This window comes from Erwinia sp. B116, assembly GCF_002865965.1.
Classification (GTDB): Bacteria; Pseudomonadota; Gammaproteobacteria; order Enterobacterales; family Enterobacteriaceae; genus Erwinia.
On sequence record NZ_JRZZ01000007.1, the window covers coordinates 1 to 45894 of the forward strand.

Genomic DNA, 45894 nt, shown 5'->3' on the forward strand with positions numbered 1-45894 from the left:
AAGACAGCAAAACAGTAGCTTACAAGGGAGGGCGCTGGCGAGCAGGTTAGCCGGGCGTATGCCGCACGGATGCGACATCCGAGCCTCCGGGGATGGATTGTTTTTTAAAGCCGGTTTTTGGGCTTTAAAAAATTAACGGCGCCCCGGCGTTCTGTCGCCAGCGGCCGAACCCGGCACCAGTATATGAAGCGATGCCTTTAAGACAGCAAAACAATAGCTTACAAGGAAGGGCGCTGGCGAGCAGGTTAGCCGGGCGTATGCCGCACGGATGCGGCATCCGAGCCTCCAGGGATGGATTGTTTTTTAAAGCCCGTTTTTTGGGCTTTAAAAAATTAACGGCGTCCCGGCGTTCTGTCGCCAGCGGCCGAACCCGGCGCATAAACAAAAAGCGATGCCCTTAAAACAGCAACGTGAATAGCCGCACCCGGCACCGATACGCTAAGCGATGCCCTTAAACAGCAACATCATAGCCAGAAGAGTAACCGATCTGAGAAAGGGATAAAAAACCCACTCAAGGTGGGTTTCGTCTTAATCACCAGCCGCAGCTTATCGCTGATTCAACCGGTAGTACGCCTCGTTCCAGCGCAGCGCATCGCGGAAGCCGTGCAGGGTGGTCTCCTCATCGATCACCACCACCTCAATACCGTGTAGCTCGGCGTACAGGCGCATATCCTCCACCGTCAGCGCCTGGCTGAACACCGTATGGTGCGCGCCGCCGCCGAGGATCCAGGCCTCCGACGCGGTCGCCAGCGACGGCTGCGCCTTCCACAGCGCGCGGGCCACCGGCAGCTTCGGCAGCGCCTGCGGCTGATCGATAGCATCCACCACGTTGACCAGCAGACGGAAGCGATCGCCGAGGTCAATCACGCTGGCGTTGACCGCACGGCCGGCCGGGGCAGAGAAGATCAAACGCGCCGGATCGGCCTTACCGCCGATGCCCAGCGGCTGCACATCGATCAGCGGCTTCGCCTCGCGGGCAATCGACGGGCACACCTCCAGCATATGTGAGCCGAGCACCAGATCGTTGCCCGGCGCAAAGTGATAAGTGTAATCCTCCATAAACGACGTACCACCCGGCCGGTCGCCCGCCATCACCTTGAAGATGTGCAGCAGCGCGGCGGTTTTCCAGTCACCTTCACCGGCAAAGCCGTAACCCTGCTGCATCAGGCGCTGTACCGCCAGCCCCGGCAGCTGGCTCATGCCGTGCAGGGTCTGGAAATTGGTGGTAAAAGCGCGGCAGCCTTCACCGTCGAGGAAACGTTTGATTCCCAGCTCAATGCGCGCCGCGTCCAGCACGTGCTGGCGCTTCTCGCCGCCCGCAGCCGCCACGGCGGAGAAGGTATAGCGGCTCTCATATTCATCGATCAGCGCGCTGACGTCGCCGTCCGACACCTGATTAACCACCTCAACCAGATCGCCCACGCCCCAGCCGTTGACCGAATAGCCAAACTGGATCTGTGCCGAAACCTTGTTACCTTCGGTCACCGCCACTTCCCGCATATTGTCGCCAAAGCGTGCCACCTTCAGCTGCTGGCTGGCCTGGAGCGCGGCGGCTCCGCGCATCCACTGCGCCACGCGCTGTTGCGTCGTGGCATCCTGCCAGTGGCCGGTCACCACCTGATGCGGCAGCCGCATCCGCGCGCCGATAAAACCGAACTCGCGGCCGCCGTGGGCGGTCTGGTTCAGGTTCATAAAGTCCATATCCATGGTGTCCCACGGGATCGCCGCGTTGAACTGGGTATGCAACTGCAACAGAGGTTTGGTCAGCACCGCCAGCCCGCCGATCCACATCTTGGCCGGCGAGAAGGTGTGCAGCCAGGTAATCACGCCCAGGCACTGGGTATCGTGGCTGGCGTCGCGGCACAGCGCCAGCGCCTCGTCCGGGCTCTTGACCAGCGGCTTCAGCCGCAGGGTGAAGGGCAGTGCGCCGCTCTGATTCAGGCCGTCGACCACCTGCTGACCGTGCTGCTCCACCTGGCGCAGGGTTTCCGCGCCGTATAAATGTTGGGTACCAATCACAAACCATACATGCTGGGACATAAAGACCACTCCTTAACTGACGGACGACGGTTGCGGGGCAAACTGTGGTTCAGCCAGTTCACACCATTCAAGGTAACGTTGATAAAGCTGTTGATAACGGGCCACGCGCGCGGCGTCGGGCTGCAGCGTGCGCTCAATCGGGCTGGCCATCGCGGCCTGTGCGGTAGGGATATCGGCATAGACGCCGGCGGCGACGGCGGCAAAAATGGCCGCCCCCAGCGCGCAGCACTCGTCGGAGGCGACGATATCCAGCGGGCGGTTCATCACGTCGCTGCACACCTGCATGATCACCGGTGATTTACGCGCGATGCCGCCGAGCGCCAGCACCTGCTCCACCGGAATATCCTGCTGCTCGAAGCACTCCATAATGGCGCGTGCGCCAAAGGCGGTGGCGGCGATAAAGCCGCCGAACAGCGTCGGGGCGTCGGTGCCGAGGTTCAGGTCGGTAATCACCCCCTTCAGGCGCTGGTTGGCAAACGGCGTGCGGCGGCCGTTAAACCAGTCCAGCACCACCGGCAGGTGATCGAGCTGCGGATCGGCGGCCCAGGCGGCGGTCAGCTGCTCCAGCAGCCCCTTCTGCAGCGCCTCCAGCTGCGGGCGCAGTTCGGGCTGTTGCACCGCCGCCTGCTGCAGCGGCCAGCCCAGCAGGCGGCTGAACCAGGCGTACATATCGCCAAACGCCGACTGGCCTGCTTCCATGCCGATCATTCCCGGCATCACGCTGCCGTCCACCTGGCCGCAGATGCCCTTAATCGCCCGCTCGCCCACGCGATCGGCGTCGGCGATCAGAATGTCGCAGGTGGAGGTGCCGATCACCTTGACCAGCGTATAGGGCTTCGCGCCCGCACCTACGGCGCCCATATGGCAGTCAAACGCGCCGCCGGAGAGGGTTACCGTCTGCGGCAGCCCGAGCCGTTCCGCCCACTCGGCGGTCAGCTGGCCGACCGGGCGATCGGCGGTCCAGGTATCGTTAAACAGCGGGTAGTCGAGATCGCGGGTCAGCAGCGGGTCCAGCGCCTCAAGGAAGCGCGCCTCCGGCAGCCCCTGCCACAGCGGGTGCCACAGCGACTTGTGCCCGGCGGCGCAGCGGCCACGTTTAAGAACTGCTGGGGCGGTGGTGCCGCTCAGCAGCGCCGGCACCCAGTCGCACAGCTCCACCCAGGAAGCGGCGGCCTCACGCACCGCGCCGTCGGCGCGGCTGACGTGCAGAATTTTCGCCCAGAACCACTCCGAGGAATAAATGCCGCCGATAAAGCGCGAGTAGTCGGCAAACTCGCCGCTGTGGCACAGGCGGGTAATCGCCTCCGCCTCTTCAATGGCGGTGTGATCCTTCCACAGCACAAACATCGCGTTGGGGTTATCGGCGAACTCCGGCCGTAGCGCCAGCACCCGGCCTTCACGGTCGATTGGGGCAGGGGTGGAGCCGGTTGAATCGACGCCGATGCCAACCACGCTGGCGCGTTGCGCGGGGCTTAATTGAGTGACAACGTCACGAATGGCCTGCTCCAGCGCGTCGATATAGTCCTGCGGATGGTGGCGAAACTGATTATCAGCCGGCCGGCAGTAGCGCCCGGCCTGCCAGCGCGGGTAGGCCACCACGTGTTTGGCCAGCTCGCGACCGCTGCGGCACTCCACCGCCAGCGCCCGCACCGAGTCGCTGCCAAAGTCGAGGCCGAGGGTAATCGCATCCTGATGCATAGGGGTTCTCCACAGACGAGAAAAGGTTGCCTCTATCCTGGAAAACCTGGGCGTAAGCCGTTAGGCATCGCTGGCTGCAAATATGCACTTTTCTGTCGTATCGACGGGTTATGTGACCGGCTTCAAATGTTACGTGGCGGTTAAAACGGCTGAATGCATGGACAAAATAGCTGTAATCCCGCGATGTGATAACGCTCTACAAATTATTTCTCCCCAGCGGCTAAAACTAGCGCATCCCCGCACCGTCAGGCCGTCGGCATCGGGATAACCTAATGTTTGCAGGCGTAAAAAATTTCGTTCATCCGATTGATACCGTTTACACAAACCCGCTGATGCGGGCACTGAGCCGGAGAGCCTCATGCACAAATTCACTAAAACGCTGGCCGCGATTGGTTTCGCCGCCGTTATGTCACAATCCGCTATCGCCGAAACCATGAAACTGGGCTTTCTGGTCAAGCAGCCGGAGGAGCCGTGGTTCCAGACCGAATGGAAATTCGCCGACAAGGCCGGTAAGGAACTGGGCTTTGAGGTGATTAAAATCGCCGTGCCGGACGGTGAAAAAACGCTGAACGCCATCGACAGCCTGGCCGCCAGCGGCGCGAAGGGCTTTGTGATCTGTACGCCGGACCCGAAACTCGGCTCGGCGATTATGGCCAAGGCGCGCAGCTATAACCTGAAGGTGATCGCCGTTGACGATCAGTTCGTCACCGCCAAAGGCAAACCGATGGACACCGTACCGCTGGTGATGATGGCGGCGACCAAAATCGGCGAGCGTCAGGGCCAGGAGCTGTACAAAGAGATGCAGAAGCGCGGCTGGGACGTGAAAGAGACCGCGGTGATGGCGATTACCGCCAACGAGCTGGACACCGCCCGTCGCCGCACCGGCGGCTCGATGGACGCGCTGAAGGCGGCCGGTTTCCCGGAGAAGCAGATCTACCAGATCCCGACCAAATCCAACGATATCCCCGGCGCGTTTGACGCCGGCAACTCGCTGCTGGTGCAGCATCCGGAAGTGAAAAACTGGCTGATCGTCGGTATGAACGACAACACCGTGCTGGGCGGCGTGCGCGCCACCGAGGGCCAGGGCTTTAAGGGCAGCAACGTGATCGGCATCGGCATCAACGGCGTTGACGCGGTCAGCGAGCTGTCGAAGGGCCAGGCCACCGGTTTCTACGGCTCGCTGCTGCCAAGCCCGGACGTGCACGGCTACCGCAGCATCAAGATGCTGCATGACTGGGTCACCAGCGGCACCGAGCCGGCGAAATTCACCGAAGTCACCGACGTGGTGCTGATCACCCGCGACAACTTTAAAGCCGAACTGGCGAAAAAAGGGCTGATGTAAGAGGGGGTGTGTGACCCTGTCACATTATGGCCGGGTCACACGCCAGCCGGTTTGCCCGGGGCCGGGCAGAACGGATAAAGCGCTTCAGCTGAACGCCTGCGCATCACGGCAGACGGTCAGCTGAAGCAATACGCAACGCGCGGCTATACAAGGCCGCGTCAGGTACCGGCGGGGCAACCCGCATTCTGGCTGGAGTGGTTATGCAACAACAACCTGCTTATCTCAGCTTTCACGGCATTGGCAAAACCTTTCCGGGCGTTAAGGCGCTGCAGGATATTGGCTTTGAGTGCCATGCCGGACAGGTGCACGCGCTGATGGGTGAGAACGGCGCCGGTAAATCGACGCTGCTGAAAATCCTCAGCGGCAGCTATCAGCCCAGCGCCGGTGAAATCCGCCTGCAGGGACAGCCGGTCAAATTCCCCACTACCGTGGCGGCGCTCAACGCCGGCGTGGCGATTATCTACCAGGAGCTGCACCTGGTGCCGGAGATGACCGTCGCCGAGAATATCTACCTCGGGCAGCTGCCCGCCCGCGCCGGGCTGGTGAACCACGCCCGCCTGCGCGCCGACGCGCGGGTGCAGCTGCAGGCGCTGGGCATGGATATCGACCCGGACCTGCCGCTGAAGTATCTCTCCCTCGGCCAGTGGCAGATGGTCGAGATCGCCAAGGCGCTCGCGCGCAACGCGCGGGTGATCGCCTTTGATGAACCGACCAGCTCGCTCTCCGCCCGCGAGATCGACCAGCTGTTTCGGGTGATCCGCCAGCTGCGCGCCGAAGGGCGGGTGGTGCTCTACGTCTCGCACCGCATGGAGGAGATTTTCGCCCTCAGCGACGCGATTACCGTGTTTAAGGATGGCCGCTACGTGCGCACCTTTACCGATATGGCCACCACCGACAACGACCAGCTGGTGCAGGCGATGGTCGGCCGCGACATCGGCGATATCTACGGCTACCGTCCGCGCCCGCACGGCGAGGTAAGGCTGCAGCTGGAGGCGGTGCAGGCGAAGGGCGTGCGCTGCCCGATCTCGTTCAGCGTGCGCGCCGGCGAGATCGTCGGCCTGTTTGGCCTGGTGGGTGCCGGGCGCAGCGAGCTGATGAAAGGCCTGTTCGGTGCCACCCGCCTGACGGGGGGCCAGCTGAAGCTTGACGGTGACAACGTCACGCTTCGCGAGCCGATTGAGGCAATCCGCGCCGGCATTATGCTCTGCCCGGAAGACCGCAAGGCGGACGGCATCATCCCGGTGCACTCGGTGCGCGACAACATCAACATCAGCGCGCGGCGCAACAACCTCACCGCCAGCGGGCTGATCGACAAACGCTGGGAAGCGCGCAACGCCGGTGAGCATATCAGGTCGCTGAAGATCCGTACCCCGTCGGCAGAGCAGCTGATTATGAACCTCTCCGGCGGCAACCAGCAGAAGGCGATCCTCGGCCGCTGGCTGTCGGAAGAGATGAAAGTGATCCTGCTCGACGAGCCGACGCGCGGCATCGACGTCGGTGCAAAAAACGAAATCTACCAGCTGATCTACGCGCTGGCCGAACGCGGCATTGCCGTGCTGTTTGCCTCCAGCGATCTGCCGGAGGTGATGGGGCTGGCCGACCGTATCCTGGTGATGCGCGAAGGCGAAATTGCCGGCGAACTGGCGCACGACGACGCCACCGAAGCCCTGACCCTCAGCCTTGCCATGCCTAAAACCGCCAAACCCGCCAGCCGGGTGGCCTGAATTCAGGAGTAAACTATGTCTGTAACCACGACCTCCGGCCCTGCGGCAGCGAAGCGTTTCAGCCTCGGGCGCATCTGGGACAACTTTGGCATGCTGGTGGTGTTCGCCGCGCTGTTTCTGGCCTGCACGCTGTTTGTGCCTAATTTCGCCAGCCTGATCAATATGAAGGGGCTGGGGCTGGCGATCTCAATGTCGGGCATGGTCGCCTGCGGCATGCTGTTCTGCCTCGCCTCCGGCGACTTTGACCTGTCGGTGGCCTCGGTGATCGCCTGCGCGGGCGTCACCTGCGCGGTGGTGATCAACCTCAGCGAAAGCCTGTGGATCGGCGTGGGGGCCGGGCTGCTGCTCGGCGTTGCCTGCGGCTTTGTGAATGGCTTTGTGATTGCTAAACTGAAGATCAACGCGCTGATCACCACCCTGGCAACCATGCAGATCGTGCGCGGTCTGGCCTATATTTTCTCCGACGGTAAGGCGGTGGGCATCGAAGACGAACGCTTCTTCGCCCTCGGTTACGCCAGCTGGCTGGGCGTACCGGCTCCGGTGTGGCTGACCATCATCACCCTGGCGCTGTTTGCCTTCCTGCTGAATAAAACCACCTTTGGCCGCAACACGCTGGCGATCGGCGGTAACGAAGAGGCGGCGCGGCTGGCCGGCGTGCCGGTGGTACGCACCCGCATTATCATCTTTATTCTCTCCGGACTGGTCTCCGCCGCGGCGGGCATTATCCTCGCCTCGCGCATGACCAGCGGCCAGCCGATGACCTCGCTGGGCTATGAGCTGATCGTGATCTCCGCCTGCGTGCTCGGCGGCGTGTCGCTGAAGGGTGGCATCGGTAAAATTTCCTACGTGATCGCCGGGGTACTGATCCTCGGCACCGTTGAAAACGCGATGAATTTACTCAATATCTCGCCGTTCTCACAGTACGTGGTGCGCGGTCTGATATTGTTAGCGGCGGTGGTCTTCGACCGCTACAAACAGAAAGCCAAACAGGCCTGATTAAGGAGGCGCTATGTATCATCGTCTGGCCCCGGTGGCGCAGTCCAACCCGCTGTTGCCCGGTTATCAGTTCGGTGCCTGGCTGGTAGCAGGACTGACGCCGATCGCCGCCGACGGGCCGCTCGACTTCTTTATCGACCGTCCGCACGGCATGAAGGGCTATATCCTTAACCTGACCATTAAGGGGCGCGGCCAGGTGTTTGACGGCGAAACCGAGTTTGACTGCGAGCCGGGCGATCTGCTGCTGTTTCAGCCGCAGACCCCGCACCTCTACGGCCGTTCGCCGGGCAGCGACGCCTGGCACCACCGCTGGGTCTACTTCCGCCCGCGCGCCTACTGGAACGACTGGCTGCAGTGGCAGGATAACGGCCAGGGGGTCGGCCGCCTGCGGCTGCCGGAGTCGCTGCGCGAGGAGTTTGACCGGCTGTTTGCCGGCATTGAGCAGACGCACAACTCCGGGCGGCGCTTTGCCGAAGAGCTGGCGATGAACCTGCTGGAGCGGCTGCTGCTGCGCGCGGTGGAGGAGGACCCGCGCAGCCATCAGCAGATCCGCGACGCGCGGGTGGTGGAGGCCTGCCAGTTTGTCACCCGCAACCTGGCGGCCGAGGTGAAAATTGAGGACGTGGCGAAGCACGTCTGCCTGTCGCCATCGCGCCTGGCGCACCTGTTCCGCGAACAGATGGGGGTTAATCTGCTGCGCTGGCGGGAAGATCAGCGGGTGATCCGCGCCCGGCTGCTGCTGCAGACCACTCAGGAGCCGATCGCCAGCATCGGCCGCGAGGTCGGCTACGACGATCAGCTCTACTTCTCACGGGTGTTCCGTAAGCGGGTCGGGGTCAGCCCCAGCGACTTCCGCCGCCGCAGCCTCGACGCGCACGATGCGCTGGTGGCACAGGAGACCTGGCACCCGCCGCGCCGGGTGAATGAAGGCTAAACCTGACGATCCGCCACGCGTTTGCGGATCGCCGCTTTTTCGGCGTCGCTGAGGAAGGCGATCTTCAGACCGTTTTCCTGCGCGGTGCGTATCTGCTGCTGGCTCAGGCCGGCGGCCGGGGCGGCCACCCGGTACTCGTGGCCGATCTCAATGCCCTGAACCGCCGGATCGTCGGTGTTGATGGTCGCCAGAATGCCGTGATCGAGGAACGCCTTCAGCGGGTGCTGCGCCAGCGAGGCGACGGTGCTGGTCTGAATGTTCGAGGTCAGGCAGGACTCCATCCCGATGCCGTGTTCGGCCAGGTAGTCCATCAGCGCCGGGTCGGTAATCGCCTTCACGCCGTGGCCGATGCGCTCGGCGCCCAGCTCACGGATCGCCTGCCAGATGCTCGCCGCGCCTGCCGCTTCACCGGCGTGTACGGTAATACGCAGCCCGGCGTCACGCGCGCGGGTAAAGTGGCTGAGGAAACGCTCGCCGGGGAAGCCCAGCTCGTCACCGGCCAGGTCCAGCGCGGTAATGCCGCTGCGGTGCGCCAGCAGCGCGTCCAGCTCGCGCAGGCAGGCGTCTTCGCCGAAGGTGCGGCTCATAATCCCTGTCAGGCGCACGTCGATATTGTGCTTCGCCACGCCGGCTTTAATGCCGTCGATCACCGCTTCCACCACGCCCGCTACCGGCAGGTTGTGGGTCATCGCCATATAACCGGGGGAGAAGCGCAGCTCGGCGTAGTCGATGCCGGCGTGCGCCGCGTCTTCGACGTTCTCCAGCGCCACCCGGCGGCAGGCGTCGAGCGAACCCAGCACCTTCACGCCCCAGTCCAGCTTGTTCAGGAAGCTGACCAGGTCCGGCTCGGTCTCCATCACCTGCACGTGCGGGCGAAGCTGCTCCAGCGTGCTGGCGGGCAGGGTCAGATTAAACTCACGGCCTAAATCGAGGATGGTCTGTGCGCGGATATTGCCGTCAAGATGGCGATGAATATCGGTAAGGGGCAGCTGGGAATCGATCATGTCGGCACTCTTTTTATGTGATTAATTAAGTGCAGAGCATTATAAAAACTCTTTGCGCAACAATACCAGCAAATTGCGCAACGGCTGGCCTGATTGCTGGATTAATCGGCGGAATAAGACGGCTTGCCGGCTTAATAAGGTTATCAGCTACTGTGTTAAGTTCCATACAAGTCGCTTAAAGTTTAGGTGTACATCCCCCTAAGCGTCGGCAGCAAGCTGCCGGCGCTAAGGCCCCGGAAATCACGCCCTTCACGTCGCAAGCGCCGTAAAGCCCGCTCACCGGGGTTGACGGGATTACCTGAGATTCTTCGTTGCAGAACGCTTGTCAGGCCTGGCAGGGAGAGGGTATGGGCGGCAGGCATTTACAGCCCTGTAACCGGCTACGCCGGGCGTACGGCGCCGTTTAAGCTCTTAACTATATGCAAGTTCATTTGGCGCCTCCATGCCGCTGACGCGGCATACAGAAGGCAGGTTGTGCATACCTGCCTGGCTTGAGGGCACAACACTCAGCGGAGGATTGAATTACAATCCGTTATACATATGCCTTTAAGTGAATGTGTTTTTGCTCTATGCTCTTGAACAGATCTCTGGATTTCCCTGAGCCGTGAGGAAACATGTTAGCTCTGACTTCACTACAACTGTTTAAAAGCCTTTCAGACGAAACACGCCTGACGCTGGTGCTGCTTCTCAAAGAAAAGGGAGAACTCTGTGTGTGTGAACTCACAGGGGCACTGAAACTACCTCAGCCTAAAATTTCACGCCACCTAGCAATGCTCCGATCCAGCGGATTACTCAGCGACCGACGGGACGGAAAGTGGATCCATTACCGCCTGTCACCACACATGCCAGTATGGGCGGCTTCTGTCATCGAGCAGGCGTGGCTGAGCCAGCGTGACGAAATTCGTGAACTGGCCGGTCATACGCAGCTGGATCATGCCACAACCAACGGCAGGGCTGTCTGCCTGTAAAAAAATTTACTCAAACACATTCATTTTAACGAATGTGTTTGAAGGCTTTCAAGACTTAAAAACGGAGGTAGCATGCTGCTGGCAGGTGCAATTTTTATTTTTACATTGATACTCGTTATCTGGCAGCCACGCGGGCTCAGTATCGGATGGAGCGCAGTTGCCGGAGCCGCGCTGGCGCTGGTAACCGGTGTGGTTCATATCGGTGATATTCCCGTGGTCTGGCAGATTGTCTGGAACGCAACGGCCACGTTTATTGCGGTGATCATCATCAGTCTGTTGCTGGATGAATCAGGATTTTTTGAGTGGGCGGCGCTGCACGTAGCTCGCTGGGGCGGCGGCAGCGGAAAGATGCTTTTCACCTATATTGTATTGCTGGGAGCGGCGGTAGCAGCGCTGTTTGCTAATGATGGCGCGGCGCTGATCCTGACACCGATCGTGATTGCTATGCTGCTCGCACTCGGATTCAGCCGGGGTGCAACGCTGGCGTTCGTGATGGCGGCGGGATTTATCGCTGATACATCAAGCCTCCCGCTAATCGTGTCTAACCTGGTCAATATCGTCTCAGCTGATTTTTTCCATCTGGGATTCAGCGATTATGCTTCGGTCATGGTGCCGGTCAATATCGCTTCGGTGCTGGCGACTCTTGCCATGCTGCACCTGTTTTTCCGCAGGGAGATCCCCGCGCAGTATGATGAGGCTAAGCTCAGAACGCCGCGTGAGGCCGTTCGTGATATCAGCACCTTCCGCGCCGGATGGGTAGTCCTCGTTCTGCTGCTGGCGGGGTTCTTTGCGCTCGAGCCGCTCGGCGTGCCGGTCAGTCTGGTTGCAGCCATTGGTGCGCTGATCCTCTGGCTGGTCGCACGGCGCGGCCATGTGATCGATACCCACATAGTGCTGCGCAACGCCCCCTGGCAGATAGTGGTGTTTTCACTTGGCATGTATCTGGTGGTCTACGGACTGCGTAATGCCGGACTGACGGAATATCTGACCAGGCTGCTTAACGATTTTGCCACTTCCGGTGTATGGGGGGCGGCGATGGGAACCGGATATCTCACCGCACTCCTCTCATCAGTCATGAACAACATGCCAACGGTGCTGATTGGTGCACTTTCCATTGATGCCAGCGCTGCGCAGGGTGTCGTGCGTGAGGCAATGATTTACGCCAACATCATCGGCTGCGATCTTGGACCGAAAATCACGCCGATTGGCAGCCTGGCAACGCTGCTGTGGCTGCACGTACTGTCACAGAAAAACATCCGCATCAGCTGGGGCTACTACTTCCGGGTCGGCATCGTCATGACGCTGCCGGTACTGACCGTTACGCTTGCAGCGCTCGCGCTGCGCCTGTCTGTCTGATGATAATCCGGGGCGGCGTATGCAGCCCCATTTCACGAGGTTTTACCATGTCTGACATCACTATTTATCACAATCCCGCCTGCGGCACCTCGCGTAATACGCTGGCGCTGATCCGCAACAGCGGTGCGGAACCTACCGTTATTCATTACCTTGAAACTCCACCTGAACGTGAAACTCTGCAGGCGCTGATTGAAGCGATGGGAACCGGCGTGCGGGCGCTGCTGCGTAAAAACACTGATCCCTATGAACAACTGGGACTCGCCAGCGACAGCTTTTCTGATGAACAGCTGCTGGATGCCATGCTGGCTAACCCGATTCTGATCAATCGTCCGATAGTGGTGACGCCGTTGGGAACGAAGCTTTGCCGCCCTTCCGAAGTTGTGCTGGACATTCTGCCTGCCCCGCAGAAAGGCCCATTCACCAAGGAAGATGGTGAAGTGGTGATTGACGCGGACGGTATACGCGTCAACCAGTAATCAGACATAATGAAAAGGAAAACCGGCGTAACGCCGGTTTTTTTCAGATGCTGCGCTGGTTAACTCTGGCTGAGAGCTGCTCCGCGCTCTCCTTTCTCTCGCTGTAGCGATCGGTCAGATAATCGCTGCGACCGCGCGTCAGAACAGTGAACTTTATCAATTCCTCCATCACGTCCACGATGCGCTCGTAATATGCCGAGGGCTTCATCCGTCCCGCTTCGTCGAATTCCGCCCAGGCTTTTGCCACGGAGGACTGGTTAGGGATGGTGATCATGCGCATCCAGCGGCCAAGAATGCGCATCTGGTTAACCGCGTTAAATGACTGAGAGCCGCCGCTGACCTGCATCACCGCCAGCGTTTTGCCCTGCGACGGCCGCACCGCTCCGGTTGAAAGTGGGATCCAGTCAATCTGCGCTTTCATCACGCCGGTCATTGCGCCATGGCGCTCTGGTGAACACCACACCATGCCTTCAGACCACAGCACCAGTTCGCGCAGTTCAGTAACTTTAGGGTGTGTTTCAGGGGCGTCGTCGGGAAGTGGCAGCCCGGATGGATTGAAAATCCTGACTTCAGCGCCCATCGCCGTCAGCAGGCGGGCAGCTTCTTCCGTGGATAACCGGCTGAAAGAGCGTTCGCGAACTGAACCGTACAGCATCAATATACGCGGGGCGTGGGCTGGCTCGTCAGTGGCCAGTTTTGCGGTTGTAATCGGTGCATCAAGCAGATCAGCATCGATATTGGGTAGCGTCATATCCATCAGATTCATTCGGTTCTCTCTGTTAACTTTGTTGGCAGGGTCAGGCTACATCCATTATCCCCGCTGCAGCACTCCTCGACGAGAAAGGCCAGCAACTGCTCCAGTCGCTCATACTGTGGCAGACAAAACAGCGTGCGGCCCTGACGATCCTGACGGATAAGCCCGACAGATATCAGCGCTGAAAGGTGATGGCTAAGCGTTGATGCTGGTATATCCAGCTGCTTCTGTAAATCACCGACCGGCAGTCCGCGGTGTCCGGCCTTAACCAGCATTTTGTAAACGGCCAGCCTCGTAGGATGGCCGAGCTCTTTTAACGCGCTGGCTGCAATGTCCAGGTCCATAATACCTCTTTAAACTATATTTCCAGAATAATGGAATTATTATAGCCAATATACGTACTTCTGATGTTAAATAATCAGTATGGAAACGTCTGCTGAGCACTGCACGTTAAAACTGCAGATGAAACAGGCCTAACGTAGGATCGTTTTTGGTTTTCCCACAAATTTGTATATCAGGCTGTCTCGAGGCCTCAGCCGGTGAACGAAAATTCTCTGCCTGAACATAGCACCCCGTAACACCAGTGAACCAGTTTCCGCATCAGGGCGCCAATCGCCACCATTTTAGGCTTGCCCCGGAGGCACAGCTGATCATAGATATTACGCATCCTGGGGTTATGAGTTTTTCCACACAGCGCAGACAGGTAGAGTCTGGCCCGGAGTTGTGGCGGACCTATCTTAGACATTCTTGCCTGCCCCCGCACTGACGTTCCTGACCGTTTCTCGACCGGTACTACGCCCAGGTAAGATGCTGCCTGCTCTGCCGATTTAAAGTCATGACTTCGCAACACAACCAGCATGTGGGTACCCAGCTGTGGGCCAACAGACTTAATAGACGTCAAAAGTTCATAATCACGCTTAAGGTCAGGATGTGCCAGAATATGCCTGGTGACGAGTTTTTCGGTATCCTTCACCTCCTGCATCAGTACCTGCAACATGTGTAGCGATGAGCTGATTACTTCTGCCGGCGTGTCGGTGCTCTCGTACTTTTCCATACGATTTTTTTCCCGGACGACATCGCTGACCAGAACATCACGGCGACGAAGGAGCGCTTTAAGGTGGCGTATCTCGGGGGCCGGGGGTATCCATCGGTGCGGTTTTTTAAGCAGTGCATAGCATGCCAGCATGTATGCATCCACCTTATCCGTTTTAGTCAGGATCCCCAACCCCCGGGCAAATTCACGGCTGCGATGGGGATTGGCCAGCGACACATATCCACCGGCGTCATGCAGCGCCGTGGCCAGTTTTTCGTGACAGACACCCGTGGCTTCCATCACAAAGTGAATGTCTTCCGGCCCGCAATGCTGACGCCTGAGCCAGGCAAAGATAGCGAGTGAAGCACTGCTATCATTCTTGATCTTCTTCGTTTTAATTCGACCCTGCATGCCGTCATACAGCATGCACAGGTCCAGCGTCGCTTTACTTACGTCTATGCCTACAGGAAACATAATCATTCTCCTCTCACATTAACCGTCACGCCTGTTCGCCTTGTTCATTCGGAGTCGAGCTCCCGGTAACCGTTCAACGTACTGTGCTGGCGTGAAAGGGGAAGCAGAGGCCTGTTAGCTGCAAAGCAAGATTCAGTTACTGAGATAACTGATCTTCAGGGAAGGGCCAGGCGCATTCTGCTTCCGTGTAGTGGTAGCTAATCACTACCTAATGTTAGATACAAGGGAGGGGGAGCGGAGGGTGCTACAGGGCTAAAGCGTGCGAACGATCGCGTCGATCCGAATCGATCGGCTGCGGTACAGAGTCTGGAGCGGGTAACGGCGGAGAGTAAAGCAGGGCACCCGAGGGTGCCCTTAATTATGGAGGTTACTCGGACAGCGAAGGCGCTGCCATTCCGCCGCCCAGCATATAGCGGGTGAGGAACTGCTCCAGCGGCATTTTCTCGCCGTTCATTGTTACCTGGCCGTTAGCGTACTGCAGGCTGGTGATGATGTTGTCATCCTGCTGCGTGGTCAGGCGGAACATCTGGCCCATCGCCGCCAGGCCTTTCACCTGCTGCTCGGCCAGTTTGGCCGCATCTTCCTGCGAATGACCTTCGCCCAGCGCGGCGCGGGTCATCAGCTCGGTGGCCATCGGCATTGAGATGGTCAGCTTGCTGTCCAGCGACTTGAGTACGCTGTCCAGACGCTGTGCCGGATCGTCGGCCGGTGGGGTGCCCGGCGTCGGCTCTTTAAACTGGGTGTTCAGGTTAAAGCTGCTCTCGCCCTTGTCGTTTTTCAGGCTGAACGGTGCGATAGACACCGACGGGCTGCCTTTCAGCAGCTGCGGCAGGTTAGCCATCAGCAGTTCGCTGACGCGCTGCTGATACAGCGCCGGGTCGTTCGCGACCGCCGGATCGTTGCCCAGCGCCTGCACCTGACTGTTGTAGTTAGCGGAGAACGCTTTCATCGCCTTACCGTCAAAGTCGGCCAGCTTAACCACCAGCTTGCCCTGGCCAAAGTCCTGGCCCTGCAGCTTGAGGCTATCGAGGGTATAGGCCACTTCACCGCCGACGCGGTTATCTTTCGAGTCGAAGTTAGAAGTACCGTTCAGCCCTTCCAGCGCCAGCACGTCTTTACCGGATACGGCGGTGGTGAAGCTTTTCAGCGCCACCTTCTGATCGCCGATGCGCAGGCCTTCTTCGCTCAGCTTGCTGTTGGCGTCAAAGGTCAGACCGTTTACGGTAAACAGCATCGGCATATCCAGCTGATTTTTGCTGCTCAGCGCCACGCTCTTGATATCGGCGTTGATATCAACCTTATCGCCCTTGTCGTCGGCGCTGATGTCCAGCGTGCCGCCTTCAAAGGCAAAGCGCTCGTGGGTCTGCACGTTGTTGTAATCCACCGGCAGCAGCTGAATGCGCGAGTCGGTGTTGCCGCCGTAGCCGATGCGGGTTTCCGCCTGCACCACCGATTTACCCTGCGCCATCTCAAACAGCTTCTTCACCGCGTCGGTGTTTTCCAGCTCGCTGTGTACCGAAGCCATCGACGGCAGCAGATTGAATTTTTTCAGCTGTGCCAGCGGGAACGGACCGTGGTCGATAGTCTCTTTAAAAACTACGCTCTGGCCCGGCTTCAGCAGGGAGTTATCTTCGGTTTGCGAGCTTGACTGCAGCACAAAGCGGGCGGAACTGCTGAACAGACCACGCTGATAGTCCTGGTAGCTCAGCTGCAGGCGGCTTTCCGGCGCGGCCTCGGCGATTTTCGCATTTGCGTCGGCAACCACCTGGTCCATATGCTTTTCCAGCTGCTTACCGGTCAGCCATGCGCCACCGGTCCACACCACGCCCAGCGCAATCACCACGCCTACTGCAATCCTGGTTTTCTTCATCGGTAATGTCATCCTTTCTAGTCACCATCGCCGGAGCTGTCTCGCATCTCCGGCGGCCAGTTGTCTGGCGAATAAAAAAACGCCGGAACGGCGTTTTTCCTCTGCTTCGCTACTCAGCTTAGCAATAATGTGCGCTGGCGTCAGCCGCGCGCGTTGAGATCGTTGAACGCGCGCGCCACCCGGCCACTGCCCGTGACGCTTAACGGTGACTCGCTGGCGGCGATAAACGCCGACTCGCCCGGCAGCAGACGCAACGTCTGGCCGCCCGTGCTCAGCACGGCCTCGCCTTCGATGCAGAACAGGATCGCCGCGCTCTGCTGGCTGACGCTCAGCGGTTCAGCGCTCAGGCGGTGGATGGCAAAGGCAAAATCGGCCACCGGGATCGGGAAGTTCTGCGTCTGACCGTCGTCCTGTGGCTCAGTCAGCAGGGTGTCTGCGGCGCGGGAAACAAACTGCAGGTTATCCAGCAGCTCCGGCACGTCGATATATTTTGGCGTCAGCCCGGCGCGCAGCACGTTATCGGAGTTGGCCATAATCTCCAGCGCCACGCCGTTCAGGTAGGCGTGCGGCGTTTCGGCAAACAGGAACATCGCCTCGCCCGGCTGCAGCTCAATGACGTTCAGCAGCAGCGGAGAGAACAGGCCACTGTCGTCCGGGTAGACCCCGGCGATCTGCGCGATGGTCTGCCAAGGCTGGCCCTGTTCGGTTTTCAGCGCCGCGCGCAGCACCGTCAGCGCCTGCAGCTTTTCCGCGTCCTGCATTGAGAGCAGGGCGGCAAACAGCTGTGCCAGCTGCTCTGCGTCCGGCTGCGCCAGGAAGGCGACAATCGCCGGGTGGGCATCCGCTACCGGCTGCAGCAGCGCGGCGATCTCCGCCAGCGGGCGGAAGCCGTTAATGGCGCTGAACGGCGTCAGCGCGTAAACCAGCTCCGGCTTATGGTTGGCGTCTTTATAGTTGCGGTGGGCGGCGTCCAGCGGAATGCCGGCGGCGTTTTCACGGGCAAAGCCGAGCTCTGCGGCCGCTTTGCTTGGGTGTACCTGAATCGACAGCGGCTGAGCGGCGCACAGCACCTTAAACAGGAACGGCAGCTCGCCAAAGCGCTGCGCCACCTGTGCGCCCAGCTGTGCAGGCTGGTCGGCGTTAATCACCTCGCGCAGTGAACGCGTCTCCCCCCCGACCACCACCGATGACGGGCTCTTCGGGTGCGCGCCCATCCACAGCTCGGCCTGCGGCAGGCCCTGCGGATTGGCAATGCCGTACAGCTCGTTGAGCGCGGTGGTGCTTCCCCAGGCATAATTCTGCACGGTATTGAGTAGTTTTTGCATGATCGGTGTAATTCATCCTTGTAACGATGCGGGCAGGGCCGCTATTAAACCAGAAAAGGCGATCGGAATGACACCGGGATCCCCCGTAAAATCAGGCAGATCAAATCTGATGGCATTTCCTTTCTATTACATCAGCTTACAAAAGAAGTTTCGTCCGGTCTATGCTCTAATTCTGAATCCTGGCCAGGATAAGTGCCAGCAGACTGATTCTGGTTAAGGGATCGCCACTTATCCGGGCGTGCTGCCGGGAAGGCGACGGGGATGTTTTTGTGATCGCAAAGACAATCTGATGCAATAAATGCGAATGAGTCGCATAATCTTTTGCTGCGGACTGTAAACTGATTGCCGCGCCCGCTGCCGCAACCCGGCAGAGCAGGGCTATGATTAATCATAATGATTGCGCTAAAGGAGAGAGTAATGGTTGCCAACCGCATTGAAAAAGACTCAATGGGCCCGATTGAGGTACCGGCTGACAAACTGTGGGGCGCGCAGACGCAGCGCTCCCTGGAACACTTTCGCATTTCCACGGAAAAAATGCCCGTCGAACTGGTCTACGCGCTGGCGCTGACCAAGCGCGCGGCGGCGAAGGTCAACAGCGACCTCGGGCTGCTGCCGGCAGAACGCGCTAACGCCATCGTCAGCGCGGCCGACGAAGTGCTGGCCGATAAGCACGGCGGTGAATTTCCGCTGGCGATCTGGCAGACCGGCTCCGGCACGCAAACCAATATGAATATGAACGAGGTGCTGGCCAACCGCGCCAGCGAGATCCTCGGCGGCGAGCGCGGCATGTCGCGGCTGGTGCACCCGAACGACGACGTTAACAAGAGCCAGAGCTCCAACGACGTGTTCCCGACTGCGATGCACGTGGCGGCGGTGGTGGCGGTAAAAGAGCACCTGATCCCGCAACTGCATGTGCTACAAAAAACGCTGAACGATAAGGCTGAAGCCTTTAAAGACGTGGTGAAGATTGGCCGTACCCACCTGCAGGACGCCACGCCGCTGACGCTTGGCCAGGAGATCTCCGGCTGGGTGGCGATGCTGGCCCACAACCTCAAACATATTGAACAGAGCCTGCCGCACGTGGCGGAGCTGGCGCTGGGCGGCACCGCGGTGGGCACCGGCCTGAATACCCACCCGGAATACGCCGTGCGCGTGGCGGAAGAGCTGGCCGTGCTGACCAAACAGCCGTTTGTCACCGCGCCCAACAAATTTGAAGCGCTGGCCACCTGCGACGCGCTGGTCCATGCCCACGGCGCGCTGAAAGGGCTGGCGGCCTCGCTGATGAAAATCGCAAACGACGTGCGCTGGCTCTCCTCCGGCCCGCGCAGCGGCATCGGCGAACTGAGTATTCCCGAAAACGAACCGGGCAGCTCGATCATGCCGGGCAAAGTGAACCCGACCCAGTGCGAAGCGCTGACCATGCTCTGCTGCCAGGTGCTGGGCAACGACGTGGCGGTCAACATCGGCGGTGCCTCCGGCAACTTCGAACTGAACGTGTTCCGCCCGATGGTGATTCACAACTTCCTGCAGTCGGTGCGCCTGCTGGCCGACGGTATGGACAGCTTTAACCACCACTGCGCGGTCGGCATCGAGCCTAACCGCGACCGCATCACCCAGCTGCTTAACGACTCGCTGATGCTGGTTACCGCGCTGAACACCCATATCGGCTATGACAAAGCGGCCGAGATTGCCAAGAAGGCACACAAGGAAGGCTCTACGCTGAAAGCCGCTGCGCTTAAGCTGGGGTATCTGACCGAAGCCGAGTTTGATGCCTGGGTTAAGCCGGAGGAGATGGTGGGGAGTCTTAAGATCTGATTAGCTTAAGTCTGTCAGTCTGTCAGTCTGTCAGTCTGTCAGGCTGGGAGTTAGTCAGTTAGTCAGTTAGTCAGTTAGTCACTCAGCCAGCGGCTTAGTTTTAATCGATAATCCGCAAACGTTGGCTGAGGGCACACTAAGCATTAAAGCCGGCGTCAGTAACCTGGCGCCGAAATTTTCTAAAAACTCAACTACCCCGCAGGGGACGCGATGCCTGGCAAATCCCACAGGCGAAACAGCAGCGTAATCAGCCAGAACCGCTTTCCTTACCTATAAGTGAACGTAATTCGCTGGCTGGGCTACAGACAGGTTCCCTTCGTACATAGCTTCTTCATTAAGTTTGCCGTATAAATAACCACTTGTGGTTTTAAACGCCGGTAAGCCAAGAGAACAGCATGTCCAGACCGACAGAACTCTATGTTCAGCATCTGCTTGATGTCGATGATATTCCTGCTGAAAATCGCTATCTGGAGATCGCTAAAAATCTGGAGTGTTACGGCATAACGGTGGCAGATGACCGCCGGCCGGAAGAGATCGTTGCCCGGCACAAAACCATTTCCGGCATCAACTGTGACTTCTGCAGCGCAACGGGTTCACGCAATATCACCACCTTTGACCCGCATAAATCGCCAAAGCCCTCGCTCTACTTTTCCGTTCTGCTGGAGGGCGATCAGTCTATTCGTGGGATGAAAAAGTCAGCCCACGCCAGGGTCAGCCAGGGCACGCTGAACGTTCATCAGCGTAATGATTATTACACCTATGAAAGCAATGACGTGAATCAGGTCTATCTGATCCCGGATATTGAGATCGTTAACGGCATATTTAATGGCAGGCTCACCAACCCGACGGTTTCGCTGGAAAATCATCCGCTGATGCCGTTTATGAAATCACATATGCTGCTGTTACATCAACAGGGAGCCTTACTCAACGTCAAACAGGCGTCGGTAATTCTGGATGGCCTGCACAATATGGCAATGCTGATGCTAACGGATGTGGCGAAGGAAAAGGGGTTGATTTCATCAGGTGCGCTTAGCCACATTTACAACGCGGCCCGATCCTGGATCGAACAGAACTATCATCTGCAGGCGCTCAATCCAGACCAGATTTCAACCGTTCTGCGCTATTCACGTTCCAGCCTGGACAGGGCGTTTAAAGAGCAGGGGACGACGGTGATGGCAACGATAAAAGATCTGCGTTTAACCAAAGCAAAAGCTCTGCTGGAAAACCACCCGCATCTGCGTATTGATCGGGTCGCATGGGAGTGTGGTTTCAGTAATCAGTTTATCTTCAGTAAGAATTTCCGGGAGAAGTACCATATGCCGCCTAAAGTCTGGCGTGACAATTTTGGCGGGACATAATCCTTACTCAAAACGGTAAACCCTTGCTTTACTGTTGCTGGAATCTTTCCCTGTCAACACAGATACCGCCGCTCACCTTGTTTGCCAGCCTGAATACGTGATGAATAATTTGTTTGCTGTTGGTTTTTATTTTTCTTTTGATATTGCCTTTATGTGCTGCAATGGTCTTGTTTTTAATGTTCAGTTCGTCAGAGATATGCGGCGTGCTATGACAGGACATCCACATTTCCAGCATAACCGACTCTGTTCTGCTCAGCTTTACAGGCTGGGACTGACGGTCGTTGCATAAAGGATGTAGCACATCCTTCTTAAGATAGTCGTCAACCAGTGTTTTCAACGAATTCAACCCGATGTGCTTTGATAAGAACACCAGATTCTCACGAACAAAGACATGCTCTTTAAAATTTCTGGCAGAAGTTGACATAAATACTAAAAAGATAAAGTCGGCATTACTGGCAATCATCTCCCGCAGCTCCTGCGTTTCCTGATTGTCTTCAGAGAGGCAATTCTCACTGACAAACACCAGTCCGGACCGGTATTCAGTGCAGTAAGCTTGTGCGGAAGTTACTTTTCTTGCGAAAAATATATTAATATGTGAGAAGTAATGTGTCAGCCCGGTTAGCGTATAATTACAGGGATCAATAACAATCGCTTGCATTTTTATCTTCTTCTTAAGTTGGGTTTCTTTCAGCTTTTCCGCGTGAATAAAGATTAAAATACAAAGGGAAATAAAAAACTAACGGCCACAAGTAGATCAAATTATGCGTAGTTTTTCTTCATTAAAACATGTCTCTGCACATCACTTTTTGTTCTTCTCCGTCACAGGGATGTGTGTTCCCCTCCTGCCGGCAGCAATGAGATGAGTCAGGGGTTCCCCCCCAGAAAGACAAAGAACGCCAGCCGCGGCCAGCCCGGAAGACCAACGGCGGAAGTTGCAGGAAATCTGGCTTTGCGGGAACCCCGCAACCGCATCGACAGCCTGTCGGTTAAGATCTCAGGTTGTTATCAGAGATGATTGATCGGAACGCTTAATCCAGGCTGAGCTCCCTCGAAAAATCTGGTACAGGGAACAGCGTTTTAGTAACCCTGACGCTACAAGCACTGTTAAATCGTGATTTTCGCCGCAACGCGGCAGGGGTACTTCTGACAGTGGACACCGCAGGGCGTGTGAGGCGAGGCCATGAAGTTGGCTAATCATTCGCATAAAAAGCGATTACCCTGAACGAGTCGGTGATGAAGCGGGGGATCATTTCTCTCTTTTGCCCATTTTGCGATATATTAGCCCCACTATCAAAATCCTCTTTTTCCAAAGGTATTCCCCGATGGCCCTGATCCCCAAAAACTATGCCCGTCTCGAAAGCGGCTACCGCGAGAAAGCGCTTAAAATCTACCCGTGGGTCTGCGGGCGCTGCACGCGTGAGTTTGTCTACTCCAACCTGCGTGAACTGACGGTGCATCATATCGATCACGATCACACCAACAACCCGGAAGATGGCAGCAACTGGGAGCTGTTATGCCTCTATTGTCACGATCACGAACATTCGAAGTACACCGAAGCGGACCAGTACGGCACCCGGGTGGTGGCAGGCGAGGACGCGCAGGATGATGTTGAAGCCGCTACCTATAATCCGTTTGCCAATCTTCAGGCGATGCTGAACAAGAAGAAGTGATGGCCGCTGCTGGTTTTACCGCCAGTTTATCCCCGGCGTCTTAACGCTGGCTGTCAGCGATAAGTGGCTTGTAACGGGTTACTGTATGATTGATTTGGATGGGTGAGATGATTTCGAAGGATAATGCAGAACATTATGTCTGGGGAGATAACTGTGACGGCTGGTACCTGCTGAATCGTCAGGACATGCTGGTTATCCATGAGGAAATGCCTGCGGGCTCGTTTGAAAAACGGCACTGTCACTCCGTCTCAAGACAGTTTTTCTTTGTTCTTAAGGGTACGCTCACCATGGAACTGGAAGGTGAAATGCATCAGATCGCGGCTCACCAGGGATTAGAGATCCCGCCGGAATCAAAGCACCAGGCCAGAAACGATTCCGATACTTCGGTGGAGTTTATCGTCATTTCTCATCCGACCACCCGCGGAGACCGTGAAGATCTTGCCTGATTTACTCCGTCAGTGAAGTATTTATTCCAGGCGACTCAAGCGGAACAGCGATAATCCACAGGGGTTCAGAGAGAAGGAAACAGCCATGTCCCAGTTTTTACCGGAAATTGAAGTGATGTTTATCGCCGGGCTGACACTGTGCTCTCAAGGCAGGGGAAGCCGCAGCCAACCGGATAATATACCCACCGGATATCGTCGGGTTCAGCCACCTGCACCCCGTTTCCAGGCCGTTTTTCTCTGTTCTTCATTGGGTGCCATAGATCGGGAAGGCAAAATGCCTGACGTGGGAGCCAGGTGTAGCAGAGCATGCTGATAATGATTTGCTATAATGGCCTCAGCAAAATTTTAAACGACCAGGAACGGTGTCTGAATGAAGTTTTATGGGATAAATTATCTACAAGCGCAGTCTAATCTGAATGACTATCTGAAATATATTATTATCTTTAGCACGTTATTTGTTCTGATCGTCGTCTTTAGCCTGTATATGCGCCATCGCCTGCAGACTAAGTATCGGGATTTAACGATCATCGCCTTCCTGTTTCTGCTTTTCATCTCGGGCGTTCAGTATGCGGATTATACCAACAGCCAAAATGTACACTCGCAATCATCACAAATGGTTAATTTTGTAAGGCTGTTGTCCAAAGAAAAAAACGTCAGCGTCAATGCTGTTTTTGCCAGTTCAGTACAGCTGACGGATGGCGTAATCGTTAAGGTCGGTGACGGTTATTACCGTGTAAACCTGAGTGCGGATCAGGCCACCTACAGCTTAGTGGAGGTCTGGTTAACCAATCCGGACATCTCCATCGTCAATAATTGAGGAATAAAATGACTCTTTACACACCTATTATGATCAAGCTGGCTCTGGGGATACTGTGCCTGATTGTGCAAATTAATCTTATGGGGAAGGGTAACCTGGCCCCTTCGTCGGCGATGGATCAGGTGCAGAACTACGTTTTGGGTGGGATTATCGGTGGCGTGATTTACAATGAGTCAATTACGGTGCTGCAATTTGTGCTGGTGTTGATTATATGGACCTTGCTGGTTTTTGTTCTTAAGTTTTCGAAAGAGCATAATCGTTTCGTCAAAAGAATCATCGATGGCAAACCCATTACGTTAGTACATAATGGATCCGTGAATGTGAAGGAGTGTTTACGCAACGGGGTTTCTGCCAACGATCTGATGTTTAAATTAAGGGCTAACGGCGTTTATGAAGTGGAACAGCTCAAGCGCGTCGTTCTTGAGCAGAATGGGCAGCTGACCATTATTCAAAGTGGCGATGAAAATATTCGTTATCCCATCATCGTGGACGGCTTAGCGAACCATGACCTGCTGGAGATTATCAATAAGGACAGCGAATGGCTGGAAGCAAGGATTGCGGAACAGGGGTTCAGTAAAATCAGTGAAGTCTACTTAGGTGAATACCTGTCTGGCCGGATTAATTTGTACGGATATGCAAGGTAATCGCGGGCCATCCCATCGGGACACTGTTCAATGCCGCCCCGGCAACCGCGTGGCGACAGACGGGGCGGGAAATACCTATTGCAGCTATTCCACCCGGTCACTGTACAAATGCAGCCTTGGCACCACCAGGTGCAGCATCTGCGCCTCCGGCTTATAGCGGTGCGTAATCTGCGCCGCGTTGTAGTTCAGCAGCTCCCCCAGCTTCGGCACGCTGGCGGCATCGCGGCACAGCACCAGCAGCGGGGAAGGGCAGGCCAGCTGGGTCTGTTTTTTTGACTCCGCATCATACACCCGCGCAATCGGCTGCACTTTTACCGGCCGTTTAATCTTCAGCGCCGCACCTTCCGGTAACCCGCGCAGCAGATCCATCTCTTCCGATACCCGCTCCGCCCACTGTTCACGCGTCCAGGGGGCGACGGCACGCCCGGCCTGCAGGCTTTTTTCCAGTTTCTCCAGTATCTCAGCGCGGCTGACGTTCTTAATAATATGCTTGTTGGCCCAGCCGAAGCGCACCGAGTCCGGGCTCTCCAGCAGCGGAATGCCGCGATAGGCGTTAAGGGTGATCAGCCCGCGCTGGTGGCGATGCACAAACTCGAAGCGCTCCTCGCTCGGCAGGCCGGAGTCGACGGTGATAATCTGCTCCAGATCCTGCTTCAGCTGATTGACCCGCTGCACCTGCTGGCGCAGGCTTTCGGTCTGCACATCATCGGCCTGCAGGCAGATGGCACCGGGCAGGCGTACCGCCGATTTGGTGCTGATTGTCTCCGACTGGTGCTGCATAAACAGCAGCCCGTAGTGGGCCAGCGCCCGCTGCAGCGCGGCCTGGCCGAGCTGTTGCTCAACGGCAATTTTCAGCAGCGGATCGTGCTCGCGACCTTTCTCCACCGGCGGTAAGACAAACACCCGCGCGGCCAGCAGCCGCAGGGCAACAATCTGCTGCTGCAAAGTAGCAAGTTCCTGCTCCAGCTCCGCCACGCAGCGGTGCAGGCGATCGACGGCTTCATACTGACTCATTACGCGAACCTTTAATAGTTACAACATGCTTTTACTTTGCCGAATACTGGTGCAAAAATCCATCACTTGCGTCAGTTTATTTTCAGCAGCGAAAACAGCAGCGAGATGATGGCGAGTCTGTTAACCGTAGCGGGGCCTTACGGCCCCGTTAAAAGCGTCACGCCTGCGGGGAACAGCGGGTGGTGGCAGTTAGCAGGATAGAACATCCCCGCACTGCCTGTTTTGCCTCTGGTAGAAAGGTTGTCACCGCAGCCGTCGCTAAATCAGATCCGCTATTTCTGACGGCTGTTTTGCCCTGAAGTCAGCCAGGTCAGCAGCGCCGCAACCAGCAGCAGCGCGCCGCTCATCGCAAAGGTGCTCCGCCAGCCGAGATGATCAAACAGAACGCCGCCCACCGTTGAACCCAGCGCAATCGACAGCTGGACCATTGCCACCATCAGGCCGCCCGCCGCCTCGGCATCACCGGGCAGGGTACGCGCAATCCACGTCCACCATCCTGTCGGTGCTGCGGTCGCCAGCAGTCCCCACAGGCCGAACAGCAGCGCAACCAGCCAGACCAGCTGTCTGTTGAGGAGCAGCATGCCGACGATTGCCGCCATCAGCAGCGGAATGGCGATCAGCGTCGGGTAGAACTTCGCATTGAGGAACGGGGTAATCGCCAGCGTGCCGATGAAACCCGCCACGCCAATCCCCAGAAGAATCAGCGACAGGCCGGCCCCGTCAACCCGGGTCACCGTCTCAAGGAACGGGCGCACGTAGGTGAATAACGCAAACTGCCCCATAAAGAACAGCCCGCAGGCCAGCATACCGACGGCAACGATCGGCCTCTTCAACAGGTGAAACGCCGTACCGTGGGAGCGTGGGCCTTGATCGCCGGGCATTGCGGGCAGGCTGATCGCCTGCCAGATAAAGGCGACGATCGCCACCGGCACCAGGCACAGAAACGCCCCGCGCCAGCCAATGGTGGTGCCAAGGTAGCTGCCCAGCGGGGCGGCGATCACCGTCGCCAGCGCGTTACCGCCGTTGAAAATCGCCAGCGCGCGCGGCACCTGCGGCGCCGGCACCAGACGGATCGCGGTGGCGGCGGACATTGACCAGAACCCGCCGATAGCAACACCGATCAGCGCGCGTCCGGCGATATAGACCGGGTAGTCCGGGGCCAGCGCGATAATGATGCCGGAGACCGCCATCAGCACCGTCATTCCCTGCAACAGGATTTTACGGTTTATCGCGCCGGCCAGGGAGGAGATACTCAGGCTGGTCAGCACCGCCAGTGCACCAGAGATGGCGATCCCCTGGCCTGCCAGCCCCTCGCTGACCTGCAGATCGCGGGCCAGCGGCGTCAGCAGGCTGACCGGCATAAACTCGGAGGCCACCAGCACAAAGACGCACAGGGTCATGGCGAAAATGCCGCTCCAGTAAGCGTGCGGTGGGTGATGGGGTGGGGTATGGCTTAGTGTGGACATATCAGCATCTCTGAATATCGCCCCGGCAGGCTCAGGAAAAGCCGGGGCTAAGGCTATTAATGCAATAACAACTAATCGGGAATAGATGCCGTGCGCCGTCAACGGCGGCGAGGCGAACATCGGTACTGAAACCCGTGGTCAGGCCACCCGTCGCTAACAGGTGGCCCGTTAAGTGGTTTACTTCAGATTGGTTTTAAAGAACTGGTCAAACTGCGTAAACGGGATTTTACCGGCCGCGTTATCGTACAGGTCAACGTGGTTAGCACCCGGCACCACTACCAGCTGTTTCTTCGTGCTGCCCACCGCTTTATAAGCGTCTTCGGCAAAGTAGCGCGAGTGGGCGTTTTCACCGGTAACGATAAGCGTCGGGATGGTAATTTCCTTCGCGTAGCTCAGCAGCGGCATATTCATAAACGACAGCGGCATGGTGGCGGTCCAGGCACCGTTAGAGTTGACTGAGCGCGCGTGGAAGCCGCGCGGCAGACGGTAATAGTCAAAGAACTCTTTCAGCACCGGGTTCGGATTAGCCGGTAATACCTCCGGCAGAATCCGCTCGGCGGCGGTAATGCGGCCGTCTTTATCCACATAGAGATCGTGGCTGCCCGCCGCCGGGGAACCGTTTTCCGCATCCTTCCAGCGCTGCTGATTCAGATAGCCCAGCACCGCACGGCGGTCGTCCGTGGTATAGCGATCCTTGCCATCGCCCACGCCATGGCCCATTGCCCGGCTCATATCGTACATCACGCTGGTAGCAACCGCTTTAACGCGGGTATCCATCGCGGCGGCGTTAAGCGCCATGCCGCCCCAGCCGCAGATGCCGAGCAGCCCGATGCGGTTGCGATCTACCTCTTTCTGTAAGCCGAGGAAATCCACCGCCGCGCTAAAGTCTTCGGTGTTGATATCCGGCGAGGCGACGTTACGCGGAAAACCGCCGCTTTCGCCGGTGTAAGAAGGGTCGAAGGCCAGCGTCACAAAGCCCTGTTCGGCGAGGGTCTGCGCGTACAGTCCGCTGGACTGCTCCTTCACGGCGCCAAACGGCCCGCTTAAGGCGATCGCGGCCAGCTTAGCGTTGCCACGGTTTTTCGGCAGGTACAGATCACCGACCAGGGTGATGCCGTAGCGGGTCTGGAACGACACCTTACGGTGTTCGACCTTCTCGCTCCCGGCGAAAGTTTTATCCCATGTCTTTACCATTGACACGGGCAGGTTCGGATTGGTGCTATCAGCATAACTCATTGTTACAACTCCACTTAGTGACGCGCACAGCAGCATGACAGGTATCACGCTGGTCAGTTTACGGGTGAAAGCGATCATCTAAATCCCCAGGGTAAATAACAGAGAAGGTACAGCGCGCCCAGGGCAACGCTGCGGTGCTTTGTTCAGTTGTACACATTATACTCAGCACAAAAGAAGCTGATTAGTGGGGTTTAAATGCTATGATTCATAGCAAATTGCTATCAATGAGGGCGCTGTGATGGCCCTTCCTGAATGCTGCTGCCTGGATGAAGATGAATGACCAAACGCGAAAACTACAATGAGCTCTGGCTGTTTCTTCAGGTGGTGCGTGAGGGCAGCTTCACCGCCGCGGCCCGACGGCTGGGGCTGGCACAGTCGGGGATCAGCCGCTCCGTTCGCGAACTGGAAGAACGGCTGGGCGTGCAGCTGCTGGTGCGCACCACGCGCCGGCTGTCGTTAACCCAGGCGGGTGAGCAGCTTTACCAGACCGCAGAATCCGGCTTTGACGCGTTAGACGCCGGGCTGGCCACGCTGGCCCACTATCGCACTACACCCTCCGGCACGGTGCGCATCAACGCCAGCCAGCACGCGATTGATAAAGTCCTGCTGCCTAAGCTGGCGGTGCTTAAACAACACTATCCTGATATCCGTCTTGAGCTGATCGGCGAAGGGCGCTTTGTCGATATTATCGCCGAACGGTTTGATGCCGGCGTGCGGCTGGGGCCGGAGGTGGCACAGGGGATGGTGGCGGTGCGCATTACCCCGGATATGGGTATGGCCGTGGTCGGCTCGCCCGAGCATTTTCTTCGCTACGGTTTTCCGCAGGCGCCGGCCGATTTAGCCAGCCATCCCTGCATTGCCTACCAGTTTGCCGACGGCAGCCTTTACTCATGGGAGTTAATTCAGGACGATAAAACGGTCACCCACCGGCCGCAGGGGCAGTGGGTGTTTGCGGACAGCTATATGGAAGCCAACGCCGCCAGGCTTGGGCTGGGTCTGGCCTATGTTCCCGAGGAGCTGGTTGTCGATGATTTACAGAGTGGAACGCTGATCAGGGTGCTGCAGCGCTACAGCCAGCGCCTGGAGGGATCGTTTATTTACTATCCGCATCGCAATGTGTCGCCCGCGTTAAGAGTCGTTATCGATCTGCTGAAGGTGTGATGCTGGAATAAATGCCGTCCTGTTGGCTTTTAAGGAAGAAGAGGGTTCTTCGGTTCGGCTGGCACTAAATGTAGATCGCAAATCGGGGCCAGCCTGCGGCCCCGAGCTGTTGGCAATTCCGGCGATCAGGTCGGCATTGAGTAGGTCGTTACTTTGCTGGTCTGCGGATCGAATGACAGGATGCAGATAGCGAAGTTGCCGCCCAGGCGGTCCTTACGATCGGAGATTTTCAGGTTGTAGCTCTCATACATTGAGCTGTAGCCGGAAGCGTTAGATTCGTTCAGTTTAAAACCGACCAGCTGTTCGAAATATGCTTTGCTTTTGCCGACGCTGGTTTTGCACTGTTCATTAGTAATAGTGCCAACCTGTTTTGCAGAGGCGGTAGTTTGGGTACCAGAGGTCTGTTTGGGTGTAAGCGCTGCGTTGACTTCTTTCATTTTAGCGCCGACGCTGTTCATACCCTGCTGGAAATCAGCACAGGAGGAGGTGAGCAACACCAGGCTGCACAATAACAACTTTTTCATTGTATCCCTTACAATTGTTTACGTTTATTATCGGCGAATGAGTATAATTTTTTCAATACGTTACTCAATTAAGATATTTCTTAATATCAGAAAATATATTAACGGTAACATTAAGTGATAGTTGCTAAATAAAACGATTGCGGGTATTTAACGCCCGGCGTGAGCGGCGTTAAACGTGCTTAGTGAAGGGGGATGTCCGAATGGAACCTGATACCCGTGAACATGTCGCCGGTGAATATGCCACCGGCGATAAGTGGCGTTAAAGTTGTTTTACCCGCAGCCGGTTACCCACCAGCAGCGCCGCCAGCAGCAGCAGGGTAATAAAGGCGCTGATGCCGTACCAGCCGTAATGTCGCCAGAACACCCCGCCCAGCGTACCAGCCACGCTGGAACCGAGGTAGTAGCAGAACAGATACAGCGCCGAGGCCTGGCCTTTGGCGCGGCGGGTGCGCGGGCCGATCCAGCCGCTGGCCACCGCGTGGGCGGCAAAGAAGCCGGCGGTAAACAGCATCATCCCCGGCAGGATCAGCCACAGGCTGTTAAACAGGGTAATCAGCAGGCCGCCGAGCATCAGCGCGGTCGAGAACAGCATCACCGGCGCGCGGCCAAACTTCGCCGTCATCGCCCCCGCCTTTGGCGAGCTCCACGAACCGGTCAGATAGACCAGCGACAGCAGCCCAACCGTGGCCTGACTCATTGACCAAGGGGCGGCGAGCAGGCGGTAGCCAATATAGTTAAACAGCGTCACAAAGGCGCCCATCAGCAGAAACCCCTGCAAAAACAGCAGCGGCAGGCCGGCATCGCGCCACAGCAGGCGGAAGTTAATCAGCAGCTTGCAGGGCCGCAGCGAGGCCGGACGAAAATGACGCGAGGCGGGCAGGATCTTCCAGAACATCACCGCCGAGGCCAGCGCAAAGCAGCCGATGGTGGCCACCGCTACCCGCCAGCCGCTGAAATCGGTGATCACCCCGCTCAGCAGGCGGCCGCTCATACCGCCAATCGAATTGCCGCTGATATACAGCCCCATTGCCAATGCCACCATCCCGGGGTGCATCTCTTCGCTGAGGTAGGTCATGCCGACCGCCGCCACGCCGCTCAGCGCCAGCCCGGTCAGCGCGCGCATCACCAGAATCCCGTGCCAGCTGCTCATGGTGGCTGAGAGAAGCGTAAAGACCCCCGCCAGCATCAGCGCCGTCACCATTACCGATTTGCGGCCGACGGCGTCGGACAGCGGCCCGACAATCAGCAGCCCCAGCGCCAGCATCGCGGTGGCGATTGACAGCGAAACGCTGCTGGCCGCCGGCGAAATAGCAAACTGCTGCGACAGTACCGGCAGGATCGGCTGCACGCAGTAGAGCAGGGCGAAGGTCGCCAGCCCGGCGGTAAACAACGCCAGCGTCACGCGCATAAACTGCGGCGTACCGCGTTGAATATAGTCAGTGGCAGGAGAAGATAACGGTTCAGTGCGATCAACGCCGTCTTCAACGGTGACGGCAGCGGATAAGCGGTTCACAAAAGGTCCTTAGTCGCGAAGAGAAGTAACACCTTGCTAAGCGTAAGAAAATTCTATTAGGATGTATAATATATTAATAATCTCGATTGAGACGTTTAAGCTATGAATGTTGAGTTGCGTCATCTGCGCTACTTTATCGCCGTCGCGGAAGAGCTGCACTTTGGCCGCGCCGCTGCGCGGCTGAATATCTCGCAGCCGCCGCTCAGCCAGCAGATCCAACAGCTGGAGCAGGAGATCGGCGCGCGGCTGCTGGCGCGCACCAACCGCAGCGTGCGGCTGACCGCAGCCGGCCAGCAGTTCCTCGCCGACGCGCGGCTGATCCTGCAGAGCGTCAGCCAGGCCGCGGATAAAGCCGCACGCCTGCATCGTGGTGATGAGGGGGAGCTGCGCATCGGCTTTACCTCCTCCGCGCCTTTTATCAGCGGCGTCTCTGACGCGCTGTTCAGCTTTCGCCGGCGCTACCCGGACGTGCATATTCAGATGCAGGAAATTAATACCCGCCAGCTGCTGGCCCCGCTCAGCGACGGGCGGCTGGATCTGGGGGTGATGCGCAATACGGCGCTGCCCGATAATCTTAGCCATCAGCTGCTGCTGGAAGAGCCGATGTACGCGCTGATGCACCGCGATCATCGTTTGGCCGGTCGCGCACGCCTGTCGATTACCGAGCTGGCCGGCGAACCGCTGGTGTTTTTCGATCCGCAGGGCGGCACCGCGCTGTACGGCGAGACCCTCGCGCTGCTGCAGCGCTATCAGATTGAGCCGACCATTACCCAGGAGGTCGGTGAAGCGATGACCATTATCGGCCTGGTCTCCACCGGTCTTGGCGTATCGATCCTGCCCGCCTCATTTCGCCGGGTGGGGCTGGCCGACGTGGTGTGGATCCCGCTGGCGGAGGCCGACGCGCGCTCTGAGGTGTGGCTGGTATGGGCGCATCAGCGCGAACGCTCGGCGAGCACCGCGGCGATGATGTCGCTGTTACTGCAGTCCCGCCCCTCTGAATCGCTGAAAACCTGAGCGTAACGGGCAGCATTATGTGCTGCAAATCACATTTCGAATCAAATATTTGACGCCCGCTGCGAAGTGTTTCACCATAGCGAATGGCTTTATTTTGAAGCCCGAAAATAAGTATCAGGATGGGTGCGTAGTGGGAGCAGGGGTGTGATTGCTGACGGTCAGCCTGGTCATATCGATCAGATTAAACAGACAAATGCCGGCGCGGTATATCGCCTGATCGACCGCTATGGTCCGATTTCGCGTATCGAGCTCTCCAAACGTGCCCAGCTGGCCCCGGCCAGCATCACCAAAATCGTCCGTGAGATGCTGGAAGCACACCTGGTGCAGGAGACCGAGTTTCAGGATCCGGGCAGCCGCGGCCGCCCGGCGATTGGGCTGGTGCTGGACACCGACGCCTGGCATTTTCTCTCGGTGCGCCTTGGCAACGGCGAGATGACCCTCGCGCTGCGTGACCTCAGCTGTAAAATCATCGTTGAACAGCTTATCCCGCTGCCGGCTGAGGCCGACGAGCCACTGCTGACGCGCATCGTGCAGCTAATCGACCAGTTCTTTATTCTGCACCAGCGCAAACTTGAGCGTCTGACCGCCATCGCCATCACGCTGCCGGGGCGCGTTAACGCGCAGACCGGCGTCGTCCACCGTATGCCGTTCTACCCGGTCAACGATATGCCGCTTGGCCCGGAGCTGCGCAAGCGCACCGGCCTGCCGGTCTATATCCAGCAGGACGTCTGCGCCTGGACCATGGCGGAGTCGCTGTTTGGTGCGGCGCGCGACGCCAGCGACGTGCTGCAGGTGGTGATTGACCATAACGTCGGTGCCGGGGTAATTACCGGCGGCCGTCTGCTGCACGGCGGCACCTCCAGCCTGGTCGAAATCGGCCACACCCAGGTCGATCCCTGGGGCACCCGCTGTTACTGCGGCAACAACGGCTGCCTGGAGACGGTGGCCAGCACCGACCGGCTGCTGGAGCTGGCCGCCCAGCGCATGCAGGCGTCGATGAGCTCCAGCCTGCACCATCAGCCGTTAACGGTGGCTTCGCTGTGCGACGCCGCGCTGGCCGGCGACCCGCTGGCGGTTGAGGTGATCACCGGCGTCGGCAACAGCGTTGGCCGCATCCTGGCAATTATGGTCAACCTGTTTAACCCGCAGAAGATCTTAATCGGTTCGCCGCTTAACCGTGCGCAGGCGATCCTGTTCCCGGCGATTGATGCCTGCATCAGCCAGCAGGCGCTGCCGGACTACAGCCGCGCGCTGCAGGTGGAGGCCACCCGTTACCCGAACGACGGCACGCTACCCGGTGCCGCGCTGGTCAAAGACGCGATGTATAACGGTTCCTTACTGATCTCCCTGCTGCAGGGCTGACAAACCCACCAAACCTTGCGCCAGCGCAATTCCCGCTGCCCTGGGCTGCACTAAAATTTTCCCTCGTCACTTAGGTGTTCATTTGGTCATTACGGGCAGCTTTTGCCTGTTGGAGTCCCTGATGTTAGAGAGAATATTTGTCACCGGTACCGATACCGAGGTGGGAAAAACGGTGGTCTCCCGTGCGCTGCTGCAGGCGCTGGTGGCCGCAGAAAAGCAGGCGGTCGGTTTTAAGCCGGTGGGTAAAGGCAGCCAGCAGACGGCCGACGGGTTGCGCAACAAAGATGCGCTGGTATTACAGCACTCCTCTTCACTGCCGCTGGCCTATCAGGCGGTCAATCCGGTGACGCTGCCGGACGATGAGATCGGCACCAGCGGTGCCGCGATCGACTACGCCACGCTGAGCGATGGCCTGCAGTCGCTGACCGCGCAGGCCGACTGCGTGGTGGTAGAGGGCACCGGCGGCTGGCGCAGCCTGATGGGCGATCTGCGCCCGCTGTCCGACTGGGTGGTGCAGGAACGGCTGCCGGTAGTGCTGGTGGTGGGCATCAAACCGGGCTGTATCAGTCACGCGCTGCTCACCGCACAGGCGATCCTGCAGGACGGCCTGCCGCTGCTCGGCTGGGTGGCCAACCGCATTAATCCAGGCCTGGCGCACTATGCGGAAACCATCGCGGTGCTGGCGGAAAAAATCCCAGCCCCGATGCTCGGCGAGCTGCCCTACCTGCCGCGCGCGGAAACCCGCGAACTGGCGCGCTATATCGATCTCTCCGCGCTGTCTCTCTGATTATCTGAACGGCTGAGGGGGCTTACTCCAGCCGGTCACATTTCACCTTCTGCCACACTCTCGCTCTCTTTTCCCTTACTGCCTGTGCCGTCGTTAACGCGCGCTGAACTCTGTGGATTTCCTCTCTGCTGTGACCCTGAACGCGCACGCGCGACGGCGCTTTTTCCCTGCGACCGGCGAGGCTCCAACGGTGCGGCCCGCTGGTGTAACGCCTTTAAGATCATAATTCCTTGCCGGTTTGCGTACGCCGTTGCAAAAAATCCGCACAGACGGGAAACTGACCGGCAAAAAATGATGCACACTGTCAGAAGACGTTAAAAAGGGATGATATGACAGACACCACTGCACATACCGTGACGCACCGTCACTGGGTACTGATCGCCTGCATGCTGGCGATGTTTATGGCGGCAATCGAAGTGACCATCGTCGCCACGGCGATGCCGACCATTATTGCCGATCTCGGCGGCTTCTCGCAGTTTGGCTGGGTATTCTCGATTTACCTGCTGACCCAGGCGGTGACCGTACCAATCTACGGCCGGCTGGCGGATCTGTGGGGGCGTAAGAAAGTGTTCTTTATCGGCACCGGACTGTTCCTGCTTGGCTCGGTGCTGTGCGGGTTTGCCAGCCATATGGGCTGGCTGATCCTGTTTCGCGCGTTTCAGGGGCTGGGGGCCGGGGCGATTATGCCGCTGACCTCAACCATCGTCGCCGATGTCTACTCGCCGAAAGAGCGCGCCGGGGTACAGGGCTGGCTCTCCAGCGTGTGGGGCGTGGCGGCCATCGTTGGCCCGCTGACCGGGGCCTGGCTGGTGCAGCACTTTAACTGGGCGCTGATCTTCTGGGTCAACGTGCCGGTGGGTATTATCTCGATGCTGCTGCTGGCGCGGTTCTTCAGCGAAAACCCGTCGGCGCGCGGCCAGCGCATCCGCGTAGCGGGGAGCGTCTGGTTAATGCTGGCGGTCAGCGCCTTACTGGCCGCGCTGCTGCAGGCAGAAAGCCTCGGCTACTGGAGCCTGCTGCTGCTGGCGCTGGCCGTGGTCGCCGGATCCCGCCTGCTGCGGCATGAGCGCAGGGCCAGCGAGCCGCTGTTCCCGCCGGTGATCTGGCGCAGCCGCCCGCTGCTGGCCGGCAACCTCGGTAACCTGGCGATCGGCGCGGCAATGATGGGCATCAGCGCGTTTTTACCTACCTGGATCCAGGGCGTTAACGGCGGCACGCCGCTGCAGGCGGGCAGTGCGCTGGCGATGATGTCGATCGGCTGGCCGCTGGCCAGCACGCTGAGCGGGCGGCTGATGCAGTGGAGTTCCTACCGGTTTACCGCGCTGCTGGGATCGCTGCTGCTGATCGCCGGCACCGCGATGCTGCTGGCGCTGCACCTCGGCAGCCCGATCTGGTACGCCGGGCTGTCTGCCTTCGTCATCGGCACCGGAATGGGCATGACCAGCACCACCTTCTTACTGGCGGTGCAGAACAATGCAGAGTTCTCAATTCGTGGCATCTGTACCGCGTCTATTATGTTCAGCCGCATGCTCGGCTCGGCGCTGGGCACCGCGGTGATGGGCGCGGTACTGAACTACAACCTGCTGCTCCGGCTACCTGACTACCGCGATCCGGTGCAACAGATTATGTCCCACCCGCAGCGTGAACGGCTGACCGAAGGAGGGCTGCAGCAGATGCTGGCGGAAATCGCCCATTCGCTGCACTGGGTGTTTGCCGTTTCGCTGGTAATTGCCTGCGCCAGCCTGCTGATCTCCAGACTGGTGCCGGCGCAGAAACTGCACCACTGAATTCCCGTTAACAAAAAAAATGCCGGTCACCTTAAGTGACCGGCATCAGGCCGCCTCATTTAAAGCCATTACCGCTTACTGTGCAGGCGCGTCCTGCGACGATCCCGCCGAGGCCGGCACATTGCTGTCGCCGTCGTTGCCGCTGCGTTTATAGACAATCTTCTGCGAATCATTTTCGCAGTGGCCAACCACCTGGCCGCCTGCCTGGTCCGCCTGATCGTTCGGCACCACGTCCAGCGTGAAGCCTGACGCCGGCACGCCGTTGTTAATAATTTTCTGATTGATATCCGCTTTGACCGATTCGCATGATGCCTGAGCCGCCAGCGGGGTGGCGACAATCAGTGCGGTTAACATCCACTTAAAACCTTTCATCATTTCATCCTTATGCGTTGAATCAGCGCTAATTATATGTCAAATCAGCAGGTCTGCAGGCCGGCACGGCTAATCAGCCGCATTTTCCTGTTTACGGAGCCACCGGGCGGCCGCTGCGGCGGTCGAGGCAGCGCAGGGTGTTCGGCTCCCAGTAGGCGTTAACGTTAAGGCTTTTCTCACAGTTATCGCGGGTGTCGAAGGCGCGATCGGCCTTATCAAACTCTTTCTCAACGCGGTTATTTACCTTGCCGCGCAGGCGGTGGGTGTCGTCCCACTGCTCTTTTTCCTGGCGTGCCTGCTCATTGCTCAGCGCATTGTTGCCGTCCTGAATAATCAGGCGGTCTGTGCGCGCCTGGGCAGCGTGCTGCACGGAGAACAGCGCTACCAGCAGCAGAGGCAGGGCGGTGCGGGTCAGGCGTTGGGGCAATCTCTTCATAGGTCTTCCTTTCTGTCAGGCCGGGCGATCGGTAACGGCTGCACCAATAATGACGCCAGTATATCATTAGCCTTCAGGCGGCCACCAGCAAGCCGTAATGGCCGTTGAGCATTGAGTGAGAATAAAAGGATGAAAAGATGTTAACCACCACGCTGCTGTTTTTCGCCACCGCGCTGGCCGAAATTATCGGCTGTTTCCTGCCCTGGCTGTGGCTGAAAAAGGGCGGTTCGCCGTGGCTGCTGTTGCCGGCAGCGCTGAGCCTGGCGATGTTTGTCTGGCTGCTGACCCTGCATCCGGCGGCCAGCGGCCGCGTGTATGCCGCCTACGGCGGAGTTTACGTGGTCACGGCGCTGCTGTGGCTGCGGGTGGTCGATGGGGTCAGGCTCAGCGCATGGGACTGGACGGGGGCGGCGGTCGCGTTTTGCGGAATGCTGATTATCGTGGCCGGATGGGGCCGTGCATAAGTCAGGATGATGCGTTATCGGCGTGACGGATGTGTCGATCGTTAACGCGCCGGGCCATCTGTGAGCGGCCCGGCGCAACAGCGGTCTGGCGTTTATGCCTTGTGAACGCGCAGGCCCGCCTGGCTCTGGCCGACCGGCATCATCTCCAGCGCGGTGATGTTGACGTGTTTCGGCAGGGTAGCCACCCACCAGACGGCCTCGGTAACGTCTTCCGGAGTCAGCGCTTCGGCACCCTGATAGACGCTCTCGGCGCGTGAGTCGTCGCCCTTAAAGCGCACGTTGGAAAACTCGGTGCCGCCGACCAGGCCGGGTTCGAGATCGGTGACGCGCAGCGCGGTGCCGTGCAGGTCGGTACGCAGGTTAAAGCTGAACTGACGCACAAAGGCTTTGGTCGCGCCGTAGACGTTGCCGCCAGGATAAGGCCAGCTGCCGGCGATCGAACCGATGTTGATCACATGGCCGACGTTGCGCTCTACCATAGCCGGCAGGATAGCGCGGGTCATATACACCAGCCCTTTATTATTGGTATCGATCATATCTTCCCAGTCTTCCAGGCTGGCGCGGTGCGCCGGCTCAATGCCCAGCGCCAGCCCGGCGTTGTTGACCAGAATATCAATATTCCGCCACTCCGCCGGCAGGCTGGCCACCGCCGCATCGATCCCCGCGCGATCGCGCACGTCCAGCACCAGCGTATAAACACGGTCACCCAGCTCGGCTTTAAGCGCGTCCAGGCGCTCCTGGCGGCGGCCGGTGGCAATCACCTTGTGGCCTTCAGCGACAAAACGGCGGGCAATACTCTGACCAAAACCGGCGGTCGCGCCGGTAACAAATACGATCATCTCACAATTCCTTCAGGTAATTCAGGGTTAACCAACCCAGGTTCATTGAGGATACTCACCCGACACCATAGCACTCCACCGCCACGCTGATAAGTAGCGAATCTGGATGATTAATAAGAAATTACGCAATCCTTTGCCACCCGGCGGCAGCCGTTTAAAGCCCGCGCTCTCACGCCTGAGGGCAGGCCAGGGTGGGCCGGTGGCGAAGGGAGGACGTTATTTGAACGCTAAGGCTCGCCAGCACGCAGGCATCAGCCACTCAGGTGGAATGTGGCGCAATTATTGCATTATAAAAAGCACGGCCGTTGCTGGTCTGGCACCACTCAATCAATAAGGATTCGTTATGGCAACCTCATACACTCAGGCGCTGCGCGGCAGTTTTTTTGATATCCGTCACCCGGTGACCGCGGCAGAGCAGCTGTCGGATGCGGCCCGCTATATTGAGGATGGCCTGCTGCTGCTGCAGGACGGCATCATCGTCGGCCTCTCTGACTGGCAGCAGGGGCGACAGCTGCTGCGGGCGGAGAGCGACGCCATTGACTACCGCGGCCGGTTAATCGTGCCGGGCTTTATCGATACCCATATTCACTATCCGCAAACCGAGATGATCGGTGCTTACGGCGAACAGCTGCTCGAGTGGCTGAATCAGTACACCTTCCCGGTGGAGAGCCAGTACCACTGCCCGCAGCACGCGGCGCAGATGTCGGCCTTTTTTCTGCAGCAGCTGCTGAGCAACGGCACCACCACCGCGCTGGTGTTTGGCACCGTGCACCCGGAATCGGTGGAGGCGCTGTTCAGCGCCGCGGATGCGCTACAGATGCGGCTGATCGCCGGTAAGGTGATGATGGATCGCCACGCGCCGCCGGCGCTGACCGAAACGCCGGAGCAGAGCTACCGGCAGACCCGCGAGCTGATTGAACGCTGGCACAACCACGGCCGCCTGAGCTACGCGCTGACCCCGCGATTTGCGCCCACTTCGTCGCCGGAACTGCTGGAAAAAGTGCAGCAGCTGCGCGAGGAGTTTCCCGACCTGTGGCTGCAAACCCATCTCAGCGAAAATCCGCAGGAGGTGGCCTGGGTGCGCGAACTGTTCCCGCAGCATGAAAGCTACCTTGACGTTTACCATCACTACCGCCTGACCGGTCGCCGCAGCCTGTTTGCCCACTGCCTGCACCTTGAGGAGCAGGAGTGGGACTGCCTGCAGCACACCGGCTCCGCTATTGCCTTCTGCCCGACCTCAAACCTGTTTCTCGGCAGCGGCCTGTTCGATCTGCAGCGCTGCTGGCAGAAGCAGGTGAAAATGGGGCTGGGCACCGACGTCGGGGCGGGCACCAGCTTCAGCCTGCTGCAGACCATGGGCGAAGCCTACAAGGTCGGCCAGCTGCAGCGCTACCGGCTCTCTGCCCTTGAAGCCTTCTACCGCGCCACGCTCGGCGGTGCGCAGGCGCTGGATCTCGATGACCGCATCGGCAACTTTGAGGCGGGTAAAGAGGCGGACCTGGTGATTATCGATCCGGCCGTTACGCCGCTGCAGCAGCTGCGCCACGGCAACAGTCGCGATATCCGCGAGCAGCTGTTTGTGCTGATGACGCTGGGTGACGATCGCAATATCGCCGCCACCTGGGTCAACGGCCGCTGCGTCTGGCAGCGTGAGGCGGGTGTATGACGGGCTGACTCTGGATTTTCCTGCCAGCATAACGTGGAGGCGCAGCCAGCGCAGGGAGCAATGCCCGCAGCGCGTGGCCGGGTTGGGTAATCTGTCTGTCACGGGCGTCACAGGAGGTGCTACAGTGTCAGCAAGCGTAACAGGAGAATCGCATCATGACCGAGCTTCAGGACAACCCCTTTTATCAGGCCAGCGGCTTAAGCTTCGACGCCCCGCCGTTTGACCGCATTCGTGAAGAGCATTACCGCCCGGCGCTGCTCGCCGCCATCGCGCAGAAGCGTGAAGAGGTGGTGCGCATCGCGCATGAAACGGCAGCGCCGACCTTTGCCAACACTTACCAGGCGCTGGAGCAGAGCGGCCAGGCCCTGCGACGGGTGTATAACGTATTTACGGCGATAACCGCGGCCCATACCAGCGACGCGTTGCAGGCGCTGGACGAAGAGATCTCACCGCTGATGGCGGCGCTCGACGACGATATCCGCCTTAACGCTACGCTGTTCGCCCGGCTGGATGCGGTGTATCAGCAGCGGCAGCAGCTGGGGCTGGACGCCGAATCTCTGCGTCTGGTCGGGGTCACCTGGCAGAGTTTCGAGCTGGCCGGCGCGCGTCTGAATGCGGCAGATAAGGCCCGGCTGCGGGCGCTGAACCAGGAGGCGGCGACCCTGAGCAGCCGCTTTACCCGCCGCCTGCTGGCCGCCACCAAAAGCGGTGGGCTGGCGGTGAGCGATGCCGCCGCGCTGGCCGGTCTGAACGACGAACAGCTGAGCGCCGCCGCCGCCGCCGCAGAGGCGCGCGGGTTGAAAAATCAGTGGCTGCTGGTATTGCAGAACACCACCCAGCAGCCGATCCTGCAGCGTTTAAGCAACCGGCAGACCCGCAACGCGCTGTTCAGCGCGGCCTGGGCGCGCAGCGAGAAGGGCGACGAGAACGACACCCGTGAAACCCTGCTGCGGCTGGCGCAGGTGCGCGCGCAGCAGGCGAAGCTGCTGGGTTACGCCAGCTATGCGGCCTGGCAGCTGCAGGACCAGATGGCGAAAACCCCGCAGGCGGCGCTGGCGTTTATGCGTCAGCTGGTGCCGGCGGCCACCGCGCGCGCGAATAAAGAGGCGCAGGCGATCCAGCAGCTGATCGACGGCCAGCAGGGCGGCTTTATCCTCACGGCGGCGGACTGGCCGTTTTATGCCGAACAGGTGCGCCAGCGCGACTACGCGTTAAACGACGCGCAGACCGCGCCTTATTTTGAACTCAACGGCGTGCTGGAAAACGGCGCATTTTATGCCGCCAGCCAGCTGTTTGGCCTGCGCTTCAGCCCGCGGGCCGACCTGCCGGTTTACCACCCGGACGTGCGGGTGTACGAGGTGCAGGAAGCGGACGGCACGCCGCTGGCGCTGTTCTATACCGACTGGTTTAAGCGTGACAACAAGGGCGGTGGTGCCTGGATGGGCAACTTTGTTGAGCAGTCGACGCTGCTCGGCAGCCGGCCGGTGATCTATAACGTTGGCAACTTTACCCGGCCCGCCGACGGCCAGCCCGCGCTGCTGTCGTGGGATGAAGTGATCACCCTGTTCCATGAGTTTGGCCACGCGCTGCACGGCCTGTTTGCCGAACAGCGCTATGTCAGCCTCTCCGGTACCAACACGCCGCGCGATTTTGTCGAGTTCCCGTCACAGATCTACGAGCACTGGGCCAGCGATGCACCGGTGTTTGACAACTATGCCCGCCACTATCAGAGCGGCGACGCGATGCCGGCCGCGCTGCGAGAGAAGATGTTACGTGCCGCCCGCTTCAACAAGGGCTACGAGATGAGCGAGCTGCTGGCCGCGGCGCTGCTCGACCAGCACTGGCACGGCCTCGACGCCGACGCCGCGCCGCCGCCGGTGGCCGAATTTGAGCAGCAGGCGCTGGCCGCTGAGCAGATCGCGCTGAATGCCGTACCGCCGCGCTACCGATCCAGCTACTTCCAGCATATCTGGGGCGGCGGTTATGCGGCAGGCTATTACGCCTATCTGTGGACGCAGATGCTGGCCGACGACGGTTTCGCCTGGTTCAGCGAACACGGTGGCCTGACCCGCGCCAACGGCCAGCGCTTCCGCGAGCTGATCCTGTCGCGCGGCAACAGCAGCGATCTGAAGCAGCTATGGCACGACTGGCGCGGCCACGAACCCCTGAGCGAACCGATGCTGTTCAACCGTGGACTGAAAGAGTAACGGAACGGTGCTCAGCAGGTTTCCGTGCCGTCATATGGCCCCGAATGCTAACGATAAGAGGATGTTGTTATGACCATTATTGCCTGCCTGCACGCGGCAGAGAGCAACGCTGCGGTATTTGAACAGGCGCTGGCAGCGCTGGACTACCCGGACGTGCAGTTGCTGCACCAGGTGGAGAGCGAGCTGTTTGCGCAGACCCAGACGGAGCAGGGGCTGACGCCGGAGATTGCCGACGCCACCCGCGCAACCATCGCCGCGTTGTGCCAGCAGGCCGATGCGGTGATCGTCACCTGTACCACGCTGGGCGCGGCGGCCTGGCAGGTCGACTTCGGCAAACCGGTGCTGCGCATCGATGCCACCCTGGCAAAGGTGGCGTCGCGCTATCACGGCAACATCCTGGTGCTGTGCACCGCCAGTTCGACGATGGAATCGACCACCCGGCTGTTCAGCGCCTTTATTCCTGGCGACCGGCTGGCGGTGGAGCTGGTGCCGCGCGCCTGGGCGTGGTTTAACCAGGGGGACACCGACGGCTATCATCAGCAGATCGCCGACTATATCACCGGCCGCGCCGAGTGCCCGCTCGGCTGCATTGTGCTGGCACAGGCTTCGATGAGCGGGGCGGAAAAACGCATCAACACCACGCTGGCGGTGCTCACCGGCCCGCAGGTAACGCTGCAGGCCGCGATCGAAGCGCTGGCCTGATGCGGGCGTAGCCAGCGGCAAAAAAACTCCCCGCCGGCCGGCAAAATTGTTTATCCTGTGTCGACATATTGTTACTCCCGTTACTGTTCAGGAATTCTGATGTTCGATCTTTCGCTGGTTATTCTGCTGTTCCTCGCCGCCCTGAGCTATTTCAGCCACAACATGACCGTTACCATCGCGCTGCTGGTGCTGGTCGCCATCCGCTTAACGCCGTTAAATCAGACCTTCCCGTGGATTGAGAAGCAGGGGGTAACGGTCGGCATCATCATTCTGACCATCGGCGTGATGGCGCCGCTGGCCAGCGGCACCCTGCCCAGCAGCACGCTGCTGCACTCGTTCCTGCACTGGAAATCGCTGCTGGCGATCGCGGTGGGTATTTTTGTCTCCTGGGTGGGCGGCAAAGGCGTCACGCTGATGAGCAACCAGCCAACGGTGGTCGGCGGCCTGCTGATCGGCACTATTATCGGCGTTTCGCTGTTTCGCGGCGTGCCGGTCGGCCCGCTGATCGCCGCCGGACTGGTCTCACTGCTGATCGGGAAGATGTAACCTCCGGCGGGCGCTGTGCTATGCTGCCCGCCGCATTTAATTAACTGAGAATCTATTCGTGAGCAGCAAACAGGATAAACGAAACAAACGTGCCAAACTAAAGGCTAAACAGGTCAACAAGGCGCGCGCGCACGGCCGCCAGCTGGACGCTATCGGCCGTCAGGAGTATCAGGCCACGCCGGAGATGGTTGAGCTGTTCCGGTCGCTGCCGGCGCTGGATGAGAGCGGCGCGATGCCGTTCGTCGGTGCGGTTTATCGCTGGTGTCGCGAAGAGTATCAGTTTGACGGTGACAATGCGGAAGGCGAGGCGCTGCAGGTAGCGGCGCTGTGCGTGATGTATATTCACTGGACCACCCGCGATGGTGCCACCACGTTGGTGCAGAACGAGTTAATCGAAGCGGCGCTGACGCTGGTGGAAAAAAACGAGGCGTTTCAGCAGCAGTACGCGGCCGCAGAGGCAGAATTTGTCGTACTGCCGGCCGACAACGGCTAAAAAAAACGGCAGGTTCCCGTGGGAGCCTGCCAGTCATCCTGCCAACCCTACTTCAATTTTTCACTCCGCTGCGGTTGTTATGCTCTGCGCGACGGGTTTGCCATCCGGGTGCAAAAGTGTGCTGCTGAACAGCTTCAACACCGCCATCATTTTCCTGATAGAAAACCATCACAGAATTCTCAGCCGCTGATGATTAACCGTCATTTTTGCCTGATGTGCTGCTGATAATAGAGCCAAAAGAATTTAAATTCCATTTATTAATTAAATGGAACATTAATTCTTAGAGAAAGGTCATGGTTTCCAGTGGTAAAAAGCGCAGTCTGATAGTTTTTGATAGAAAAACTCTCTTTCGATCGTACATTCCGGCATGCATCAGTAACGCGGATTTGTCAGAGCAGCACTCTGTAGCGGGAAGCGTCTGGCAGGTCACTCTCATCAGGCTTTGCCCGAATAGCGCAGCAGGGGGGGACTGGCAGGTGATGCATTTGTCAGATAGTGCAGCAGGGCGTGTTTGGCAGGTGAGGCATTTGCCCGAATAGCGCAGCAGGGCGGAATTAGCGGGTCAGGCATTTGCCTGAATGGTACAGCAGGGCGGGCGCATCTGCGCCCGCCGCGTCGGGCATCAGCCCGGATAGATACCGCGATCTTTACGTGCCATCAGGATGCGTTCACAGGCCACGATATAGGCGGAAGTGCGCAGGCTGCACTCTTTTTCCCGCGCTTTGTCCCATACGTGAACCATCGCCTCGGTCATGATCTTATCCATGCGCTCGTTAATTTCGTCCTCGCTCCAGAAGAAGCTGGCCATATCCTGCACCCACTCGAAGTACGAAACGGTTACGCCGCCGGCGTTACAGATTACGTCCGGCACTACGGTAATGCCGCGTGAGGCCAGCACGTCGTCGGCTTCAGGGTAGGTCGGGCCGTTGGCACCTTCGAGCACGATGCGGCATTTCAGCTTCTCAGCGCGCTGGCGGGTGATTTGCCCTTCCAGCGCCGCCGGGATCAGAATGTCCATCTCCACGTCCCAGAACGCCTCGTCGCTAATCACTTCCGCGCCGCTAAAGCCGGCGATTTTCTTGTTCGCCGCATTCCACTCGCTCAGCGCCGCCAGATCGATGCCGGCCGGGTTAAACAGCGTGGCGCTGTGGTCCTGTACCGCGACCACGCGGCCACCGGCGGCGGCAAACAGGCGGGCCGCTTCGCTACCCACGTTACCAAAGCCCTGTACCGCCACGCGTGCGCCTTCCAGCTCGATACCGCTGCGCTGTGCCACTTCACGGCCGGTGATAAACACGCCGCGCCCGGTGGCTTTTTCACGCCCCAGCGAGCCGCCAAGGTGTACCGGCTTACCGGTCACCACGCCGGTAACGGTGGTGCCGTTGTTCATGGAGTAGGTGTCCATCATCCACGCCATTACTTTCCCATTGGTGCCGACGTCCGGTGCCGGAATATCCTTCTGCGGGCCGATAATCAGGCCAATCTCGCTGGTATAGCGGCGGGTCAGACGCTCCAGTTCACCCTCTGACAGCTTAAGCGGATCGACGCGGATCCCGCCCTT

Annotated in this window: 42 protein-coding genes; 24 read left to right on the forward strand and 18 right to left on the reverse strand. The window is 58.9% G+C overall.

Annotation, left to right across the window (positions count from 1 at the left end):
* Positions 1–546: 546 nt before the first annotated feature.
* On the reverse strand, positions 547–2040 hold the full coding sequence (araA, locus tag NV64_RS07185) for an L-arabinose isomerase (RefSeq protein WP_056241567.1): 1494 nt from the start codon (positions 2038–2040) through the stop codon (positions 547–549).
* Positions 2041–2052: 12 nt separating this feature from the next.
* Positions 2053–3738, reverse strand: coding sequence for a ribulokinase (locus NV64_RS07190; RefSeq protein ID WP_101505616.1), 1686 nt, complete (start codon positions 3736–3738; stop codon positions 2053–2055).
* Positions 3739–4096: 358 nt separating this feature from the next.
* Here NV64_RS07190 and NV64_RS07195 point away from each other — a divergent pair, with 358 nt between their 5' ends.
* The 4 genes from NV64_RS07195 (at position 4097) to araC (ending at position 8734) form a co-directional block, all read left to right on the forward strand.
* Positions 4097–5080 carry an arabinose ABC transporter substrate-binding protein gene (locus NV64_RS07195; protein ID WP_056241562.1) on the forward strand — a complete coding sequence of 328 codons (984 nt, stop codon included), beginning with the start codon at positions 4097–4099 and terminating at the stop codon, positions 5078–5080.
* Between the two features lie 200 nt (positions 5081–5280).
* The gene (araG, locus tag NV64_RS07200) at positions 5281–6804 is read left to right on the forward strand and encodes an L-arabinose ABC transporter ATP-binding protein AraG (RefSeq protein ID WP_101505617.1); all 1524 of its coding nucleotides are present in this window, start codon (positions 5281–5283) and stop codon (positions 6802–6804) included.
* A gap of 15 nt (positions 6805–6819) precedes the next feature.
* Positions 6820–7800 carry an L-arabinose ABC transporter permease AraH gene (gene araH / locus NV64_RS07205; RefSeq protein WP_056241558.1) on the forward strand — a complete coding sequence of 327 codons (981 nt, stop codon included), beginning with the start codon at positions 6820–6822 and terminating at the stop codon, positions 7798–7800.
* A gap of 13 nt (positions 7801–7813) precedes the next feature.
* Complete coding sequence (gene araC / locus NV64_RS07210) at positions 7814–8734, forward strand: arabinose operon transcriptional regulator AraC (RefSeq protein WP_056241554.1); 921 nt, start codon at positions 7814–7816, stop codon at positions 8732–8734.
* On the opposite strand, the gene add is transcribed toward araC, so the two are convergent.
* Positions 8731–9738, reverse strand: coding sequence for an adenosine deaminase (gene add, locus NV64_RS07215; protein WP_101505618.1), 1008 nt, complete (start codon positions 9736–9738; stop codon positions 8731–8733). The genes araC and add overlap by 4 nt on opposite strands.
* A gap of 614 nt (positions 9739–10352) precedes the next feature.
* Between add and NV64_RS07225 the strand changes: the two genes are divergently transcribed.
* The 3 genes from NV64_RS07225 to arsC all read left to right on the forward strand — a co-directional run bounded on the left by NV64_RS07225 (position 10353) and on the right by arsC (position 12538).
* Entirely contained in the window at positions 10353–10706 is a 354-nt protein-coding gene (locus NV64_RS07225; protein WP_056241548.1) for a metalloregulator ArsR/SmtB family transcription factor, read from the forward strand.
* A gap of 72 nt (positions 10707–10778) precedes the next feature.
* Entirely contained in the window at positions 10779–12062 is a 1284-nt protein-coding gene (locus NV64_RS07230; RefSeq protein ID WP_101505620.1) for an arsenic transporter, read from the forward strand.
* Between the two features lie 47 nt (positions 12063–12109).
* Complete coding sequence (gene arsC, locus NV64_RS07235; RefSeq protein ID WP_056241541.1) at positions 12110–12538, forward strand: arsenate reductase (glutaredoxin); 429 nt, start codon at positions 12110–12112, stop codon at positions 12536–12538.
* Between the two features lie 43 nt (positions 12539–12581).
* On the opposite strand, the gene arsH is transcribed toward arsC, so the two are convergent.
* The 5 genes from arsH to manA all read right to left on the reverse strand — a co-directional run bounded on the left by arsH (position 12582) and on the right by manA (position 17994).
* Complete coding sequence (gene arsH, locus NV64_RS07240; protein WP_101505621.1) at positions 12582–13304, reverse strand: arsenical resistance protein ArsH; 723 nt, start codon at positions 13302–13304, stop codon at positions 12582–12584.
* Positions 13301–13636 (reverse strand): helix-turn-helix transcriptional regulator, encoded by a 336-nt coding sequence (locus NV64_RS07245; RefSeq protein ID WP_056241537.1) that lies wholly within the window; start codon positions 13634–13636, stop codon positions 13301–13303. The genes arsH and NV64_RS07245 overlap by 4 nt, the downstream gene beginning before the upstream one ends.
* A gap of 188 nt (positions 13637–13824) precedes the next feature.
* Positions 13825–14799, reverse strand: coding sequence for an IS110 family transposase (locus tag NV64_RS07250; protein ID WP_056241533.1), 975 nt, complete (start codon positions 14797–14799; stop codon positions 13825–13827).
* A gap of 367 nt (positions 14800–15166) precedes the next feature.
* Positions 15167–16669, reverse strand: a complete 1503-nt coding sequence (locus tag NV64_RS07255) for a YdgA family protein (RefSeq protein ID WP_056241532.1) — start codon at positions 16667–16669, stop codon at positions 15167–15169.
* A gap of 140 nt (positions 16670–16809) precedes the next feature.
* Positions 16810–17994 carry a mannose-6-phosphate isomerase gene (gene manA, locus NV64_RS07260; protein WP_101505622.1) on the reverse strand — a complete coding sequence of 395 codons (1185 nt, stop codon included), beginning with the start codon at positions 17992–17994 and terminating at the stop codon, positions 16810–16812.
* Positions 17995–18411: 417 nt separating this feature from the next.
* Here manA and fumC point away from each other — a divergent pair, with 417 nt between their 5' ends.
* Positions 18412–19809, forward strand: a complete 1398-nt coding sequence (gene fumC / locus NV64_RS07265; protein WP_056241527.1) for a class II fumarate hydratase — start codon at positions 18412–18414, stop codon at positions 19807–19809.
* Positions 19810–20204: 395 nt separating this feature from the next.
* Positions 20205–21167 (forward strand): AraC family transcriptional regulator, encoded by a 963-nt coding sequence (locus NV64_RS07270; RefSeq protein ID WP_101505623.1) that lies wholly within the window; start codon positions 20205–20207, stop codon positions 21165–21167.
* A 28-nt stretch (positions 21168–21195) separates the two neighbouring features.
* Here the strand turns inward: NV64_RS07270 and rcsA are convergent, their stop codons facing one another.
* Positions 21196–21825, reverse strand: a complete 630-nt coding sequence (gene rcsA, locus NV64_RS07275; RefSeq protein WP_101505624.1) for a transcriptional regulator RcsA — start codon at positions 21823–21825, stop codon at positions 21196–21198.
* A gap of 664 nt (positions 21826–22489) precedes the next feature.
* On the opposite strand from rcsA, the gene yajD reads away from it, so the two are divergent.
* The 4 genes from yajD to NV64_RS07295 all read left to right on the forward strand — a co-directional run bounded on the left by yajD (position 22490) and on the right by NV64_RS07295 (position 24744).
* A complete protein-coding gene (gene yajD, locus NV64_RS07280; RefSeq protein ID WP_056241517.1) occupies positions 22490–22837 on the forward strand; it encodes an HNH nuclease YajD in 348 nt (115 codons plus the stop codon).
* 107 nt (positions 22838–22944) lie between these two features.
* Complete coding sequence (locus NV64_RS07285) at positions 22945–23283, forward strand: cupin domain-containing protein (RefSeq protein ID WP_101505695.1); 339 nt, start codon at positions 22945–22947, stop codon at positions 23281–23283.
* Between the two features lie 370 nt (positions 23284–23653).
* A complete protein-coding gene (locus NV64_RS07290) occupies positions 23654–24100 on the forward strand; it encodes a DUF3290 domain-containing protein (protein WP_056241508.1) in 447 nt (148 codons plus the stop codon).
* 8 nt (positions 24101–24108) lie between these two features.
* A complete protein-coding gene (locus tag NV64_RS07295; RefSeq protein ID WP_101505625.1) occupies positions 24109–24744 on the forward strand; it encodes a DUF421 domain-containing protein in 636 nt (211 codons plus the stop codon).
* Between the two features lie 84 nt (positions 24745–24828).
* Here the strand turns inward: NV64_RS07295 and tus are convergent, their stop codons facing one another.
* The 3 genes from tus to NV64_RS07310 form a co-directional block, all read right to left on the reverse strand.
* Positions 24829–25758: a DNA replication terminus site-binding protein gene (gene tus, locus NV64_RS07300; RefSeq protein WP_101505626.1), complete on the reverse strand. Its 930-nt coding sequence runs from the start codon at positions 25756–25758 to the stop codon at positions 24829–24831.
* A 272-nt stretch (positions 25759–26030) separates the two neighbouring features.
* Positions 26031–27224 carry an MFS transporter gene (locus NV64_RS07305; protein WP_056241498.1) on the reverse strand — a complete coding sequence of 398 codons (1194 nt, stop codon included), beginning with the start codon at positions 27222–27224 and terminating at the stop codon, positions 26031–26033.
* A gap of 177 nt (positions 27225–27401) precedes the next feature.
* Complete coding sequence (locus tag NV64_RS07310; protein ID WP_101505627.1) at positions 27402–28538, reverse strand: alpha/beta hydrolase; 1137 nt, start codon at positions 28536–28538, stop codon at positions 27402–27404.
* A 198-nt stretch (positions 28539–28736) separates the two neighbouring features.
* Here NV64_RS07310 and NV64_RS07315 point away from each other — a divergent pair, with 198 nt between their 5' ends.
* On the forward strand, positions 28737–29621 hold the full coding sequence (locus tag NV64_RS07315; protein ID WP_101505628.1) for a LysR family transcriptional regulator: 885 nt from the start codon (positions 28737–28739) through the stop codon (positions 29619–29621).
* A 125-nt stretch (positions 29622–29746) separates the two neighbouring features.
* Here NV64_RS07315 and NV64_RS07320 read toward each other — a convergent pair whose 3' ends face one another.
* Both NV64_RS07320 and NV64_RS07325 read right to left on the reverse strand, forming a co-directional pair.
* Positions 29747–30145 carry a hypothetical protein gene (locus NV64_RS07320; protein WP_101505629.1) on the reverse strand — a complete coding sequence of 133 codons (399 nt, stop codon included), beginning with the start codon at positions 30143–30145 and terminating at the stop codon, positions 29747–29749.
* 259 nt (positions 30146–30404) lie between these two features.
* Entirely contained in the window at positions 30405–31658 is a 1254-nt protein-coding gene (locus NV64_RS07325; protein WP_101505630.1) for an MFS transporter, read from the reverse strand.
* 102 nt (positions 31659–31760) lie between these two features.
* Between NV64_RS07325 and NV64_RS07330 the strand changes: the two genes are divergently transcribed.
* From NV64_RS07330 to NV64_RS07345, 4 genes are all read left to right on the forward strand, one after another.
* The gene (locus tag NV64_RS07330) at positions 31761–32672 is read left to right on the forward strand and encodes a LysR family transcriptional regulator (RefSeq protein ID WP_101505631.1); all 912 of its coding nucleotides are present in this window, start codon (positions 31761–31763) and stop codon (positions 32670–32672) included.
* Positions 32673–32816: 144 nt separating this feature from the next.
* A complete protein-coding gene (locus NV64_RS07335; protein ID WP_056241477.1) occupies positions 32817–34034 on the forward strand; it encodes an ROK family transcriptional regulator in 1218 nt (405 codons plus the stop codon).
* Between the two features lie 121 nt (positions 34035–34155).
* Positions 34156–34821 (forward strand): dethiobiotin synthase, encoded by a 666-nt coding sequence (gene bioD / locus NV64_RS07340; RefSeq protein ID WP_101505696.1) that lies wholly within the window; start codon positions 34156–34158, stop codon positions 34819–34821.
* Positions 34822–35150: 329 nt separating this feature from the next.
* Positions 35151–36608: an MDR family MFS transporter gene (locus tag NV64_RS07345; RefSeq protein WP_101505632.1), complete on the forward strand. Its 1458-nt coding sequence runs from the start codon at positions 35151–35153 to the stop codon at positions 36606–36608.
* Between the two features lie 75 nt (positions 36609–36683).
* Here the strand turns inward: NV64_RS07345 and NV64_RS07350 are convergent, their stop codons facing one another.
* Positions 36684–36983, reverse strand: coding sequence for a DUF1161 domain-containing protein (locus tag NV64_RS07350; RefSeq protein WP_369814408.1), 300 nt, complete (start codon positions 36981–36983; stop codon positions 36684–36686).
* Positions 36984–37071: 88 nt separating this feature from the next.
* Positions 37072–37416: a DUF1283 family protein gene (locus NV64_RS07355; RefSeq protein WP_056241467.1), complete on the reverse strand. Its 345-nt coding sequence runs from the start codon at positions 37414–37416 to the stop codon at positions 37072–37074.
* 137 nt (positions 37417–37553) lie between these two features.
* Here NV64_RS07355 and NV64_RS07360 point away from each other — a divergent pair, with 137 nt between their 5' ends.
* Positions 37554–37880: a YnfA family protein gene (locus tag NV64_RS07360; RefSeq protein ID WP_056241464.1), complete on the forward strand. Its 327-nt coding sequence runs from the start codon at positions 37554–37556 to the stop codon at positions 37878–37880.
* A 92-nt stretch (positions 37881–37972) separates the two neighbouring features.
* Here the strand turns inward: NV64_RS07360 and ydfG are convergent, their stop codons facing one another.
* Positions 37973–38719: a bifunctional NADP-dependent 3-hydroxy acid dehydrogenase/3-hydroxypropionate dehydrogenase YdfG gene (ydfG, locus tag NV64_RS07365; RefSeq protein ID WP_056241461.1), complete on the reverse strand. Its 747-nt coding sequence runs from the start codon at positions 38717–38719 to the stop codon at positions 37973–37975.
* A gap of 343 nt (positions 38720–39062) precedes the next feature.
* Between ydfG and guaD the strand changes: the two genes are divergently transcribed.
* The 5 genes from guaD to NV64_RS07390 all read left to right on the forward strand — a co-directional run bounded on the left by guaD (position 39063) and on the right by NV64_RS07390 (position 44333).
* Entirely contained in the window at positions 39063–40385 is a 1323-nt protein-coding gene (guaD, locus tag NV64_RS07370) for a guanine deaminase (protein WP_101505633.1), read from the forward strand.
* A 155-nt stretch (positions 40386–40540) separates the two neighbouring features.
* A complete protein-coding gene (dcp, locus tag NV64_RS07375) occupies positions 40541–42592 on the forward strand; it encodes a peptidyl-dipeptidase Dcp (protein WP_101505634.1) in 2052 nt (683 codons plus the stop codon).
* A gap of 69 nt (positions 42593–42661) precedes the next feature.
* Positions 42662–43294, forward strand: a complete 633-nt coding sequence (locus NV64_RS07380) for an aspartate/glutamate racemase family protein (protein WP_101505635.1) — start codon at positions 42662–42664, stop codon at positions 43292–43294.
* A gap of 99 nt (positions 43295–43393) precedes the next feature.
* The gene (locus NV64_RS07385; RefSeq protein ID WP_056241449.1) at positions 43394–43840 is read left to right on the forward strand and encodes a DUF441 domain-containing protein; all 447 of its coding nucleotides are present in this window, start codon (positions 43394–43396) and stop codon (positions 43838–43840) included.
* Positions 43841–43898: 58 nt separating this feature from the next.
* Positions 43899–44333, forward strand: a complete 435-nt coding sequence (locus tag NV64_RS07390) for a hypothetical protein (RefSeq protein WP_056241447.1) — start codon at positions 43899–43901, stop codon at positions 44331–44333.
* A gap of 622 nt (positions 44334–44955) precedes the next feature.
* On the opposite strand, the gene NV64_RS07395 is transcribed toward NV64_RS07390, so the two are convergent.
* A partial coding sequence (locus tag NV64_RS07395) for a Glu/Leu/Phe/Val dehydrogenase (RefSeq protein WP_233208944.1) occupies positions 44956–45894 on the reverse strand: 939 nt, incomplete at its 5' end.

Excerpts from the sequence above, each read along its gene's own strand:
- bioD (WP_101505696.1), top strand. The coding sequence starts at position 34,156 with ATGTTAGAGAGAATATTTGTCACCGGTACCGATACCGAGGTGGGAAAA.
- NV64_RS07345 (WP_101505632.1), top strand. The coding sequence starts at position 35,151 with ATGACAGACACCACTGCACATACCGTGACGCACCGTCACTGGGTACTG.
- NV64_RS07225 (WP_056241548.1), top strand. The coding sequence starts at position 10,353 with ATGTTAGCTCTGACTTCACTACAACTGTTTAAAAGCCTTTCAGACGAA.
- NV64_RS07255 (WP_056241532.1), bottom strand. The coding sequence starts at position 16,669 with ATGAAGAAAACCAGGATTGCAGTAGGCGTGGTGATTGCGCTGGGCGTG.
- arsC (WP_056241541.1), top strand. The coding sequence starts at position 12,110 with ATGTCTGACATCACTATTTATCACAATCCCGCCTGCGGCACCTCGCGT.
- NV64_RS07250 (WP_056241533.1), bottom strand. The coding sequence starts at position 14,799 with ATGTTTCCTGTAGGCATAGACGTAAGTAAAGCGACGCTGGACCTGTGC.
- NV64_RS07230 (WP_101505620.1), top strand. The coding sequence starts at position 10,779 with ATGCTGCTGGCAGGTGCAATTTTTATTTTTACATTGATACTCGTTATC.
- NV64_RS07330 (WP_101505631.1), top strand. The coding sequence starts at position 31,761 with ATGAATGTTGAGTTGCGTCATCTGCGCTACTTTATCGCCGTCGCGGAA.
- NV64_RS07380 (WP_101505635.1), top strand. The coding sequence starts at position 42,662 with ATGACCATTATTGCCTGCCTGCACGCGGCAGAGAGCAACGCTGCGGTA.
- NV64_RS07295 (WP_101505625.1), top strand. The coding sequence starts at position 24,109 with ATGACTCTTTACACACCTATTATGATCAAGCTGGCTCTGGGGATACTG.
- NV64_RS07270 (WP_101505623.1), top strand. The coding sequence starts at position 20,205 with ATGTCCAGACCGACAGAACTCTATGTTCAGCATCTGCTTGATGTCGAT.
- NV64_RS07355 (WP_056241467.1), bottom strand. The coding sequence starts at position 37,416 with ATGAAGAGATTGCCCCAACGCCTGACCCGCACCGCCCTGCCTCTGCTG.
- ydfG (WP_056241461.1), bottom strand. The coding sequence starts at position 38,719 with ATGATCGTATTTGTTACCGGCGCGACCGCCGGTTTTGGTCAGAGTATT.
- NV64_RS07190 (WP_101505616.1), bottom strand. The coding sequence starts at position 3,738 with ATGCATCAGGATGCGATTACCCTCGGCCTCGACTTTGGCAGCGACTCG.
- NV64_RS07305 (WP_056241498.1), bottom strand. The coding sequence starts at position 27,224 with ATGTCCACACTAAGCCATACCCCACCCCATCACCCACCGCACGCTTAC.
- NV64_RS07315 (WP_101505628.1), top strand. The coding sequence starts at position 28,737 with ATGACCAAACGCGAAAACTACAATGAGCTCTGGCTGTTTCTTCAGGTG.
- guaD (WP_101505633.1), top strand. The coding sequence starts at position 39,063 with ATGGCAACCTCATACACTCAGGCGCTGCGCGGCAGTTTTTTTGATATC.
- NV64_RS07360 (WP_056241464.1), top strand. The coding sequence starts at position 37,554 with ATGTTAACCACCACGCTGCTGTTTTTCGCCACCGCGCTGGCCGAAATT.
- NV64_RS07245 (WP_056241537.1), bottom strand. The coding sequence starts at position 13,636 with ATGGACCTGGACATTGCAGCCAGCGCGTTAAAAGAGCTCGGCCATCCT.
- NV64_RS07290 (WP_056241508.1), top strand. The coding sequence starts at position 23,654 with ATGAAGTTTTATGGGATAAATTATCTACAAGCGCAGTCTAATCTGAAT.
- fumC (WP_056241527.1), top strand. The coding sequence starts at position 18,412 with ATGGTTGCCAACCGCATTGAAAAAGACTCAATGGGCCCGATTGAGGTA.
- rcsA (WP_101505624.1), bottom strand. The coding sequence starts at position 21,825 with ATGCAAGCGATTGTTATTGATCCCTGTAATTATACGCTAACCGGGCTG.
- tus (WP_101505626.1), bottom strand. The coding sequence starts at position 25,758 with ATGAGTCAGTATGAAGCCGTCGATCGCCTGCACCGCTGCGTGGCGGAG.
- araG (WP_101505617.1), top strand. The coding sequence starts at position 5,281 with ATGCAACAACAACCTGCTTATCTCAGCTTTCACGGCATTGGCAAAACC.
- NV64_RS07195 (WP_056241562.1), top strand. The coding sequence starts at position 4,097 with ATGCACAAATTCACTAAAACGCTGGCCGCGATTGGTTTCGCCGCCGTT.
- NV64_RS07320 (WP_101505629.1), bottom strand. The coding sequence starts at position 30,145 with ATGAAAAAGTTGTTATTGTGCAGCCTGGTGTTGCTCACCTCCTCCTGT.
- yajD (WP_056241517.1), top strand. The coding sequence starts at position 22,490 with ATGGCCCTGATCCCCAAAAACTATGCCCGTCTCGAAAGCGGCTACCGC.
- araH (WP_056241558.1), top strand. The coding sequence starts at position 6,820 with ATGTCTGTAACCACGACCTCCGGCCCTGCGGCAGCGAAGCGTTTCAGC.
- NV64_RS07385 (WP_056241449.1), top strand. The coding sequence starts at position 43,394 with ATGTTCGATCTTTCGCTGGTTATTCTGCTGTTCCTCGCCGCCCTGAGC.
- araA (WP_056241567.1), bottom strand. The coding sequence starts at position 2,040 with ATGTCCCAGCATGTATGGTTTGTGATTGGTACCCAACATTTATACGGC.
- arsH (WP_101505621.1), bottom strand. The coding sequence starts at position 13,304 with ATGAATCTGATGGATATGACGCTACCCAATATCGATGCTGATCTGCTT.
- manA (WP_101505622.1), bottom strand. The coding sequence starts at position 17,994 with ATGCAAAAACTACTCAATACCGTGCAGAATTATGCCTGGGGAAGCACC.
- NV64_RS07350 (WP_369814408.1), bottom strand. The coding sequence starts at position 36,983 with ATGATGAAAGGTTTTAAGTGGATGTTAACCGCACTGATTGTCGCCACC.
- NV64_RS07310 (WP_101505627.1), bottom strand. The coding sequence starts at position 28,538 with ATGATCGCTTTCACCCGTAAACTGACCAGCGTGATACCTGTCATGCTG.
- araC (WP_056241554.1), top strand. The coding sequence starts at position 7,814 with ATGTATCATCGTCTGGCCCCGGTGGCGCAGTCCAACCCGCTGTTGCCC.
- NV64_RS07285 (WP_101505695.1), top strand. The coding sequence starts at position 22,945 with ATGATTTCGAAGGATAATGCAGAACATTATGTCTGGGGAGATAACTGT.
- add (WP_101505618.1), bottom strand. The coding sequence starts at position 9,738 with ATGATCGATTCCCAGCTGCCCCTTACCGATATTCATCGCCATCTTGAC.
- dcp (WP_101505634.1), top strand. The coding sequence starts at position 40,541 with ATGACCGAGCTTCAGGACAACCCCTTTTATCAGGCCAGCGGCTTAAGC.